The sequence below is a fragment of the Saccharothrix sp. DSM 118769 genome, from assembly GCF_052936295.1.
Genome location: NZ_CP193627.1, coordinates 2,326,513 through 2,384,183 on the forward strand (window position 1 = coordinate 2,326,513; position 57,671 = coordinate 2,384,183).

Annotated in this window: 43 protein-coding genes (2 of these 43 only partly in view); 29 read left to right on the forward strand and 14 right to left on the reverse strand. The window is 71.7% G+C overall.

What is annotated here, in order from left to right:
* The 3 genes in view from ACRAKJ_RS10985 to ACRAKJ_RS10995 are tightly spaced (at most 40 nt apart) and all read right to left on the reverse strand, a layout consistent with a single transcriptional unit that may run on beyond the window.
* Positions 1-523, reverse strand: partial view of a TetR family transcriptional regulator gene (locus tag ACRAKJ_RS10985; protein WP_438920735.1) — the 5' portion only. 80 nt of this gene lie to the left of the window's left edge; the window shows 523 of its 603 coding nt (coding positions 1-523); the start codon lies at positions 521-523; the stop codon falls past the left edge of the window.
* Positions 502-765 carry a helix-turn-helix domain-containing protein gene (locus tag ACRAKJ_RS10990; RefSeq protein WP_438920734.1) on the reverse strand — a complete coding sequence of 88 codons (264 nt, stop codon included), beginning with the start codon at positions 763-765 and terminating at the stop codon, positions 502-504. Before ACRAKJ_RS10990 ends, ACRAKJ_RS10985 begins: the two co-directional genes overlap by 22 nt.
* A 40-nt stretch (positions 766-805) precedes the next feature.
* Positions 806-1,255, reverse strand: coding sequence for a nuclear transport factor 2 family protein (locus ACRAKJ_RS10995; protein ID WP_438920733.1), 450 nt, complete (start codon positions 1,253-1,255; stop codon positions 806-808).
* 269 nt (positions 1,256-1,524) lie between these two features.
* Between ACRAKJ_RS10995 and ACRAKJ_RS11000 the strand changes: the two genes are divergently transcribed.
* From ACRAKJ_RS11000 to ACRAKJ_RS11030, 7 genes are all read left to right on the forward strand, one after another.
* Positions 1,525-2,472 (forward strand): tetratricopeptide repeat protein, encoded by a 948-nt coding sequence (locus ACRAKJ_RS11000; protein WP_438920732.1) that lies wholly within the window; start codon positions 1,525-1,527, stop codon positions 2,470-2,472.
* A 359-nt stretch (positions 2,473-2,831) separates the two neighbouring features.
* Positions 2,832-4,823: a pectinesterase family protein gene (locus ACRAKJ_RS11005; RefSeq protein ID WP_438920731.1), complete on the forward strand. Its 1,992-nt coding sequence runs from the start codon at positions 2,832-2,834 to the stop codon at positions 4,821-4,823.
* Positions 4,820-5,695, forward strand: a complete 876-nt coding sequence (locus tag ACRAKJ_RS11010; protein WP_438920730.1) for an ABC transporter permease subunit — start codon at positions 4,820-4,822, stop codon at positions 5,693-5,695. The genes ACRAKJ_RS11005 and ACRAKJ_RS11010 overlap by 4 nt, the downstream gene beginning before the upstream one ends.
* The gene (locus ACRAKJ_RS11015; protein ID WP_438920729.1) at positions 5,692-6,603 is read left to right on the forward strand and encodes an ABC transporter permease subunit; all 912 of its coding nucleotides are present in this window, start codon (positions 5,692-5,694) and stop codon (positions 6,601-6,603) included. Before ACRAKJ_RS11010 ends, ACRAKJ_RS11015 begins: the two co-directional genes overlap by 4 nt.
* 8 nt (positions 6,604-6,611) lie before the next feature.
* A complete protein-coding gene (locus tag ACRAKJ_RS11020; protein WP_438920728.1) occupies positions 6,612-7,898 on the forward strand; it encodes an extracellular solute-binding protein in 1,287 nt (428 codons plus the stop codon).
* On the forward strand, positions 7,895-9,046 hold the full coding sequence (locus tag ACRAKJ_RS11025; protein ID WP_438920727.1) for an enolase C-terminal domain-like protein: 1,152 nt from the start codon (positions 7,895-7,897) through the stop codon (positions 9,044-9,046). Before ACRAKJ_RS11020 ends, ACRAKJ_RS11025 begins: the two co-directional genes overlap by 4 nt.
* Positions 9,047-9,131: 85 nt before the next feature.
* Positions 9,132-10,070, forward strand: coding sequence for a pectate lyase family protein (locus tag ACRAKJ_RS11030; RefSeq protein ID WP_438920726.1), 939 nt, complete (start codon positions 9,132-9,134; stop codon positions 10,068-10,070).
* A gap of 113 nt (positions 10,071-10,183) precedes the next feature.
* Here ACRAKJ_RS11030 and ACRAKJ_RS11035 read toward each other — a convergent pair whose 3' ends face one another.
* The 3 genes from ACRAKJ_RS11035 to ACRAKJ_RS11045 all read right to left on the reverse strand — a co-directional run bounded on the left by ACRAKJ_RS11035 (position 10,184) and on the right by ACRAKJ_RS11045 (position 17,645).
* Entirely contained in the window at positions 10,184-11,893 is a 1,710-nt protein-coding gene (locus ACRAKJ_RS11035; protein ID WP_438920725.1) for a DUF6119 family protein, read from the reverse strand.
* Between the two features lie 138 nt (positions 11,894-12,031).
* Positions 12,032-13,498, reverse strand: a complete 1,467-nt coding sequence (locus tag ACRAKJ_RS11040; protein ID WP_438920724.1) for a ricin-type beta-trefoil lectin domain protein — start codon at positions 13,496-13,498, stop codon at positions 12,032-12,034.
* A gap of 211 nt (positions 13,499-13,709) precedes the next feature.
* A complete protein-coding gene (locus tag ACRAKJ_RS11045) occupies positions 13,710-17,645 on the reverse strand; it encodes a discoidin domain-containing protein (protein ID WP_438920723.1) in 3,936 nt (1,311 codons plus the stop codon).
* Between the two features lie 252 nt (positions 17,646-17,897).
* Here ACRAKJ_RS11045 and ACRAKJ_RS11050 point away from each other — a divergent pair, with 252 nt between their 5' ends.
* The gene (locus tag ACRAKJ_RS11050; protein ID WP_438920722.1) at positions 17,898-20,465 is read left to right on the forward strand and encodes a tetratricopeptide repeat protein; all 2,568 of its coding nucleotides are present in this window, start codon (positions 17,898-17,900) and stop codon (positions 20,463-20,465) included.
* A 15-nt stretch (positions 20,466-20,480) separates the two neighbouring features.
* Here ACRAKJ_RS11050 and ACRAKJ_RS11055 read toward each other — a convergent pair whose 3' ends face one another.
* The gene (locus ACRAKJ_RS11055; RefSeq protein WP_438920721.1) at positions 20,481-21,110 is read right to left on the reverse strand and encodes a TetR family transcriptional regulator C-terminal domain-containing protein; all 630 of its coding nucleotides are present in this window, start codon (positions 21,108-21,110) and stop codon (positions 20,481-20,483) included.
* A 45-nt stretch (positions 21,111-21,155) separates the two neighbouring features.
* Between ACRAKJ_RS11055 and ACRAKJ_RS11060 the strand changes: the two genes are divergently transcribed.
* Positions 21,156-22,040 (forward strand): CPBP family glutamic-type intramembrane protease, encoded by an 885-nt coding sequence (locus ACRAKJ_RS11060; RefSeq protein WP_438920720.1) that lies wholly within the window; start codon positions 21,156-21,158, stop codon positions 22,038-22,040.
* A gap of 76 nt (positions 22,041-22,116) precedes the next feature.
* Here ACRAKJ_RS11060 and yjfF read toward each other — a convergent pair whose 3' ends face one another.
* The 4 genes from yjfF to ACRAKJ_RS11080 all read right to left on the reverse strand — a co-directional run bounded on the left by yjfF (position 22,117) and on the right by ACRAKJ_RS11080 (position 26,715).
* On the reverse strand, positions 22,117-23,130 hold the full coding sequence (gene yjfF, locus ACRAKJ_RS11065) for a galactofuranose ABC transporter, permease protein YjfF (RefSeq protein ID WP_438920719.1): 1,014 nt from the start codon (positions 23,128-23,130) through the stop codon (positions 22,117-22,119).
* The gene (locus ACRAKJ_RS11070; RefSeq protein WP_438920718.1) at positions 23,127-24,092 is read right to left on the reverse strand and encodes an ABC transporter permease subunit; all 966 of its coding nucleotides are present in this window, start codon (positions 24,090-24,092) and stop codon (positions 23,127-23,129) included. Before ACRAKJ_RS11070 ends, yjfF begins: the two co-directional genes overlap by 4 nt.
* Positions 24,089-25,618 carry an ATP-binding cassette domain-containing protein gene (locus ACRAKJ_RS11075; RefSeq protein ID WP_438920778.1) on the reverse strand — a complete coding sequence of 510 codons (1,530 nt, stop codon included), beginning with the start codon at positions 25,616-25,618 and terminating at the stop codon, positions 24,089-24,091. The genes ACRAKJ_RS11070 and ACRAKJ_RS11075 overlap by 4 nt, the downstream gene beginning before the upstream one ends.
* 125 nt (positions 25,619-25,743) lie before the next feature.
* A complete protein-coding gene (locus tag ACRAKJ_RS11080; protein WP_438920717.1) occupies positions 25,744-26,715 on the reverse strand; it encodes an ABC transporter substrate-binding protein in 972 nt (323 codons plus the stop codon).
* A gap of 607 nt (positions 26,716-27,322) precedes the next feature.
* Between ACRAKJ_RS11080 and ACRAKJ_RS11085 the strand changes: the two genes are divergently transcribed.
* The 17 genes from ACRAKJ_RS11085 (at position 27,323) to ACRAKJ_RS11165 (ending at position 50,335) form a co-directional block, all read left to right on the forward strand.
* A complete protein-coding gene (locus ACRAKJ_RS11085) occupies positions 27,323-29,419 on the forward strand; it encodes an immunoglobulin-like domain-containing protein (RefSeq protein WP_438920716.1) in 2,097 nt (698 codons plus the stop codon).
* Between the two features lie 246 nt (positions 29,420-29,665).
* A complete protein-coding gene (locus tag ACRAKJ_RS11090; RefSeq protein WP_438920715.1) occupies positions 29,666-32,206 on the forward strand; it encodes an alpha-L-arabinofuranosidase C-terminal domain-containing protein in 2,541 nt (846 codons plus the stop codon).
* A gap of 123 nt (positions 32,207-32,329) precedes the next feature.
* On the forward strand, positions 32,330-33,814 hold the full coding sequence (locus ACRAKJ_RS11095) for a family 43 glycosylhydrolase (protein ID WP_438920714.1): 1,485 nt from the start codon (positions 32,330-32,332) through the stop codon (positions 33,812-33,814).
* Between the two features lie 90 nt (positions 33,815-33,904).
* On the forward strand, positions 33,905-34,939 hold the full coding sequence (locus ACRAKJ_RS11100; RefSeq protein ID WP_447008927.1) for a LacI family DNA-binding transcriptional regulator: 1,035 nt from the start codon (positions 33,905-33,907) through the stop codon (positions 34,937-34,939).
* Between the two features lie 387 nt (positions 34,940-35,326).
* Positions 35,327-36,985, forward strand: coding sequence for a ribulokinase (gene araB, locus ACRAKJ_RS11105; protein WP_438924580.1), 1,659 nt, complete (start codon positions 35,327-35,329; stop codon positions 36,983-36,985).
* Complete coding sequence (locus ACRAKJ_RS11110; RefSeq protein WP_438924581.1) at positions 36,986-37,639, forward strand: L-ribulose-5-phosphate 4-epimerase; 654 nt, start codon at positions 36,986-36,988, stop codon at positions 37,637-37,639.
* Between the two features lie 20 nt (positions 37,640-37,659).
* Complete coding sequence (gene araA / locus ACRAKJ_RS11115; protein WP_438924582.1) at positions 37,660-39,168, forward strand: L-arabinose isomerase; 1,509 nt, start codon at positions 37,660-37,662, stop codon at positions 39,166-39,168.
* 34 nt (positions 39,169-39,202) lie between these two features.
* A complete protein-coding gene (gene chvE / locus ACRAKJ_RS11120) occupies positions 39,203-40,315 on the forward strand; it encodes a multiple monosaccharide ABC transporter substrate-binding protein (RefSeq protein ID WP_438924583.1) in 1,113 nt (370 codons plus the stop codon).
* A gap of 8 nt (positions 40,316-40,323) precedes the next feature.
* Entirely contained in the window at positions 40,324-41,850 is a 1,527-nt protein-coding gene (gene mmsA, locus ACRAKJ_RS11125; RefSeq protein ID WP_438924584.1) for a multiple monosaccharide ABC transporter ATP-binding protein, read from the forward strand.
* Positions 41,847-43,061, forward strand: coding sequence for a multiple monosaccharide ABC transporter permease (gene mmsB / locus ACRAKJ_RS11130; protein ID WP_438924585.1), 1,215 nt, complete (start codon positions 41,847-41,849; stop codon positions 43,059-43,061). The genes mmsA and mmsB overlap by 4 nt, the downstream gene beginning before the upstream one ends.
* 51 nt (positions 43,062-43,112) lie before the next feature.
* Positions 43,113-44,327, forward strand: a complete 1,215-nt coding sequence (locus ACRAKJ_RS11135) for a C39 family peptidase (RefSeq protein ID WP_438924586.1) — start codon at positions 43,113-43,115, stop codon at positions 44,325-44,327.
* A 184-nt stretch (positions 44,328-44,511) separates the two neighbouring features.
* Positions 44,512-45,615: a hypothetical protein gene (locus ACRAKJ_RS11140; RefSeq protein ID WP_438924587.1), complete on the forward strand. Its 1,104-nt coding sequence runs from the start codon at positions 44,512-44,514 to the stop codon at positions 45,613-45,615.
* Positions 45,616-45,751: 136 nt separating this feature from the next.
* Positions 45,752-46,531, forward strand: coding sequence for a DeoR family transcriptional regulator (locus ACRAKJ_RS11145; protein WP_438924588.1), 780 nt, complete (start codon positions 45,752-45,754; stop codon positions 46,529-46,531).
* Between the two features lie 216 nt (positions 46,532-46,747).
* Positions 46,748-47,296 carry a substrate-binding domain-containing protein gene (locus ACRAKJ_RS11150; protein WP_447008928.1) on the forward strand — a complete coding sequence of 183 codons (549 nt, stop codon included), beginning with the start codon at positions 46,748-46,750 and terminating at the stop codon, positions 47,294-47,296.
* A 44-nt stretch (positions 47,297-47,340) separates the two neighbouring features.
* On the forward strand, positions 47,341-48,594 hold the full coding sequence (locus ACRAKJ_RS11155; protein WP_438924590.1) for an ABC transporter substrate-binding protein: 1,254 nt from the start codon (positions 47,341-47,343) through the stop codon (positions 48,592-48,594).
* A complete protein-coding gene (locus tag ACRAKJ_RS11160) occupies positions 48,591-49,523 on the forward strand; it encodes an ABC transporter permease subunit (protein ID WP_438924591.1) in 933 nt (310 codons plus the stop codon). Before ACRAKJ_RS11155 ends, ACRAKJ_RS11160 begins: the two co-directional genes overlap by 4 nt.
* Positions 49,520-50,335, forward strand: coding sequence for an ABC transporter permease subunit (locus tag ACRAKJ_RS11165; RefSeq protein WP_438924592.1), 816 nt, complete (start codon positions 49,520-49,522; stop codon positions 50,333-50,335). Before ACRAKJ_RS11160 ends, ACRAKJ_RS11165 begins: the two co-directional genes overlap by 4 nt.
* A 67-nt stretch (positions 50,336-50,402) precedes the next feature.
* Here ACRAKJ_RS11165 and ACRAKJ_RS11170 read toward each other — a convergent pair whose 3' ends face one another.
* Complete coding sequence (locus ACRAKJ_RS11170; protein WP_438924593.1) at positions 50,403-53,090, reverse strand: lectin; 2,688 nt, start codon at positions 53,088-53,090, stop codon at positions 50,403-50,405.
* A 664-nt stretch (positions 53,091-53,754) separates the two neighbouring features.
* Here ACRAKJ_RS11170 and ACRAKJ_RS11175 point away from each other — a divergent pair.
* Positions 53,755-54,906, forward strand: a complete 1,152-nt coding sequence (locus tag ACRAKJ_RS11175) for a SagB/ThcOx family dehydrogenase (RefSeq protein ID WP_447008929.1) — start codon at positions 53,755-53,757, stop codon at positions 54,904-54,906.
* Here the strand turns inward: ACRAKJ_RS11175 and ACRAKJ_RS11180 are convergent.
* Positions 54,844-55,701, reverse strand: a complete 858-nt coding sequence (locus ACRAKJ_RS11180; RefSeq protein ID WP_438924595.1) for an ArgP/LysG family DNA-binding transcriptional regulator — start codon at positions 55,699-55,701, stop codon at positions 54,844-54,846. The two genes, ACRAKJ_RS11175 and ACRAKJ_RS11180, sit on opposite strands and share 63 nt — an antisense overlap.
* Before the next feature lie 72 nt (positions 55,702-55,773).
* Here ACRAKJ_RS11180 and ACRAKJ_RS11185 point away from each other — a divergent pair, with 72 nt between their 5' ends.
* Complete coding sequence (locus ACRAKJ_RS11185; RefSeq protein ID WP_438924602.1) at positions 55,774-56,355, forward strand: LysE family transporter; 582 nt, start codon at positions 55,774-55,776, stop codon at positions 56,353-56,355.
* A 126-nt stretch (positions 56,356-56,481) separates the two neighbouring features.
* Positions 56,482-56,865, forward strand: coding sequence for an MmcQ/YjbR family DNA-binding protein (locus ACRAKJ_RS11190; protein ID WP_438924596.1), 384 nt, complete (start codon positions 56,482-56,484; stop codon positions 56,863-56,865).
* A gap of 30 nt (positions 56,866-56,895) precedes the next feature.
* Here the strand turns inward: ACRAKJ_RS11190 and ACRAKJ_RS11195 are convergent, their stop codons facing one another.
* On the reverse strand, positions 56,896-57,671 hold the 3' portion of the coding sequence (locus tag ACRAKJ_RS11195) for a hypothetical protein (protein WP_438924597.1). The gene runs 448 nt beyond the window's last position; the window shows 776 of its 1,224 coding nt (coding positions 449-1,224); its start codon lies off the right edge, out of view; it ends in the stop codon at positions 56,896-56,898.

Here is a 57,671-nt window from a genome sequence, read left to right on the forward strand (position 1 = left end):
CCACGCCGGTGGTGGCCGCGTCCAGCCCGTCGACGGCCCTCGACATCAGGTGCACGCCGACCAGCTCGGCGACGATGCCCTCCGCGCACGCGGGCAGGTTCACGTCGTCGCGCAGCTCGCCCAGCGCCGCCGCGCCGCGCAGCAGGTCGTGCACCGCCGAGGTCCACTGGCCGACCCGGCGCTCCGCGACGTCCTCGCAGACGGGTGACTGGAACATCAGCCGCCGCTCGACCTCCTGGCCGCGCTGCGCCGCGTACCCCAGGTCCACCAGCACCTGCAACGGGCTGCGGTGCAGGCGCTGCAACCGCCCGCGCGTGCGGGCCCACTCCGCCGCCCGCGCGTCGAGCACCGCCACGGCGAGCGCCTTCTTGGAGCCGAAGTGCCCGTACAGCGCGCCTTTCGTGACGCCGGCGCGCTCGCACACCTCGTCCACGGTGGCCCGCACGTAACCCTCGCGCTCGAACACCTCGGTCGCCGCGGCGACCAGCGCCTCGCGCGTCGTCACCCGCGTCTGCGCGTCCACCGGGCGACCGCCGCGGCGCGTTCGAGGTCGCGCGCGGGGGTGTCGAGCACCCGGCCGAGCCACGCCCGCCAGTACGGACCGGGGATGCGCTTGCCGCGCTCCCACCGGGACACCTCCTCGCGGGTGACGCTCGCGTTGCCCGACGCGGCGTGCAGCCGCGCCGCGAGGTCGTGCTGCGTCAGCCCGCGCCCGCGCCGCAGTTGCGGGATGAGCTTGCTGATCGGCTGCGGTTCATCCGGCACGGCGACACCTTTCCTCGGCTGGGCTCGGGGGGCGCGGTCGTCATCCTGGCACCGATCGGTGCGGCCATTTCGGTGATACCGGGGGAACATCGGCCCCGTCGAGCGCCGAGGCGAGCGCCAGCGTGTCCGCGTAGAGGCGGAATTCGCTGATCAGGTCGTGTCGCACGGAGAGGGACAGCGCGAAGTCGAACGACCGGGATTGGTCGCTCACGTGCAGGCGCGCGTGCAGCTGCCCGGTCAGCACGGCGTCCACGCCGTTGGCGACGAGCGCGCGCGTGGTGATGCCGGTCAGGTCGAACGCGCCGAGGAACCCCAGGAAGAACGCCTCGACCTCGCGCGTGGACCGCACTCGTGCGGGCCAGGGCGCGCCCGGCACCGGCGCGGTCCACCAGCGCACGTCGGGCGTGAACAGCCGGGCGGCGCCCGCCGCGTCGCCGGCGGCCCACCGGGCGACCAGCCGCTCCACCGCCGCCGTGACGCCGCCTAGCACCGGGCCGCCGCGTGCTCGGCGGGGGTCGTCGGCGTCACGCGTCCAGTCTCGTGCGCGGACGGGCCCGCGCAAGGGGCCAGTGCGCGGGCGGGGCGCACGGCCGGCGCGCGAACCGGTGCGCACGGCGGGAACCGGGGCGGGCTCGTCCGGCATCCGGGTGGTACCGCGCGTGGTCCGTTCCGGGTGGTACCGGTCGCCCCCCGAACGGGTATCCCGGGTGCGCGGCGCCGAGGCGCCGTCCCGGACCCGCGACGCCTGCGAGGTGTGCCATGGCGGATCGACGACACGTCCCTGCCCGGATCGGCGTCCCCGACGTCGTGGCGCTGGAGGAGGAGACCGGCCGGTTGCGCGCCGTGGACTACGAGCGGGGCGGCGGCGCCTGCCGGGACGCGGTGGTCGGGGCGGCGGCGCGGAGCGGCGCGATGCTGCGCGCGGACGCCACCGACGCGGTGCGCCGCAGGCTGCTGGTGGCGCTGGCCGACCTGCACAACCTGGCCGCGTGGACGTGCTTCGACACCGGGCTCGACGCGACGGCGCTGCGGCACTGGCGGCGCGCCGCGGAGCTGGCCGCGCGGGCGGGCAACCAGGACCTGGTGGCGAACGTGCACTACCGGATGGGCCGGCTGAGGCTGCACCGCGGCGCGGCCGCCGCCGCGTTGAGCTGCTTCGAGCAGGGCGTGGCGGCGGCGCGGCGGGCCGGGTCCGACCACGCGGTGGCGATGCTGTTCGCGAACCAGGCGTGGGCGTTCGCGGCCCTGGGCGACGGCGAGCGGGCGCTGCGGCGGCTGCGGCGGGCGCACGACGCGTTCGCCGCGAGCACGCCGGAGGCCGCCGCCGCGTGGGCGAGGTTCTTCGACGAGACGGACCTGTCCGCGCTGAGCGGCATGGTGCACTCGGAGCTGGCGCGCACGGTCGACCCGGCGCACTCCGCGCCGGCGATCCGGGACCTCACCGCGGCGGTCGTCGGCTACCCGGAGGAGATGACCCGGAGCCGGACGTTCGGCCTCATCGCCCTCACCGGCAACCACCTGCTGGACAACGACTTCGACCACGCCGCCGCCGTCGGCGACCGGGCGCTCGCGCTCGCGGTCGAGGTCGACTCGGCGCGGGTGGTCGACCGGCTGCGGCCCGTCGGCCGGCTCGCCGAGAGCTACCGCCGCGACCCCGACGCCCGGGAGCTGGCCGGGCGGATCGCCGAGTTCCCGATGGAGCCCTGACCCGCCGACCCCACCACGCGGCCGTCGAATTCGATTCGAATTCGACGGCCGTTCGACATCGTCGTTCGAATGACCGTCGAAACGAATCACGTCGTTGACGCGTGGCGAACATCGACGTAATACTCTGTTCGCACTTCTGGATAGCGTTCACACATATGAATGATCTTGCCGGGGAAAGGCTCCTCGCCATGCGAACCCTCAGTACCGCGCTCGTGCTTTCCTGCGCCTTGGGCGTGATCGTGACAGCACCGGCGTACGCAAGCCCTGACCTGGGCAGACAAGTTCTGCAAGCAGGTGACGGCTGGGCGTCGAGCGGCCCCGGGACGACCGGTGGTTCCCAGGCGACGACGGTGCACACCGTGCGCACCGAAGCGGAATTGCGCGCCGCTCTCGCCGCTCCCGCGCCGCGCCTCATCAAAGTGCGCGGCGTGATCGACCTGAGGGCCGATTGCAGCGAATACGCGGCGAACGGCTACACCCTCGCGGGCTACCTGGCCGAATACGACCCGGCCGTCTGGGGGCGTGAGCGCGAACCCAGCGGCCCGCTGGAGGAGGCCCGTGCCGCGTCCGCGCAGCGGCAGCAGGCGGCGATCGGCATCCCGGTGGGGAGCGACACCACGATCGTCGGCGACGGACGCGGCGCGGGCCTCACCGGCGCCAACCTGCGCGTGCACGGCGTGCAGAACGTGATCATCCGCAACCTCACCTTCCGCGACACCCGCGACTGCTTCCCGCAGTGGGACCCGACCGACGGCGCGGAGGGCAACTGGAACTCCGCCTACGACGCGGTGTCCCTCCAGCGGGCCACCAACGTGTGGGTCGACCACAACACGTTCACCGACCAGCCGTACCCGGACAGCTCCCTGCCGTCCTACTTCGGCCGCCCGTTCCAGCAGCACGACGGCTCGCTCGACATGACCAACGGCACCGACCTGGTCACCGCGTCGTACAACCTGTTCGAGGACCACGGCAAGACGATGCTCATCGGTTCGTCGAACACCTCGACCACCGACCCGGGCAAGCTGCGCGTCACCGTGCACCACAACGTGTTCCGCAACGTCGAGGAACGCCTCCCGCGGGTGCGCTTCGGCCAGGTGCACGTCTACAACAACCTCTACGAGCCCGGCCCGTCGTTCGCCTACGGCTGGGGCGTGGGCGTGCGGTCGGCCCTCCACGTGGAGAACAACTACGTCAAACTCGGCAACGGCGGCTCGGTCGAGACGCTCATCCGCAACTGGGGCGGCACCGCCATCACCGAGGTGGGCACGCTGGTCGACGGACGCCCGGTGGACGTGCTCGACGCGTTCAACGCGGCCAACCCGACCGCGCAGCTCGGCGGCGACGCCGGCTGGACGCCGACGCTGAACCGCGGCCTCGAACCGGCCTCCCGGGTCAAGAACCTCAAGGCGGGCGCCCTCCAGCGCGAGCGGTACCACGTGGCCAAGGGCACCGACTTCGACACCGTGCAGGCCGCGATCGACGCCGCGCCGCCCGGCACCACCATCACCCTCGGCAAGGGCGTGTACCGCGAGGTGGTCCGGGTCCCGGCGACCAAGCCCGACCTGCTGCTCAAGGGCTCCACCGGCACCGCCCGCGACGTCGTCATCGACTACGACAACGCCAGCGGCACGAGGAAGGCCGACGGCACCACGTACGGCACGACCGGTTCGGCCACCGCGACCATCGAGGCCGACGGGTTCACCGCCCGCGACCTCACGTTCAGCAACTCGTTCGACCGGGCCGCGCACCCCGGGATCACCGCCACCCAGGCCGTCGCGGTCAAGGCCACCGGCGACCGGCAGTACTACGACCGCGTCCGGTTCCTCGGCCACCAGGACACCCTGTACGCCGACACCCGCAACGCGAGCACGCGGGCCCGCCAGTACTACCGGGGCGGCGAGGTCGTCGGCGACGTCGACTTCCTGTTCGGCCGCGCGACCGCCGTGTTCGACCAGATGACGATCACCGCGCTGGACCGGGGCGGCGACCCCAACGGGTACGTCACCGCGGCCAGCACCCGGCGCGACAACCCGCACGGGTTCCTCGTCGTCAACTCCCGCATCACCAGCGACGCCCCGGCGGGCACCTACTACCTGGGCCGGCCGTGGCACCCCGGCGGCGACCCGGACGCCATCGCCTCGGTCGTCATCCGCGACACCGAGCTGCCCGCCGCGGTGAAGGCCGCGCCGTGGACCGACATGTCCGGCTTCCCCTGGCGCGACGCCCGGTTCGCCGAGTACCGCAACCGGGGCGCCGGCGCGGCCACCGGCCCCGACCGCCCGCAGCTCACGGCCGAGCAGGCCGCGCAGCACACCGTCCGCGCGTACCTCGGCGACTGGGACCCCGCATGAGGACTCGCACGTGGGCGCCCTACGCGCTGATCGCACCGACGCTGGTGCTGATGGGGATCTTCCTGGTCTACCCGATCGGGAGCGTCGTCTACTACAGCCTCCAGCGGTACAACGTCACGCAGCCGTGGAAGAACGGCTTCGCGGGGCTGGACAACTTCAGGCAGATGCTGTTCGACGACCCGCTGTTCTGGCAGAGCCTCGCGTTCAGCGCCAAGTGGGTGGTCGTCGAGGTCGGGCTCCAGCTCCTGCTGGGCCTGGTCCTCGCCCTGATCGTGAACGAGACGTTCATCGGGCGCGGCATCGCCCGGGCGCTGGTGTTCTCGCCCTGGGCGGTGTCCGGCGTGCTGACCACCGGCATCTGGATCCTGCTGCTCAACCCGTCCACCGGCATCTTCCAGGTGCTCTCCGAGTGGGGCATCGGGTCGCCGGGCACCTCCGTGCTCGGCAACCCCGACACGGTGTTCGACGCCCTCGTGGTGACCGAGCTGTGGCGCGGCGTGCCGTTCTTCGCGATCCTGCTGCTCGCCGACCTCCAGAGCATCCCCAAGGACCTCTACGAGGCGGCGTCGGTGGACGGCGCGAGCCGGTGGCGGCGCTTCACCAGCGTCACCCTGCCGCACCTCAAGGACGCGATCATCCTGTCCACCCTGCTCCGGGCGGTGTGGGAGTTCAACAACGTGGACCTCATCTACACGCTGACCGGCGGCGGGCCCGCGAACCAGACCACGACCCTGCCGCTGTACGTGGCGCGGCAGGCCGTCGACTCGCACAACTTCGGGTACGGCTCGGCGCTCACCGTGGCCGGGTTCCTGATCCTGCTGTTCTTCTCGATCGTGTACCTGCGGGTGTCGAAGTTCGGGAGCCGGGCATGACCGAGACGTTGGGCAAGACCGACACCCTGGTGCGCGAGGTCGTCGACACCACGCACCCGAAGCCGCCGACCGGGCGCCGCCGCCGGCGCGCGGTGGCCGAGGAGCCGGGCAAGCCGTGGATGATCCACGTGCCGCTGGTGCTGTACCTGCTGTTCACGATCATCCCGTTCTACTGGATGCTGGTGTTCGCGGTGCGCCCGGCCGGCTCGACGCAGCTCGTGCCGTGGCCGATCTCGTTCGAGCACTTCGACACGGTGTGGAACGACATCGGGTTCGGCGTGTTCTTCTACAACAGCGTGGTCATGGGCCTCGGCGTGCTGGTGTTCGTGACGATCCTGTCGGTGATGGGCGGGTACGCGCTGGCCCGGTTCAAGTTCCGCGGCCAGCGGGTGTTCCTGCTGGCGATGCTGTGCAGCCAGTTCATCCCCGGCGCGATGATGCTGATCCCGCTGTTCGTGATCTTCAAGAGCGCGGGCCTGCTCAACAGCATCACCGGCCTGGTCATCGCCGAGGTGGCGTTCCAGCTGCCGCTGTCGCTGATCCTGATGAGCGGGTTCATCCGCAACATCTCCGTGGAGCTGGAAGAGGCCGCGATGGTGGACGGCTGCTCGCGCCTGCGCGCGTTCTTCGCCGTCGTCCTGCCGCAGCTCAAGCCCGCCCTGGTGGCGGTCGGGTCGTTCGCGTTCATCGGCGCGTGGAACAACTTCCTGTTCGCGCTCATGTTCGCGACGAGGCAGGACAAGTTCACCCTGCCGGTCGGCCTGAGCTACACGTTGGGTGAGTTCAACACCGATTTCGGAGCGCTCGCCGCCGGTGGCGTGGTCGCGGCCGTGCCGGTGGTCCTGGTTTTCGCCGTCGTGCAGCGGTTCCTGGTGCAGGGGCTCAGCGCCGGGGCTGTGAAGGGATAGGGAGCATCATGAGAAAACTGCTGGTCGCCGTGGCCGCCGCCGCGCTGGCGCTGTCCGCCTGCTCGTCCGGGGGAGGTGCGGGGAGCGACGGGAACGTCACCCTCACCTTCTGGGACAACAACGGCGGTCCCGCCCGCGAGCCGATCTACAAGGAGCTGATCAGCCGCTTCGAGTCCGCGAACCCGACCATCAAGGTCGAGTACGTCGGCATCCCCAGCGCGTCGGTGCAGCAGAAGTACGACACCGCCATCGCGGGCGGCGAGACGCCCGACGTGGGCGGCGTGACCACCTCGTACCTCGCTCACCTGGTCGGCCAGGAGGCGCTCGCGCCCCTCGACGACCGCATCAACAACGGTCCGCTGAAGGACAAGCTGCTGCCCTCCCTGGTGGAGACCGTCCGCCAGACCGCGCCCGACGGCAAGCTCTACGTCGTCCCGTCGTCGGCCAACATGGACATCATCTGGTACCGCACCGACTGGTTCGAGGACGCCGGCGTCGAGCCGCCGAAGACCTGGGACGAGTTCCTCGCCGCCGCCGAGAAGCTCACCGACGCCGCCGCCAACAAGTACGGCTACACCATCCGCGGTGGCGCGGGCTCGGTGTTCCAGCTGATCACCGAGGCGTACGCGTACTCCGGCGTGGACAACTTCTTCAAGGACGGCAAGAGCACGCTGGGCGACGAGGGCAACGCCGAGCTGGTCGACAAGATCGCCAAGCTCTACAAGAAGGCCACGCCCGAGGCCGACGTCAACAACAGCTTCACCCAGATGATCGCCCAGTTCACCGGCGGCTCGGTCGCCATGATGCACCACAACCTCGGCTCCTACAGCGACGTGACGAAGGCGCTCGGCGACAAGGTCGCCGCGATCCCGCTGCCGGTCGGCCCCAGCGGCAAGCGGACCGTCGTGCCCAACCCGACCGACGGCTTCGCGGTGTTCAAGAACAGCGAGAACCAGGACGCGGCGTGGAAGTTCGCCGAGTTCCTCACCTCCGCCGAGTCCAACAGCTACTGGAACGAGAAGGTCGGCCAGATCCCGGCCAACACCGACGTGCGCGGCGAGGCGTGGATCGACAAGGCCGCCCACGTGAAGATGGCGCTCGGCGTCCTGGAGGACCCGGCCACCATCCTCGTGCCCGCGCCGGTCTACCTGCCGCAGTACTCCTCGATCACCAAGACCGACAGCGAGCCCCAGTACCAGAAGGTGCTCCTCGGCGAGCTCAGCGCCCAGCAGTTCCTGGACGACGTGGCGACGAAGCTCACCGAGGCGCAGAAGGAGTGGGAGGACCGCAAATGATCGAGCGCGTCGAGGTGTCGGTGTTCACGACCACCGCGTTCACCGCGGTGGACCCGCACGGGCACCGGCACCCGAGCGCCGAGCACGAGGTCCGCGAGGCGCTGCTGGAGATCACCGACTCCGACGGCGCGGTCGGCCGCGTGCAGGTGCACCCCGACCAGTTGCGGCCCGCCGTGCTCGACTCGATCGTGAAGCCGGTGCTGCTGGGCGCCGACCCGTGGGACCGGGAGCGGCTGTGGACGGCGATGGCGCGCAAGCAGCGCGGCTCGCACGGCCGGTTCACCGACCGCGCCCTCGGCTACGTCGACACCGCCCTGTGGGACCTGGTCGGCAGGCTCGCCGACCTGCCGGTGTGGAAGCTGCTCGGCGGCGCCCGGTCCCGCGTCCCGGCCTACGCCAGCACCATGTGCGGCGACGAGATCCCCGGCGGGCTGTCCACGCCCGGCGACTACGCCGCGTTCGCCAAGGACCTCGTCGCGCGCGGCTACCGGGCGATCAAGCTGCACACCTGGATGCCGCCGGTGCCCGGCGCGCCCAACGTGCGGGCCGACATCGCCGCGTGCGAGGCCGTGCGCGAGGCCGTGGGGCCCGCCGTGGCCCTGATGCTCGACGCCAACCACTGGTACTCGCGCACCGACGCGCTGGAACTGGGGCGGGCGCTGGAGGACCTCGACTTCTACTGGTACGAGGAGCCGATGGAGGAGGCGTCCATCAGCTCCTACCGGTGGCTGGCCGAACAGCTGTCCGTGCCGGTCATCGGGCCCGAGGTGGCCTGGGGCAAGCACCACAGCCGCGCCGAGTGGATCACGTCCGGGGCGTGTGACATCCTGCGCGCCGGGCCCACCGACGTGGGCGGCATCTCGCCGACCGTGAAGGCCGCGCACCTCGCCGAGTCGTTCAACATGGACTGCGAGATCCACGGCGACGGCTCCGCGTCGCTGGCCGTGCTCGGCGGCACCGGCACCGGCCGCTGGTACGAGCGCGGCCTGCTGCACCCGCACCACGACTTCGACCGCGTGCCGCCGCACCGGCTCGCGATCGCCGACCCGCTCGACGACGAGGGCTTCGTCCACCTGTCCACCGCGCCCGGCCTGGGGGACGAGTTCGACGTCGAGCACATCCGTTCGCACACGCTGGAGAGGTGGTGAGTCCGGTGTAGGTCCTCGGCCCGCCGCCACGGAAAGAACCGCCGCCGGTTCCCTTTTCCATCCACAGTCGTATGGAGGAAACCGCATGTCACGCAAGACTTCCCGTGCGCTGCTCGCGGCCGCGGCACTCGCGTCCACCGCGCTCATGGTGGCGCCGTCGGCCAACGCGGCCTCGTTCAACCTGGAGGGCTGGGCCACCCAGTGCGGTGGCACCTCGGGTGGTAGCGGTGGCACCACGGTGGACGTGAACAACACGACCGCCTTCGTCAACGCCGCGAAGGCGTCGACCACGTCGATCATCCGCGTCTCCGGCACCATCACGCTGTCCAGCATGACGAAGGTGGCGTCCAACAAGACGATCATCGGCGTCGGCTCGGGCGCCACGATCGCGGGCCACGGCCTCAACGTGTCCGAGGCCAACAACGTCATCATCCGGAACCTGAACTTCAGGGACTGGAAGGACGACGCGATCAACGTGCAGTACTCGACGCGGGTGTGGATCGACCACAACAGCCTGCGCAACGGCTACGACGGCGCGATCGACGTCAAGCGCGCGTCCGACTGCGTGACCGTGTCGTGGAACAAGATCAGCGGCCACGACAAGAGCATGCTGCTGGGCCACAGCGACGACAACGGTGGCGAGGACCGGGGCAAGCTGCGCGTCAGCTACCACCACAACTGGTTCGACGGCACCGGCCAGCGCCACCCGCGCGTGCGCTTCGGCAACCCGGTGCACGTCTACAACAACTACTACGGCGGCGTGACGTCGTACGGCGTGGCCTCCACGGAGGAGGCGGGTGTCCTCGTCGAGGGCAACTACTTCGAGAACACCGAGGACCCGTTCCACCGCGGCGAGGGCAGCTCCGACCCGGCGAACCTCGTGGCGCGGAACAACCACTTCGTGAACTCGGGTTCGGGCGACCAGGGCGGCAGCGTCAAGTCGATCCCCTACTCCTACACCCTCGACAGCGCGAGCAGCGTGAAGTCGGTCGTGCAGAGCGGCGCGGGCACGGGCAAGATCTGACGTCCCCGCGCGTGACGGCGGCCCCCGGACTCCTCGTCCCGGGGGCCGCCCCCGTCGGTGCCGCGACCGGGGTACCCGCGCCGCCGCTCCCGGTCCGCGCCGAAGGGGCCCGCCTAACTCCCGATGACGACGACCTGCACGGGTATGCCGTAGGTCGTCAGCGTCAGGAAGGCCGACACCAGCGTGGACCGGGCGAAGGTGAACAGCGTGTCGGGGCTGAGCGGCTTGTCGGAGCGGTGGATGGCGAACACGAGGCTCCCGGGCCGATCGCCCATGCGTGAAGCGCGCTCGGGGTCCTGCTCCGCAACGACCTCCCGGAACTTCCGCCAGGTGGCCGGTTCGGTGAAGCTCTCGGCGGCCACCAGGCCCTGCGCGAACAGGTGGCTCAGCGGACTCGAACCGGTCGCCGAACTCGTCTGCTTGACGTGCACCAGAGCGTCATCCGGTCCGAGCAGGTCGCACGCCTCGAAGCCCCGGCGGTGAGCGCGCGTCGTCACCAGCTTCTTGTCCAGGCAGAGGAACCGCGGGTCAGCTGTCGGCACATAGGCGTTGTACGCGCCTTCATCGACCTTTCCCCTGTCGTTCAGGGGTGCCTCCGACCACCGGGGGAGTCGCCACGGCGGATCGGTGCCGAACGCCTGCCGCACGACGCGGTCCACGTGAGCGACGTACTCCTCACCCAAGGTGAACCACTCGCCGTCCAGCAGCACGTGGCGATCGGTGCCCCGCGTCACCTCCGCGGCGATCCACTGGGTGACGGGCAGCTCGTCGCTCGCGGCCTGGCCCTGCTCGTCGTACCCGACGATGCGCCCGGACCGCACCGCCTGCAACCGGCGCTCGACGGGCAGGTCGCGCAGCGCGCCGGCCAGGTGGTCGAGGGTGAGGTCATCGGTGTCGAGAGGAACACCGTTGAGCATGCCGGTATAGCGCACCACGTCCGGTCCCTCGAGGTACCTCGCGGGGTAGGAGATCCCCAGTTCGCCACCCTCCTCCGAGGAGGAGGCGAGCCTGGTGGCGACGGCGAGGTCGAGTTCCTCCTTCAGGTCACCGGGTGGCACCCGGCGCACCCACTGCAACGGTTCGAGACCTTCGGCGACATCGCACCCTCGCAGCACACGACTTATCTCGGCGAGATCGGACACCAGTCGGTCGCCGTCGACGCTCAACCGCAACTTCACCCCGTCTGCGCAGTCCAGGCGGAGGCGGGGAGAACGGCGTCGTTTCGTCGGGGTCATGTGGGTGAGCCGGATCTCCACGTCCTCGCGGGCGAACCCGGCGAGCCCGCGGACCAGTTCGGCGTGTTCCCTCAGTCCGAACGTCCACAGACCTTGCCCACCGGGCACGACGTTGCGGTCGACACGCGACTTGGAGCTCAGGGCCCACCGGGTCACCTGCCGCACCTCGTCCTGGTCGAGCAGGCGAACGGCGAGGTCGACGCCGAACTCGCGGTCGACCCTGCTGTCGCGGAGCAGGCGCCACCCGTGGTTGAAGGTGACGGCGAAGACGTCCGGGCCGATGTCGATGAAGAGGGCTGCGGACGCCACGCGGCGCGTGTAGGGCAGGTCGACGGAGGTGAGGCTCCGCACCATCGACGTCCACTCGACCGGTTCGTCGTCGGATATACCGGACACGAGCAGTCCGTTTCGGTCCCCGACCATGACTTCGCGTGCCTCGAAACGGCTTCCGGGCTCGAGGGCCTTGAGCGCGATGCACGAGCGGAGGTCGTCAACCTCCAGCAGGCGGTAGAGGCTTACCAGACGTGTGCCGACCACAGGGCTGCTTTCGCCCGGTGCGGCTTCCGCTATCGGTGTATCCGGCTCCATGATTGCTGATCATTGCGTGACGAACGCAGTGGGGGAATTCCACGTTAGAAGGAATGCTGTAACACAACCGTGTATTCAGTGTTTACTGTGGAGCGGCGTTGCGCGAGCTTTCGCTCCGTGCAACGCCGCTCCCTCAGGTCAGGCGCGACGCCACTTCTGGTTCGCGCCGCCCGTGCACTCCCACTGCTGGAGCGGGGTGCCGGAGCCGCCCCACGACGTGATGTCGACGCACTTGTTCGCCTGCGGGTTGACCAGGTCGCCCGCCGCGCTCAGGACGAACTGCTGCGCCGGGTTGCCGGAGCAGGTGGCGAGCTGGATGGCCGCGCCGTTGTCGCGCGAGCCCCAGGCCACGTCCATGCACTTGCCGAAGGCGCGGACGGTGCCGTCGCCGGGGAACGTCCAGTTCTGCGCGTTGGTGCCGTTGCAGTCCCACACCTGGAGCCGCCGGCCGTCGACGGCGTTCGAGTTCGGCACGTCGACGCACTTGTCCTGGTAGCCGACGATCCGGCTCGTGCCGCCGCCACCGGTCGTGGTGAGCCGGAGCCCGTAGGCGTTCAGGATCTCGTTGACCGGCTGGAACAGCGACGTGCCGCCGTTCGCGCAGGTGCCGGCCGCGCCCGAGGCGACGCCCTGGGCGTGGGTGCCCGCCAGGTACGAGCCGCCGGAGTCGCCGGGCTGCGCGCACGCGGTGGTGGAGGTCAGGCCGTGGACCAGTTGACCGGAGTAGTTGACCGTGACGTTCTTGGCCTGGACCGTGCCGCAGCGCCAGCCCGTCGTGCGGCCGGAGCGGCACACGGACGCGCCGACGCCCGCCTCCTGCGACCCGGTGACGCCGACGCTGCCGCCGGAGTGGTTGTTCACGTACGGGGTGGGCGCCCAGTTGCCGTTGGTGCGCACCCAGGCGTAGTCGTTGTCCGGGAACGAGGAGCCGGCGAAGGTGCCCTGGGCGGCGTTGTTGAAGCCGAGCGTCGGGCTGCCGGTGCCGCCGCAGTGCCCGGCCGTGACGAACCCGCCGTTGTCGACGGAGAAACCGACGGAGCACAGCGTGTTGCCGTTGATGACGTACTGGTCGCCGCCCCGGATGTCGTACACCGGGCGCGGGGCCTCGGTGACCTCCGCGCGGGCGGTGACGCCGGCCTTCGCGGCGAACGCGCGGGCCGCCCCGGTGGAGCGGGCGTTCACCACGACCGCGTTGGTCGCCGGGTCGACATACCAGGAGTGCACGTCGGCCGGCGCGGCCGAGCGGTCCAGCGCGGTCTTGGCGTCTACCAGGGACTTCTCGGTCCTCGCCACGGTGACGGGCGTGGCGCCGGCCGCGCGCACGGCGTCGGCGTCGGCGGGGGAGACCACGCCGACCTTGAGGCCGCCGTCGTACCAGGCCCCGCCGAACCGGTCGCCCAGGCGCGCCCTCAGCGCCTTCTCGACCGGCACGGAGGCCGTCTCGGCGGCCTGGTGCACGGCGGCGTCGGCGGGCGTCCAGCCGAGGTCCCGCTCCAGCGCGACGTGCAGGTCGTCGGACGGGGCGGGCGCCGCCTGCGCGGTGGCGGGCACGACTGCGAACGCGACGGCCAACGCCGCCGCGCCACATTGCGCGATCAATCTCACGACAGCTCCTTGAGCAGGGAGGAGAGGTGGTGAGAGCGCTCTCGCGAGAGAGCTTCGCATTTGGTCCAGACCGCGTCAACAGTGATCCGAGAGCGCTCTCCAAGACGATTGGCTCGCTGGCCCCGCCCCGGCCCGGGTGGGACCGCACGCGTGACGCGACCCCGCCCCCAGGGCTCGATCGCCACCGGGGACGGGGTCGCCGCACCACCGCCTACGGGTTGACGGTGATCGTGAACGTGCTCGTGCGGTTGCGGATGTTCTCCGCGTTGTCGCTGAACCTGAGGTTGTTGAAGGTCACCGAGCCGACAGCCGGACCCTGGTTCTGCTCCGGCATCTCGTTCGCCCACAGGCCCATGCCGGACTTCGCCTGGAACTCGTCACCGCTCAGCCGCGCCCCGGAGATCGAGACGTTGGTCAGCACGGTGTCCTGGATCGGGTTCTCCGGCGTCGTCCCGGTGTACTTGGTCTGGAACATGATGCCCGAGTACGTCGGGTCGATGATGTCGACGTCGTTGACCCGGATGCCCCGGAACGGCTTGGAGGCCGAGAACATCCAGATGCCCGGGAACGTCTGCGCGCCCCAGAAGTGACCGCCCGTGCGGACCAGGGTGATCCCGCTGAACGTCGTCGGCTCGGGGCCGAAGCCGTTCATGGGGTAGCCGAAGTCCAGCGAGCTGATCGTGACACCCGAGTAGGTCAGCGTGTCGGCGACGTAGATGTTGCGGAACGTGTTGAGGAAGCCGCCGTAGACGGCCAGGCCCGCCGCGCGCCACGTGGTGAGCGAGCTGAGGTTCTCGTACACGTTGTTCTTCTCGTCCGCGCCGCCCGCGTCGATCGCCGAGAACAGCGCGAAGCTGTCGTCACCGGTCGAGCGCGCCTCGATGTTCTGCACGAGGTTGTCCGTGCTGCCGTTGGTCATGTTCACGCCGTCGGCGAACGTGTTGCGGATGCGGGAGTTCTTGATGGTCATGAAGTCGGTGTTCGCTCCCCAGTAGAGGCACACCACGTGCTCGGCCCAGATGTTGTCGATGGTGATCCGGGAGACGTTCGCGAAGTCGAACACCTTGCCGGGGCCGTCGATGCGGGACGTGTAGTTGCCGAAGAACGCGAAGTCGCGGAACACCGAGCCGTTGACGGAGGACTCGGCGCGGAAGCCCGCGTCGGTGTTCTCCTGCGTCGTCGGCACGACGAACCTGGTGAACCACGGGCCCGCGCCGACCACCTGGACCGGCTTGCCGTACACCTGGAACTTCTGCGACGTGGTGTACGTGCCCGCCGGCAGGTACACGCCGAGGAGGGTGCCGCTGGTGTCCGTGCGGAACCGGTCGAGCGCGTTCTGCACGTCCTGGTGGCCGAAGCCGGTCGGCGTGATGAACCGCGCCGGGTCCGGGTTCCCCCTGGCCACCGCGTTCTCGAAGTTCACGAAGTCGATGGCGTAGTTCGTGCCGTTCGCCGCGTCCTTCTGGAGCTTGATCCTCGTGCCCGCCGGGAACGTCCCGTCGAGCACCGTGCTCGCCTCGTCGTAGATGTGCCGCGGACCGCCCGCGCCCGGCGAGTTGCCCGGGCTCGCCTCGTTGCCGTACAGCCAGGTGTGGCGCGAGTGCAGGTCGAGCGCCTTGTGGAAGGTGCCGTTGACGTAGACGTTGATCGTCGAGGCGATGCCGCCGCCACCGGGCGCGTCCGGGATGGAGAACCGGGTGACCAGGGTGTTGGTCGGCGCGGTGGTGGTGAACTCGACGGACTGGCCGGTCGCGGTGAGCGTGACCGCGCGGCGGCCGGACGCCTCGCCGGCGAGGTCGCCGATGATCCGGTTCGGGCCGATCCTGGTCGCGCCGCCCGCCGCGGTGCCGTCCTCGGCCTCGACGTGCTGCCACGGCACGTTCGCGCCCCGGCCGACGAACAGCGGCTGCTCGGTGCGGTTGTTGCCCTGCCGGGCCGCGATCTCGTTGGCGTCCACCGCGACCTGGGTGCGGACGGTGTAGTTGCCGTTCGCGGCGGTCCACGAGCCCAGGGCGACCTGCGCGGACTGGCCCGGCTGGAGCACGCCGGTGTAGCCGCCGGTCAGGGTCTGCGCGGTGCCGCCGGAGGCGTTGAGCACGGTCAGCGTGACGCCGTGCGCGCCGCCCGCCGTGGCGATGCCGCCGTCGTTGCGCAGGACCGCGGTGAACGCCGTGGCCTGGCCGTTGGCCGGGTTGGTGGGCGACCAGCCGACCGACGCGACCAGGTCCGAGCTGGGCACCGGCGTGACGACCAGGGCCGACGGGTGCAGGCGGGCGTTGTTCGCCTCGTCCTGCTCGACGACCTTCTTCGTCTCGTCGACCTTCGCCGTGTACTGGTAGGAGCCGGAGCCGCGCGGGCCGACGTTCGCCGAGACCGCGGCCGACGCGCCCGCCGCGAGCGCGCCCACCTGGGCGGTGCCGACCGCGTCGGCGCCGAGGAAGAACGTGACGTCGGTGGCCGCGGACGCCGCCGTGCCCGCGTTCCGCACGGTCGCGGACAGCGTGATCGCGCTCGTCTCCACCGGGCTCGCCGGGGTGAACGACGTGCCGCTCACGGTCAGGTCCGGGTTGGGCGCGGCCGTGCCGAACACCTGGAACTCGGCGACCTGGCCGCCGGGCGCGCCCGTGTTGGAGGTGATGCGCAGCTGCACGTCCGCGACGCGGGCGGTCAGCGGGATGGTGACCTGGTTGCCCGACGCCGGGTCGAACCGGTAGTCGCGCGCCGCCACCAGGCTCGTGAAGCCGGTCGCGCTCTGCTCGCGGCCCAGCACCTGCACGTTCTGCGTGCGGGCGCCCCACGCCGAGGACGGGTTCAGCTTGAGCGTGACCGAGCCGACGTCGGCGTTGGAGCCGAGCTGCGTGGTGAGCGTGCCCGGGTGGGCCGCGGCCTCCCAGTAGGTGTTCACGTCGTCGTCCACGGCGTTGGCCGCGACGAAGGTGAACGCGTGCGAGCTCGCCGTGGTGGGCCTGCCCTTGGCGAGGTTCGTGCCGGGCGGGCCGGGGTTGCCGGGGCGGGTGACGCTCGCGCTCTGCGGCGACTGGTTGCCCGCCGCGTCCCTGGCCACGACGTGGTAGGTGACGGCGACGCCGTCGGGCTGGGTGTCGGTGTGGGCGAGGACGGTGCCCGCGACGGCGGTGCGCAGCTGCCCGTTCGCGTACACGTCGTAGCCGGTGACGCCGACGTTGTCGGTGGCCGCGTTCCAGGTGAGCCTGACCTGGCCGGACTGCGGCGTCGTGTACGCGAGGCCCGTCGGCGCGGTGGGGGCCTGGGTGTCGCCGCCGGTCGGGCCGTGCAGCTCGAACTCGGCGACCTGCCCGGCGGGCCAGCCGGTGTTGCCGGTGATCAGCAGCCGCAGGTACCGCGTGGTGGTCGCGGTGAAGTCGATCGTCACGGTGTTGTCCGCGGCAGGCTGGAAGGTGTACTGCGCCGAGCGCACGAGGTCGCTGAACGCCGTGCCGTCGGCGCTGGTCTGCACGGCGAGCGTCTGCGTGCGCGCGCCCCAGCCGCCGAGCGGGGTCTTGAGCACCACCCGGTCGACCTTCACCGCCGCGCCGAGGTCCGCGCGCAGCCACTGCGGGAAGGCGTTGTTCGCGCTCTCCCAGTAGGTGGCCTGGTTCCCGTCGCCGGCGTTGGGCGCCTGATAGACGTCGGCCTGGCTGCTCGCGGTGAAGGTCGCGGCCAGCCGGGCCTGCGCGTCGACCCGGCGGACGTCGACCTCGGCCAGCTGCGCGCCCTCGTCCGCGCTGTTCGCGGTCACCTCGACCTGCACGAAGCGGACCAGCGTCGGGTCGACGTCGAACGAGACCTCGTTGCCCTCGTCAGGCGTGAAGGTGTGCGTCCCGGACGGCACCAGGGTGGACAGGGCCTTGCCGTCGAGGCTGGTCCGGATGCTGAAGGTCTGGTCCCGCTCGCCCCAGTGCCCGGGCAGGGACAGCGTCACGCGGTCGATCCGGGTGGGCGCGCCGAGGTCGAGGCCGACGGACCGCGGCAGGGAGTCGGTCTGCCAGTAGGTGTTCGCGTTGTCGTCGTCCACCAGCGCGGCGGCGGGCGCGCCCTGGGCGGCGGGGGAGACCAGGGTCAACGCGGTGAGGGACAGTGCGAGCAGGGAGGCGGCTAGGCGTGAACGAGCACGTGTCGTCGATGACATCGTCGTGCTGGCCCTTCTCGTCGGGCTGTGCAGGGGAAGTTCCGAGCAGGCAAGACCGGGACTTGTCACGAAGTTCCGTCTAGTTGTCGATTTTTTGCGTAGTGCGTTCGAAGAGTTACAGACGGGCTGTGTGAAAGTCAACACATCAGAAACATGACGGGGCGGTCCCCGCCGGACCGCCGCACCGCCGCCTCGAACCCCGTTCCGGGCCGCACCGGGGATCTAGACTCGATCACCTTGGGGAGGTGGCGGGTGAGCGACCCGAAGACGGTGTTCGCGCGGGCGCTGGCGACGCTGCGCGACCGCGTGCCCGACCGGTCCGACGAGGCGGTGGCGCGACGCGCGAGCGCGGTCCTGCTGCCCTCGGGGCGGCGGGTGCCGGTCAACGCCCGGCGGCTGGGGGAGTGGGTCGGCGGCCAGGCCGTGCCGCGCGACTTCGACGCCGTGCTCGCCGTCGCGATGGCGACCGGCGGGGTGACCGGGGTGGAGGCGCTGCGCGAGCTGTGGCGCGCCGCCCGGCAGGAGCGCCGGCCGCGCGGGCAGGTGCCGGGGGATCAAGCGCCGCCGGAACAAGGACCGCCGGAACAAGGACCGCCGGATCAGGTGCCGCCGGGGCGAGGACCGCGCGACCGGGGACCGGCGGTCAGCGGGCAGGACGACCGCGTCACCGGCCGCGCCACCAGGGTCGTGGTCGGCCGTCCGCCCACCGACGCGGCGGCGCTGCGCGACCGGTCGGCGCTGGCGCGGGCCGTCGACGACGCGCTGCGCGCCGAGGACGTCCGGCAGGTGCTGCTGACCGGCCCCGGCGGCGTCGGCAAGTCGCAGCTGGCCACCGCCGCGTTCCACCGGGCGCACGCCGACGTGCTGGTCTGGGTGGGCGCGCGGACCAGGCAGTCCGTGCTCACCGGGTACGCCCGCGCGTGGCGCGCCCTGATCGGCGCCGAGGCGGGTGCCGACGACGAGGCGCAGGCCGACCTGTTCCTGGACTGGGCGCGCACCACCGGCACGTCGTGGCTCGTCGTGCTCGACGACGTGGACGACCTCGCCGAACTGGCCGGGCTGTGGCCCGCGGGCGACGCCGGGCGCAGCGTCGTCACCACCCGGCGGCGCGACGCCGCGCTGCTGCGGCCGGACGTGCGGGTCGTGCCGGTGGGCATGTTCGACCCCGACGAGGCCGCCGCCTACCTGTCCGCGCGGCTGTCGGTCGACCCGCGCCACCGCCCCGGCGACCTGGCCGCCCTCGCCGACGCCCTCGGCCGCTTCCCGCTGGCCCTGTCCCAGGCCGCCGCGTTCCTCATCGACACGGGCACGGGCGTGCGCGCCTACCTGGACCTGCTCGCCGACCGGCGGCAGCGGGTGGCCGACCTGTTCCCGCCCTCATCGCCCGCCGACGAGCACGACGGCACCGTCGCGGGCACCGTGCGGCTGGCCGTGGAACGGGCGTCCACCCTGGCGGCCAACGCGCTCGACGTGCTCGGGCTCGTCGCCGTCCTCTCGCCCGACGGCATCCCCGAGGCCGTGCTGCTCGACGGCGGGCGCAACCTGCTGGCGCTGCGCGCCCTGCACCGGCTCAACCTCGTCACCCACGTCGGCCGGGTGGAGGCGCACGCGCTCGTGCAGCGGGCCGCGCGCGACCTCGTGCCGGACCTGGCGGCGGTCGCCACCGCGGCGGCCGACGCGCTGGAGCGCGAGTGGTCCGACCCCGACCCGGACACCGCGGCGGCCCTGCACCGCAACGCCGAGGTGCTGCGCGCCGTCGCGGGGGAGCACCTGTGGGACGGCGGCATGCACCCCGTGCTGCTCCGCCTCGCCCGCTACCTCGCGAGCACCGGACGGCCCGCCGCCGCCCGCGACGTGGCCGCCGAGCTGCTGACCCGCGCCGCCGAACCGCGCGACGTCGTCGTCCTGCGCACCGAGGTGGCCAGGTGCACCGGCGACCTCGGCGACACCGCCACCGCGCTCGCCGGGCTGGCCGAGGTGCGCGCGCTGGCCGAACGCGAACTCGGCCCCACCCACCTCGACACCCTGTGGGCCCGCTCGCACCGCGCCCGGTTCCTCATGGAGACCGGCCGGAGCAGGGCCGCGCTGGCCGAGTTCGACGCCCTGCTCGCCGAGGGCGGGCTGCCCGCCGCGCACCCGCTCGTCGTCGAGTCCGAGGACAACCGGGCGCTGTGCCTGGGCCTGGCCGGCGACCTCGACGGGGCCCGGGAGGCGGCGACCGCGCTGGTGGCCGTGCTGCGGACCGGACTGGGCGCCCGGCACCGGCAGACGCTGCGCGCCCTGGTCGGCCTCGGCCGGTGGGTCGGCGAGACCGGCGACGCCCCGGCCGCGGTGGAGATCTACCGGGAAGCCGTCGACGGGCTCGACGCCGTCGCGGGCCGCGGGGCGCACGACACGTTCATCGCCCGCCACAACCTCGCCTACTGGCGCGCCCTCGCGGGCGACCTGGGCACCGCCATCAGCGAGTTCGACGCCGGCGCGGCCGACGCCGAGCGCGCCCTGGGCGAGCAGCACCCGACCACCCTCACCTACCGGGCCAACACGGCCTTCTGGCGCGGGGTGGGCGGCGACCCGGGTGCGGCCGGTGAGCTGGCCGGCCTGCGCCGCGTCGTCGAGGAGGTGTTCGGCCCGGACCACCCCCGCGTGCTGCGCATCCGGCAGCAGCGGGCGGACCTGCTGCACCGCGCCGGGCTGCGGGGGGAGGCGGTCGCCGAGCTGCGCGCCGTGCTGGTCGAGATGACGCGGGTGCAGGGCGAGGACCACCCGCGCACCCGCGAGGCCGCCGCCCTGCTCACCGGCTGGGGCGACGCGGGGCCCTGACCCGCACGGGTGGGGTCACCCGGACCGGGGCGGCCCGGAGGCGATCGTGGCCAGTTCGGCCCGGAGCAGGTCGCCGACCTCGGCGGGCGGGAGCTCGCGCGGGAAGGTGGCGGCCTGCAGCGTCAGGCCGTCGAGGAAGACGTGCAGGCGTGCGGCCCGCTGCTCCAACGCGGTGTCCGCGAGGGGCTCGCCCACCGCCGCCGGGGGTGTCGCGCCCCGGCACCAGGCGACCGCGAGGCGGCAGACGTGGCGCTCACCGGCCCAGGCGGCGCGGCGCAGCTCGTCCAGCGAGTCGTCGACCCGCGCCCGGGTCAGGCACGCCAACCACACGTCGACCTCGACCCGGCGATCCGCGTCCAGGGGCAGCAGCTCCTCCAGCAGCAGGCGGGCCCGCTCCACGTCGGGCGCGTCCGCGCGCAGGTGCTCGGCCAGCCGGGCGCCGGCGCTCGACGCGACCTCCCGCGCGGCGAACAGCAGCAGGCCCTGCTGGTTGTCGAAGTAGTGGCGCAGCCCGCCGACCGACACGCCGGCCTCCTCGGCGACCCGCCGGACGGTGGCGCCCTCGATCCCGTGCCGGCCGATGACCGCCCACACCACGCGGGCGAGTTCCGCGCGGCGCTGGTCGTGGTCCACGAGCTTCGGCACCCGATTTTTATAGCACAACCGTATGGTCTTGGTTATCGTACAAGTGTGCTGGATAAAAGATCGGGCGTGCTGCTCGCCGGGGTGGCGGTGATCGTCGCCTCGGCGACCTGGCTGCTGGTCACGGGCCACGCCGGGATCAGGTACTCCGCCGACCACCACGACACCGTGCCGATGTGGCACCGGTGGGTGCCGGCGCTGGTCGGCATCGCCCTCGTGCGGCTGGTGCCCCCGGCCGGCCCGCTGCGGGATGCGCCGGCGCGGGGCGTGCCGCCGGCGGTGTCGTCGACGGGGGTGGCGTCGACGGACCGCACGCTCCGCGTGGAGGCGGTCGCGCTCCTGGCGGCGGCGCTCGCCTTCGCCGTGTCGCTGCGGCTGGTCACCGCCGGGGAACCGGCGCACACGCTGCTGAAGACGACCCTGCTGGTGGTGGTGCCGCTGGTGCTGTTCCGGGTGTCGCGCCGGGGGAGGCCGCTGCCGGTCCCGACCGCCGCGGGGGAGGGGTGGCGCCGACTCGCCCCGGCGGCGCCGGTGGCGGCGTGGCTCGTGCTGGGCCACGCCACGCCGCTCGCCGTGCCGGCGCGGGAGCCGTTCACCCGGGACGCGGTCGAACTGGTCGCGGTGATCGTCGTGGTCTTCGTCGTCAACGCCCTGCTCGAAGAGGTCTTCTACCGGCGCTGGCTGCAAACCCGCTGGGAGCACCTGCTCGGCCCCTGGCCCGCCGTCGTGCTCGCGTCCCTGGTCTGGGCGGCCTGGCACATCGGCATCCAGGGCACCGGCGACCTCGCCCGCGACCTGGCCTCCGCCTTCGTCAACCAGGGCGTGACGGGGCTGTTCCTCGGCTACCTGTGGAGCCGGTACCGGGTGATGTGGCCGCTGCTCGTCGTCCACGGCGCGGTCAACGCCCTGCCGCTCCTGCTGTCCCTGCCGTGACCCCGGCACGGCAACGGCGCCGCACCCCTTCCGCGAGGGTGCGGCGCCGTCGTCCTTCCCGGCGGGGGACCGGCCGCTAGGTGCGGCGCACGATCACCCGCTGGAGCGCGATGAAGGCCAGCAGCAGCGCGCCGATCACGATCTTCGTCCACCACGAGGACAGCGTGCCCTCGAACGAGATCAACGTCTGGATCGTGCCCAGCACCAGCACGCCCACCACCGAGCCGACCACGAACCCGACACCGCCCGACAGCAGGCTGCCGCCCACCACGACCGCCGCGATGGCGTCCAGCTCCATGCCCACCGCGTGCAGGCCGTAGCCGGAGAGCATGTAGAGGCTGAACAGCAACCCGGCCAGCGCCGAGCAGAACCCGCTGACCACGTACACGCCGATCTTCACCCGCGTCGTGGCCAGGCCCATCAGCCGCGCCGACGACTCGCTGCCGCCCACCGCGTACACCGTGCGGCCGAACCGCGTCAGGTGCAGCACGTACACCGCGGCCAGCACCACCAGCAGCGAGATGACCACCGGGTAGGTGATGGTCACGCCGCCGGGCAGCTCGATCGTCCCGGTCGCCAGGTCGCGGAACGTCGCGTCCTTGATCGACACCGACTCCACGCTGATCACGAAGCACAGGCCGCGCGCCAGGAACATGCCCGCCAGCGTCACGATGAACGGCTGCACGCCGAACCGGTGGATCACCCACCCCATCGCCAGGCCCAGCAGCGACCCCACCGCCAGCACGGTCAGCGCGGTCAGCCACGCCGGCCAGCCCGAGCGCAGCATCGCCGCCGCGATCATCGTGGACAGCGCCACCACCGAACCCACCGACAGGTCGATGCCGCCGGTCAGGATCACGAACGTCATGCCCACCGCGAGCACGATCAGGAACGCGTTGTCGATGAACAGGTTCGCCACCACCTGCCCCGACGCGAACCCCTCGTAGCGCACCGAGCCGACGCCGAACGTCGCCACGAACACCACGAACGTGGCGATCACCGGCAGGAACCGCGAGGGCACCTTCCCGGGCTTGCGCTTCGCACCGGTGGTCGGTCCACCCGCCTGCGGCGGTGCGGTCGTCGCCGTCATCGCAGAGCCACCCCTCGCCTCGCCTGAACCCGGATCGGTGCCTGGAGCAGGCACACCGCGATCACCACGACCGCCTTGAACACCAGCGTGATCTCCGGCGCGATGTTCATCGTGTACACGGTGGTGGTCAACGTCTGGATGATCAGCGCGCCCAGCAGCGTGCCGGTCAGCGAGAACCGGCCGCCGGCCAGCGACGTGCCGCCGATGACGACGGCCAGGATCGCGTCCATCTCGATCCACAGACCGGCGTTGTTGGCGTCCGCCGCGCTCACGTTCGAGCTGATCATCAACCCGGCGACGCCCGCGCACAGCGCCGCGAACACGTACACCGTCCAGATGATCGTGCGCGCCCGGACACCCGCCAACCTGCTGGCCTCCGGGTTCACGCCGACCGACTCGATCAGCATCCCCAGCGCCGTCTTGCGGGTCGCCAGCGCGGTCAGGCCCAGCGCCGCGAGGCTGATCAGGATCGCGATCGGCAGCACCAGGAACCCCGCGCCCACCTGCCGGTAGGTGTCGCTGTTCACGGTGATGATCTGGCCCTCGGTGACCAGCATCGCGATACCGCGACCCGCCGTCATCAGCACCAGCGTCGCGATGATCGGCTGGATGCCCAGCACCGACACCAGGAACCCGTTCCACAGGCCCAGCACCCCGCACAGCACCAGCGCCAGCCCCATGCCGACCCACACGTTGCCGCCGGACGCGATGTGCGTGCACGTCACCGCGCCCGCGATCGCCGCCACCGCGCCCACCGACAGGTCGATGCCGCGGGTCGCGATCACCAGCGTCATGCCCAGCGCGATCAGCAGCGTCGGCGCGCCGTTGCGCAGGATGTCCACCAGGCTGCCGAACAGCGCGCCGTCCTGGACGCGCAGCGCGAAGAACGACGGCGTCACCACCACGTTCAGCAGCAGCAGCGCCACCAGCGCCAGCACCGGCCAGAGCAGTCGGTTCTTCACGAGGCCACCGCCTTGTCGATCGGCGTCACGACGACCTCGGCGCCGGCGGACCCGTCGACGTGGCCCGCGATCAGCTCCATCACGTCGTCCACCCCCGCGTCGCCGCCCAGTTCGGCCACCATCTTCCGGTCGCGCATCACGACCACCCGGTCCGAGATGCGGACCACCTCCTCCAACTCGGCGGAGATGAACACGACCGCCATGCCGCCGGCCGCGAGGTCCGCCACCACCTTCTGGATTTGAGCCTTCGCGCCCACGTCGATGCCGCGGGTCGGTTCGTCCAGGATCAGCAGCCGGGGCTCGGTCACCAGCCACCGGGCCAGCAGCACCTTCTGCTGGTTGCCGCCGGACAGCGTGCCCACGACCGCGTCCGCGTTCGCCGGACGGATGTCCAGCACCTCCACGTACTTCGCCACCAGTTCGTCGGCCTGCTTGCGCGGCACCGGCCGGGCCCAGCCGCGGGCCGCCTGGAGCGCCAGCACCAGGTTGTCCCGGATCGTCAGGTCCGCCACCACGCCCTCGGCCTTGCGGTCCTCCGAGGAGAACGCGATGCCCGCCCCGATCGCCGCGCGCGGCCCGGTCAGCCGCAGCGGCTTCCCGTCCACCAGCACCCGGCCCGAGTCGGCCTTGTCCGCGCCGAACAGCAGCCGCGCCACCTCCGTGCGGCCCGAGCCGAGCAGCCCCGCCAGGCCGACCACCTCGCCCGCCCGCACCTCCAGGTCGAACGGCGCGACCGACCCCTTGCGCCCCAGGCCCTCGGCCTTCAGCAGCGGCTCGCCGGGCGTGTTGCCGGACCGGTGCTCGATCTCCTCCAGCACGCCCATCTCACGGCCCAGCATCGCCGACACCAGGTCGATCCGGCTGAACGAGGCCGTCATGTGCTCGCCGACCAGCCGGCCGTTGCGCAGCACCGTCATCCGGTCGGAGATCTCGTACACCTGATCCAGGAAGTGCGTCACGAACAGCACCGCGACACCCTCGTCGCGCAGCACCCGGATGATCCGGAACAGCTCCGCCACCTCGTCGGCGTCCAGGCTGGACGTCGGCTCGTCCAGCACCAGGACCCGGGCGTCCACGGCCACCGCGCGCGTGATGGCCACGAGCTGCTGCACGGCGATCGGGTGGCTCTCCAGCACCGAACCGGGGTCGATGCGCAGTCCGATGCGCGCGAGCAGCTCAGCCGCCCGCCGGCGCATGGCCCTGCCGTCGATCCGGCCGAACTTCCGGGGCTCGCGCCCGAGCAGGATGTTCTCCGCCACGGTCAGGTTCGGGCACAGGTTCACCTCTTGGTAGACCGTGCTGATCCCGGCCGCCTGCGCCTGCGCGGGACCGCCGAACGACACCGGTTCCCCCGCGTAGCGGACCTCGCCCGCGGCGAGCGGGTGCACGCCCGTCAGCGCCTTGATGAGCGTGGACTTGCCCGCCCCGTTCTCGCCCATCAGGGCGTGGACCTCGCCGGGGAACAGCCGGAAGTCCACCTCTTGCAGTGCCTTCACACCGGGGAACTCCACCGAGATGCCCCGCATGTCGACGACCGGCTCGGTCACCGGACAACTCCCCTCACACGCTGGGTGCGGTCCCCCGCCACCACACCCGGGGGTGGCGGGGGACCGCGGTCTGTGATCGGTACCCGCGGCTCGTCGCCCGCGGATCAGTACTTGCGCTCGGGGAGCGCCGTCTTCGCCTGCTCGGTGGTGAAGGTGGTCTCCTCGGTCACCACGCGAGGCGGCACCTCCTCGCCCGCGACGACCTTCTTCGCCAGCTCCATCAGCTGCTTGCCCAGCAGCGGGTTGCACTCGACGATGAAGTTGATCTCACCGGCGGCCAGCGCGGTCATGCCGTCCTTCACCGCGTCCACGGTGATGATCTTGATGTCCTTGCCCGGCACCTTGCCCGCGGCCTTGATCGCCTCGATCGCGCCCAGGCCCATGTCGTCGTTGTGCGCGTAGACCACGTCGATCTGCGGCACCGACTTCAGGAACGCCTCCATGACCTGCTTGCCGCCGGAGCGGGTGAAGTCACCGGTCTGCGTGGCCACGATCTTCAGGTCCGTGCCCGCGATGGCCTCTTCGAAGCCCTGCTTGCGGTCGATGGCCGGCGCCGCGCCCGTCGTGCCCTGGAGCTCCACGACGTTCTTCGCGCCCGCGGCGTTCTCCTTCAGCCACTCGCCGGCCTTCTTGCCCTCCTCGACGAAGTCCGAGCCGAGGAAGGTCTTGTAGAGCGAGGTGTCGTCCGAGTCGATCGCCCGGTCGGTCAGGATGACCGGGATGTTCGCCCGCTTGGCCTCCAGCAGGACGGTGTCCCAGCCGGTCTCCACCACCGGGCTGAAGGCGATGACGTCCACCTTCTGCTGGATGTAGGACCGGATCGCCTTGATCTGGTTCTCCTGCTTCTGCTGCGCGTCGGAGAACTTCAGGTCGACCCCGGCCGCGGTGGCCTCCTCCTGCACGGACTTGGTGTTGGCGGTGCGCCACCCGCTCTCCGCGCCCACCTGTGCGAAACCCATCGTGATCTTGCCGTCGTCGGCGCCCGACGACCCCGCGGCCCCGGAACCACCGGAACCGCAGGCGGTCAACGCGGCCAACAGGACCGCGCTGGCGGCGGTCGCGATCTTCTTCAGCACTGGTCTTCCTCCGTGTGGGCCCGAGGCACTGGCACTGGCGGGCGGCGAACCGCGTGACCGCGGTCACCTGGGCCACAAGAGTGAGCGTTCACAATCGGGACGTCAACCCCCTGGAAACAACAACTTTGCACGCTTGACATGTTCGTCAGAGCGGTCGTATGTTAGCGCTCACTTTTGTGACTCAGCGCACGCCACGCTCGGACGTCCTGTCCACCACGCGACCCCGTGCCGCGCGCAAGACGAGAGCGACGCCCCCATGCTTCCCCTGCGTCCCGCAAGTCTCCACCCCCAACCGTCCGTTGTTGCGGTATCGCCCACCGCGGCCCCCACCGGCCCGTCCGGACAGGCCCGGCGCGCCGACCTCCCCACCGCGGCCGCCGATCCGGCCGATGCCGCCAATCCGGCTACCTGTACCGATTCCGCCGTCCGCGCAGCCCTCCCCGGCCCGGCAGTCCCGGCCGCCCCGCGCCGACACCGCGCCGCGTTCCCCGCCATAGCACTGGTCGCGCTGCTCCTCGCGGCCCTGGGCGCACCCACCGCCGCTACCGCTACCGCCGCCACTGCCGCAGCCGCCGGCCTCGCTGACGGTCTCGCCGCCGGTCTCGCCGTGCACTACCCGCTCACCGAGACCTCCGGCACCGTCGCGACCGACGCCACCGGCGGCGGGCGCACCGCCTCCATCGTCGGCGACGCCACGCCGTCGGGCGCGGACGGTCTCCGGCTCGGCGGCGTCGACGGACACGTCGACCTGCCCGACAACTTGATGCGCGGCCTGACCGACATCTCTGTCTCGATCCAGGTCCGGATCGACGCAGACCAGTCCACCCCGTACTTCATCTGGGGCCTCGGCAACTCCTCGGGCACCACCGGCAACGGCTACCTCTTCACCACCGGCAACGCCTACCGCACCTCCATCGCCACCGGCAACTGGTCCACGGAGCAGACGACCACCGCCGGGCGCGACCTCGCCAGGGGCGTGTGGAAGACGCTCACCTACACCCAGGCCGGCGGCACCGCCGTGCTCTACGAGGACGGCGCCGAGGTCGGCCGCAGGACCGACGTCACCACCACCCCCGCCGCCATCGGCGACGGCACCACGACCGCCAACCACCTCGGCCGCTCGCTCTACAGCGGCGACCGCCACCTCAAGGGCGCCATCCGCGACTTCCGCCTCTACGACCGCGCGCTCACCGCCGCCGAGGTCCACGAGCTCGGCTTCGTGCCCGACGAGGAGAAGGCCCGCCGCGACCTGGCCGCCCTCGACCTCGGCGACCTGTCCGCCGTCACCGAGGACCTCGCCCTGCCGACCACCGGCCCCTACGGCTCGACCATCACCTGGCGGACCGACGACGCCCGCCACGTGACCGCCGACGGCGTCGTCACCCGCCCCGCCGCAGGACGACCCCCGGCGACCGTCACCCTCACCGCGTCCGCGCTCGGCCAGACCCGCACCTTCACGGTCACCGTCCGCCCCGAGCCGACCGACCGCCAGAAGGTCGACGAGGCCGCCGCCGCGCTGACCGTCTGGAACGCCTCGGACGTCCGCGGCAACCTCACCCTGCCGACGACCGGCCTGCACGGCACCGAGGTGTCGTGGAAGTCGACGAAGAAGAAGGTCGTCACCGAGACCGGCGAGGTCACCCGCCCCGCCCACGGCGAACGCGCCGAGCACGTCACGCTCACCGCGACCGTCACGAGCGGCCACAAGCAGGCCAAGCGCCGCTTCGACCTCACCGTCACCCCGCTGCCGCGGCACCAGGACTACGAGGGTTACCTCTTCGGCTACTTCACCGGCGAGGGCACCGCGACCGGCGAGCAGGTCTACTTCGCCGCCAGCCGGGGCGACGACGCCCTGAAGTGGGACGAGCTCAACGGCGGCAACCCGGTGCTCACCTCCTCTCTCGGCGACAAGGGCGTCCGCGACCCGTTCATCATCCGGTCACCGGAGGGCGACAGGTTCTTCCTGATCGCCACCGACCTGAAGATGCACGGGAACGGCAACTGGGACCTCGTGCAGCGCAAGGGCAGCCGCCACATCGAGGTGTGGGAGTCCACGGACCTCGTGACCTGGTCGCAGCAGCGCCACGTCCAGGTCTCTCCGGAGACCGCGGGCAACACGTGGGCACCCGAGGCGTACTACGACGACAGCATCGGCGCGTACGTCGTCTTCTGGGCGTCGAAGCTCTACGCCGAGGAGGACCCGGGGCACACGGGCGACACCTACAACAAGATGCTGTACGCGACCACCCGTGACTTCCGGACCTTCACCGAGCCGCAGGTCTGGGTCGACCCGGGCTACTCGGTGATCGACTCGACCGTCATCAAGCACGGCGCGGAGTACTACCGGTTCACCAAGGACGAGCGGAACAACACCTCCTCCACGCCGTGCAGCAAGTTCGTCCTGGCGGAGAAGTCCGCCGACCTGCGCGACACCTCCTACGACTTCGTGGCCGACTGCATCGGCAAGGGCTCGATCCGCCAGGGCGAAGGCCCCACGGTGTTCAAGTCGAACACCGAGGACAAGTGGTACCTGTTCATCGACGAGTTCGGCGGACGCGGCTACGTGCCCTTCGAGACCACCGACCTCGCCTCCGGGCGGTGGAGCCCGTCGACCGACTACCAACTGCCCAGCCGCCCCCGGCACGGCACCGTCCTCCCGGTCACGAAGGCCGAGATGGACCGCGTGCGGGCCGCCTACCCGTGAACCGACGACCGGGTGGGCGCGCCGACCGGTAGCCCCCCGCCGGTGGGCGACCCGCCCGGTCGTCCCGCCCGGCCGAGCCCCGACACCGGCCGAGCCCCGACACCGGCCGGGCCCCGATGCCCGGCCGGGCGGAGCGTGCGCGCGAGCGATCGACCACGCCGTCCCGGGTGACGGCGACCGAGCCAGGTGCGGCGCCCGAGGGCCGGGCGCGCGTGACGTGACAGGTCCCCATGAAGGGATTGGGTTGTGAGATCTCGTCTGACACTGCTGCCCGCCGTGCTGGTGGTCGGCCTCGCGGTACCGGCGCTCAGCCCGGCCTCGGCGGCGGGCGGCTACGCGCTGCCCGGGTTCGCCGCCCAGGCAGCGGCCCCGGCGGCGGCCCAGGCCGACTACACGATCAGCATCGACCCGCAGGCCAAGGGCGCCTCGATCGACGACACCCTGTACGGCGTCTTCTTCGAGGACATCAACCGGGCCGCCGACGGCGGGCTCTACGCCGAGCTGGTGCAGAACCGGTCGTTCGAGTACGACACCGCCGACAACGCCGGCTACACCCCCTTCACCGGGTGGGCGCCCACCGGCGGCGCGCTGGACGTCGTGGACGACGACGGGCGGCTCAACGAGCGCAACCGGCGCTACCTCAAGCTCGGCCTGCCCGCCGGCGTCATCAACTCCGGCTACAACTCGGGCGTCAACGTCGAGCGGGACAAGAGGTACGACTTCTCCGTCTGGGCCCGCACGGACCAGGCGTCGGGCACACCGCTCAACGTCGGGCTCACCGACCCCGCCGGCCGGGAACTCGCACCAGGCCTGGCGATCCAGGTGCGCGGCGACGGCTGGACCAAGTACACCGGCGCCTTCCGCGCCCGCGAGTCGTCCACCACCGGCCGGCTGCTCGTCACCGGCGGGGGAGCGGGCACCCTGCGGCTGGACATGGTCTCGCTCATGCCGCAGGACACCTACAAGGGCCACGGCCTGCGCAAGGACCTCGCCGAGAAGATCGCCGCGCTCAAGCCCGGCTTCGTCCGCTTCCCCGGCGGCTGCCTGGTCAACACCGGTAGCCACTACGGCTACGACGCCTCCACCGGCTACGAGCGCAAGCGCTCCTACCAGTGGAAGGACACCATCGGCCCGGTCGAGCAGCGCGCGACCAACGCCAACTTCTGGGGCTACAACCAGACCTACGGCCTGGGCTACTACGAGTACTTCCAGTTCTCCGAGGACATCGGCGCCATGCCGCTGCCCGTGGTGCCCGCCCTCGTCACCGGGTGCGGCCAGAACCGCGCCACCGACGACCCGGCGCTGCTCCAGCGGCACGTCCAGGACGCGCTCGACCTGATCGAGTTCGCCAACGGCCCGGCCGACTCGACCTGGGGCCGCAAGCGCGCCGAGATGGGGCACCCGGCGCCCTTCGGGCTCACGCACATCGGCGTGGGCAACGAGGAGAACCTGCCCGACGAGTTCTTCGCGCGGTTCACGCGGTTCCGCACGGCGATCGAGGCCAGGTACCCCGACATCATCGTGGTGAGCAACTCCGGCCCCGACGACACCGGCGCCACGTTCGACCGGCTCTGGCAGCTCAACCGCGAGGACGGCGTCGAGATGGTCGACGAGCACTACTACAACAGCCCGGGTTGGTTCCTGGAGAACAACAACCGCTACGACTCCTACGACCGCAACGGCCCGAAGGTCTTCCTCGGCGAGTACGCCTCCCAGGACAACAGGTTCTCCAACGCGCTCGCCGAGGCCGCCTTCATGACGGGCCTGGAGCGCAACGCCGACGTGGTCAAGCTCGCCTCCTACGCACCGCTGCTGTCCAACGAGGACTACGTGCAGTGGCGGCCGGACATGATCTGGTTCAACAACCACGCCTCCTGGGGATCGACCTCCTACGAGGTGCAGAAGCTGTTCATGAACAACGTGGGCGACCACGTGGTCGGGAGCACGGCCTCCGGCACGCCCTGGAGCCCCGAGCCGATCACCGGCGCCGTCGGCCTCTCCTCCTGGGCCACCTCGGTCGCCTACGACGACGTGCGGGTCACCGCCGCGGACGGCCGCGTGCTGTTCTCGGACGACTTCTCCGGGGACGCGAGCCGGTGGACCGGCAACGGCACCGGCGACTGGGGCGTCGTGGACGGCGCCTACGTGCAGGCCGACACCGGCGTCACGAACCCGTTGGTCACCGCGGGCGACCCCGCCTGGAACAACTTCACGTTCAGCGTCAAGGCCACCAAGCGCGCGGGCAGCGAGGGCTTCCTGATCCCCTTCGCGGTCAACGGCAGCGGCAACCCCTTCTGGTGGAACCTCGGCGGCTGGAACAACACCCGGTCCGCCGTGGACGGCGGCAACTCCTCGCGCGTCTTCCACTCGGACGGCACGACGATCGAGACCGGCCGCACCTACGACCTGCGGGTCGAGGTGCGCGACCGCACCGTGAAGCTGTTCATCGACGGGCGGCTGTGGGCCGAGTTCACCGACGGGGCGAACCAGGCACCGGAACCCTTCCGGCAGGTGGTCACCCGCGACCTGAAGACCGGCGACCTGATCGTCAAGGTGGTCAACGCGCAGGCGACCGCCGCCCGTACGAAGATCGACTTCGCACCCGGGACCTGGGTCCTGCCCAGTGCCGAGGCGACGGTGCTGGAAGGTCGGCCGGACGACGTGAACACGGAGTTCACGCAGCCCGTGAAGGCGCGCACAACGCAGGTGCGGGTGTCCTCCGGGTTCACGCACACCTTCCCCCCGAACTCGGTGACCTTCTTGCGGGTCAAGGACAAGCGACGATGACGACGACAGGTTCAAGATCTTCATGACGTCCACGGTATCGAACGCGTGTTCGATGGTCATCTCTTCGCAAGAACGATCACCACATCGAGTGACCGACCGGGTCCCCACCCGAGAGGAGCCCACGTGAGCCTCGACCGCAGGTCCCTGTTCCGCGCCGGTGGCGCGCTGGCCGTGGCCGGCACCCTGCCGGCCTCGGCGGCCGCCGCCTCCGCGGAACGGCAGGAGGACCGCGCCCCGGCGCGCGAAACCGCCCTGACCACCCGCAACCCCCTGGTGGAGCAGCGCGCGGACCCCTTCGTCACCAGGCCGGTGGACGGCATGTACTACCTGACCGGCTCGGTGCCCGAGTACGACCGGGTCGTGGTCCGGGGGGCGTCCACACTGGACGGTCTGAGCACGGCCCGCGAGCGCACGATCTGGCGGCGGCCCGCGTCCGGCCCGATGGGTGGCTACATCTGGGCGCCGGAGCTGCACCGGATCGACGGCAGGTGGTACGTCTACTTCGCCGCGGGCGACTCCGACCAGCCGTTCCGCATCCGCACCTACGTGCTGGAGTCGGACAAGGCCGACCCGCGCGAGGGCGGCTGGGTGCTCAAGGGGCAGGTGGCCACGGCCTGGGACACCTTCACCCTCGACGCGACCACGTTCGAGCACCGCGGCAAGCGGTACTTCCTGTGGGCGCAGAGCGAGCCGGGCATCGCGACCAACAGCAACCTCTACATCGCCGAGATGGCCTCACCCCTGGCGCTCAAGAGCGCGCCCGTGCGCGTCGCGGTGCCCACGCTGCCGTGGGAGGTGCAGGGCTTCAAGGTGAACGAGGGCCCGGCGGTGCTCGTCCGCAACGGCCGGGTGTTCGTCACCTTCTCGGCCAGCGCCACCGACGCGCGCTACTGCATGGGCCTGCTCACCGCCGACGAGAACGCGAACCTGCTCGACGCGCGGTCCTGGACCAAGTCGCCGAACCCGGTCTTCACGACCAACGAGGCGACGCGGCAGTACGGCCCCGGGCACAACTCCTTCACCGCGGTGGGCGACCGGGACGTGCTGGTCTACCACGCGCGCGACTACCGGGACATCACCGGCGACCCGCTGTTCGACCCGAACCGGCACACCCGCGTGCAGGAGGTCCACTGGAACGACGACGGCACGCCGAGCTTCGGCGTCCCGGTCGGCGTGGGCGGGCCGGTGGTGCGCCTGTCGCCGGCGGACGCGCCCCGGCTCGTCGTGCGGCACCAGGACTACCGGCTGCGCGTCGACGGCGGCGTGCGCGAGCTGGCCGACTCGCAGTTCCGCTTCGTCGACGGGTTCCTGGGGGCGGGCACGACCGCCGTGCGGTCGGTGAACTTCCCCGACCGCTACGTGCGGGTGGTCGACGGCGGCACGCTGCGCATCGACCCGTACGAGGACACCGACGACTACGGGCGCGCGGCGTCGTTCGAACGGGTGCCGGGGCTGGTGGACGAGGACGGCGTGTCGCTGCGGTGGGCCGCGGACCCGGCGCTCCACGTGGCGCACGACGGGGTGGGGCGGTTGGTGCTGACCCGGCCGGGCAACGACCGGCGGTCGCGGGAGCGGGCGACATTCCGCCTGGGCGGACGCGCGTCCTGACCGCCCGGGGACGGTCTCTGGTGGACAATGGTGCCGGGAGCACCTTCGTGGTGGACAACAGGTGTTATCGCTAACATCGAAGGTGCAGTCATGAGTGGAGATGGGGCAGCAGTGGAGCACAGGACCGCGCGCGATCCCGCGATGACGGACGTCGCCAAGCTCGCCGGGGTCTCGCACCAGACGGTGTCGCGGGTGCTCAACGGCCACCCGAACGTCCGGGAGCAGACGCGGCTGCGGGTGCGCGCGGCCATCGCCGAGCTGGGCTACCGGCCCAACAAGGCGGCCCGCGCGCTGGTCACCGGGCGGTCGCAGCTCATCGGTGTGGTGGCGCAGAACTCGACCCTCTACGGGCCGGCGTCGCTGCTCGCCGCGTTCGAGCAGGCGGCGGCCGAGGCCGGGTTCGCGGTGAGCGTGGGCCGCGTCAACGTGCTGGACCGCAACTCCATCTCCGACGCCGTGGAACGGCACCGCGACCAGCGGGTGGCGGGGATAGTGGTGATCGCGCCGACCGCGTCGGCCAACGACGCGGTCGGCGACGTCTCCGCGGGCATCCCGCTGGTCACCGTGGACGGCGACCCGGAGCGCTCGACGCCGCTGGTGACCGTCGACCAGGCGGCGGGCGCGTTCGAGGCGACCACCCACCTGCTGGAGGCGGGCCACCGCACGGTGTGGCACGTCTCGGGGCCGCCGGACTGGTTCGACAGCGCCGGCCGCATAAGGGGTTGGCGGTCGGCGCTGGAGGCGGCCGGCCTGGAGGTGCCGCCGGTCGTGCCGGCCGACTGGAGCGCGGCGTCGGGGTACCGGGCGGGGCAGATGCTGGCCCGGATGCCCGAGGTCACCGCGATCTTCGCGGCGAACGACCACCTGGCGCTGGGCATCCTGCGCGCGATGAGCGAGCGCGGGCGGAACGTGCCGCGCGACGTGAGCGTCGTGGGGTTCGACGACGTGCCCGAGGCCGCGTACTTCATCCCGCCGCTGACCACGATCAGGCCGGACTTCGACGCGGTGGCGCGGGAGACGCTGGGGCTGCTGCTGGCGCAGGTGGGTGACGGCGAGGTGGGGGCCTCGCAGCGCACGATCGCGCCGCGGCTGGTCACCCGGGACAGCGTGGCACCGCCCCGCTGACGGATCGAGGACGTCCCGCGTCCGGCGCGTGCCGGACGCGGGTTCCGTGCTGCCCGGGTTCGTGGTCCGGGGGTCCCGAACGAAGAACTCACCGGTCCTGGACGTACGACTCTCGGGACCTGGAGGTACGACTCTCGGGGCCCGGGTGTTGGACTCTCGGGGTGTGAGCGCATGACTCGCGGGGTGTGAGCGCATGACTCGCGGGGGTGGGGGTGTGGCTCGCGGGGGTGGGAGTGGGCTTGGGTTCCGCGTGGGGTTCGGTGGGGCCTAGGCTGGTGTCGGGTGGCCGGGGCGCGTGTCCGCTTTTGTGCACGCTCACCAAGTCGTTAAGAGCACGTTGCGGGCAGGTCTTGACGTGATGAATGTTAGCGATAACACTCACTGTCCATGGCGAGCGAACCGTTGGTGGTGGGTGTCGACTTCGGCACGTTGTCCGGTCGCGCGGTGGTGGTGCGGGTGCGCGACGGGGCCGAGTTGGGCACCGGCGTGCACGACTACCGGCACGGCGTGCTGGACCGGGCGCTGCCCGACGGCACCCCCCTGCCCCCGGAGTGGGCCCTCCAGGTGCCCCAGGACTACGTGGACGTGCTCAGGCACGCCGTCCCGGCGGCGCTGGCCGACGCGGGGGTGGACCCGGCGGACGTGGTCGGCATCGGCACCGACTTCACCGCCTGCACGATGGTGCCGGTCAGGTCGGACGGCACGCCGCTCAACGAGCTGCCGGAGTTCGCGGGCACCCCGCACGCCTACGTCAAGCTGTGGAAGCACCACGCCGCCCAGGGGCAGGCCGACCGGATCAACGCCCTGGCCGAGGAGCGCGGCGAGGCGTGGCTGCCCCGTTACGGCGGGTTGATCTCCTCGGAGTGGGAGTTCGCCAAGGGCCTCCAGCTGCTGGAGGAGGCGCCCGACGTCTACGCGGCGGTCGACCACTGGGTCGAGGCCGCGGACTGGATCGTCTGGCAGCTGTGCGGCCAGTACGTGCGCAACGCGTGCACGGCCGGTTACAAGGGCATCTACCAGGACGGGTACCCCTCGCGGGAGTTCCTGGCGGCGCTGAACCCGGACTTCGCGGACTTCGTGGCCGACAAGCTGGACCACCCGCTGGGCCAGCTGGGCGACCGGGCGGGCGGGCTGACCGAGGAGGCCGCCGCCTGGACCGGGCTCATGCCGGGCATCGCGGTGGCGGTCGGCAACGTCGACGCGCACGTCACCGCCCCCGCCGCGCAGGCGGTCGAGCCGGGGCAGATGGTCGCGATCATGGGCACCTCGACGTGCCACGTGATGAACGGCGCGGAGCTGCGCGAGGTGCCCGGCATGTGCGGGGTCGTGCCGGGCGGCATCGTACCGGGCCTGTGGGGCTACGAGTCGGGGCAGAGCGGCGTGGGCGACATCTTCGCCTGGTTCGTCGAGCACAACGTGCCGCCCGCCTACCACGAGCAGGCGCGCGAGCGCGGTGTCTCGGTGCACGAGCTGCTGACCGAGCTGGCCGCCGGGCAGGCCATCGGCGAGCACGGCCTGATCGCGCTGGACTGGCACAGCGGCAACCGGTCGGTGCTGGTGGACCACGAGCTGTCCGGCCTGGTCGTCGGCCAGACGCTGGCCACCCGCGCCGAGGACACCTACCGGGCGCTGCTGGAGGCCACCGCCTACGGCACCCGGGTGATCGTCGACTCCTACACCGACGCGGGCATCCCGGTCACCGAGCTGGTGATCGCGGGCGGCCTGGTGAAGAACCGGCTGCTGATGCAGATCTACGCCGACGTGCTGGACATGCCGCTGTCGGTGATCGGTTCGGAGCAGGGCCCGGCGCTCGGGTCGGCGCTGCACGCGGCGGTCGCCGCGAAGGCGCACGAGGACATCCACGCCGCCGCGCGGGCCATGGGCTCGGTGCGGCGCGGGGTGTTCCGGCCGATCCCGGAGAACGTCGAGGCGTACGAGCGGCTGTTCGTCGAGTACCAGGAGCTGCACGACCACTTCGGGCGCGGCGCGAACGAGGTCATGCACCGGCTCAAGGCGCTGCGCCGCGCGGTCAAGGAGGGGAAGTAGATGACCGCAGTGGAGGACCTCCGGCGCACGGTCGCCGACCTGCACCGCGAGCTGACCCGCTACGGGCTGGTCATCTGGACCGCGGGCAACGTGTCCGCGCGGGTGCCGGGGCAGGACCTGATGGTGATCAAGCCGTCGGGCGTGTCCTACGACGAGCTGACTCCCGCGGCGATGGTCGTGACCGACCTGCACGGGAACCTCGTGGAGGGCGACTACGCCCCGTCCTCGGACACCGCCGCGCACGCCTACGTGTACCGGCACATGCCCGAGGTGAACGGCGTGGTGCACACGCACTCCCCGTACGCGACGGCGTGGGCGGCGCGGGGCGAGCCCATCCCCTGCGTGCTCACGATGATCGCGGACGAGTTCGGCGGGGACGTCCCGGTGGGGCCGTTCGCGCTCATCGGCGACGACTCGATCGGCCGCGGCATCGTGGAGACGCTGCGCGCGAGCCGGTCCAAGGCGGTGCTGATGAAGGGCCACGGCCCGTTCACCATCGGCAAGGACGCCCGCTCCGCGGTGAAGGCGGCGGTGATGCTGGAGGACGTCGCGCGTACCGTCCACTTCGCACACCAGCTCGGGACGCCCGAGCCGATCGAGCAGCACCACGTCGACAGCCTGTACGCGCGCTACCAGAACGTCTACGGGCAATGAGCCCACGAGGGGAGCCCCGCATGTCCTCTGCTGCGAAGCCGCAGGTCTGGTTCCTCACCGGGAGCCAGCACCTCTACGGACCGGACACGCTCGACCAGGTCGCCCAGCAGTCGCAGCAGATCCAGCGCATGCTCACCGAGTCGGGGAAGCTCTCCGCCGAGGTGGTGTGGCAGCCGGTGCTGACCGACACCGGGGCCATCCGCGACGTGATGCTCGCGGCGAACTCGGACCCGGCGTGCATCGGCGTCATCGCGTGGATGCACACGTTCTCGCCCGCGAAGATGTGGATCACGGGCCTGGACGTGCTGCGCAAGCCGCTGCTGCACCTGCACACGCAGCTCAACCAGGCGCTGCCCTGGTCGAGCATCGACATGGACTTCATGAACCTCAACCAGGCCGCCCACGGCGACCGCGAGTTCGGGTTCATCCAGACCAGGTTGGGCGTGCCGCGCAAGACGGTCGCGGGCCACGCGTCCGACCCGGTGCTGGCCGAGCGGATCGACGGCTGGGTACGGGCCGCAGCCGGCCGCAGTCACCTGAACGGGTTGAAGTTGGCCCGGTTCGGCGACAACATGCGCGGCGTCGCGGTGACCGAGGGCGACAAGGTGGAGGCCGAGCTGCGGTTCGGCGTCAGCGTCAACACCTACGGCGTCAACGACCTGGTCGAGGTCGTGGACGCGGTGGCGGACGACGAGGTCGACCTGCTGGTCGCCGACTACGCCGACGCCTACCGGCTCGCGCCGGGGCTGGCGAAGGGCGGGGAGCGGCACGACTCGCTGCGCTACGCGGCCCGCGTCGAGGCCGGCCTGCGCCGCTTCCTCACCGACGGCGGGTTCGGCGCGTTCACCACGAACTTCGAGGACCTCGGCGGCCTGCGGCAGCTGCCCGGCCTGGCCGTGCAGCGGCTGATGGCCGACGGCTACGGCTTCGGCGGCGAGGGCGACTGGAAGACCTCGGCGCTGCTGGCCGCGGTCAAGGCGATGGGCGCGGGCACGGGCCGCGGCACGTCGTTCATGGAGGACTACACCTACCACTTCGGCCCCGGCGAGCCGAAGATCCTCGGCGCGCACATGCTGGAGGTGTGCCCGACGATCGCCGCCGACCGGCCGTCGTGCGAGATCCACCCGCTGGGCATCGGCGGCCGGGAGGACCCGGTGCGCCTGGTGTTCGACGCGAACCCGGGTGACGCCGTCGTCGTGGGTCTCGCCGACCTGGGCGACCGGTTCCGGCTGGTCGCCAACGAGGTCGAGGTCGTCCCGCCGGACGAGCCGTTGCCGAACCTGCCGGTGGCCCGCGCGGTGTGGAAGCCCGCGCCGTCGCTGTCCACCTCCGCCGAGTCCTGGCTCACCGCGGGCGGCCCGCACCACACCGTGATGACGCAGGCCGTCGGCGCCGAGACGCTGCGCGACTTCGCGCAGATGGTGCACACCGAGCTGGTCGTCATCGACCGGGACACGACCACCGCGTCGTTCGCCGACCGCCTGCGCTGGAACCAGGCGTACTTCCGCCTGGCGCAGGGTCTGCACTAGCCCACACCGGGCACCATCAAGGGAGAGAGAAACGATGAAGTTTCCGCGGTACGCCGCCATCGCCGCGGCCGCCCTCGTGCTGTCCGCCTGCGGTTCGGCGGAGAAGACCGTCGACCAGCAGAGCGGCTCCACCGAGGGCGCGCTGGTCGGGGTGACCATGCCGACCCGGTCGTCCGAGCGCTGGATCCACGACGGCGACAACATCAAGAAGGCGCTGGAGGCCAAGGGCTACAAGGTCGACCTCCAGTACGCCGAGAACGACATCCCGACGCAGGCCAACCAGGTCGAGAACCAGATCACGAAGGGCGCCAAGCTGCTCATCGTGGCCTCGATCGACGGGACCGCGATCACCTCCCAGCTCGAACAGGCCGAGGACGCGAAGATCCCGGTCATCGCCTACGACCGGCTGCTGCGCAACACCGACAGCGTCGACTACTACGCGACGTTCGACAACTACAAGGTGGGCGTGCAGCAGGCCACGTCGCTGCTCACCGGCCTGAAGGTGCTCAACGCCGACGGCACCCCCGGCACCGCGACCGGCCCGCTGAACATCGAGCTGTTCGCCGGTTCCCCGGACGACAACAACGCCACGTTCTTCTTCAACGGCGCGATGTCCGTGCTCCAGCCGCACATCGACAAGGGCACGCTGGTCGTCAAGAGCGGTCAGACGGACTTCAAGACCGTGTCGATCCTGCGCTGGGACCCGGCGACCGCGCAGCGCCGCATGGAGGACCTGCTGACCTCCACCTACCAGGGCGGCGCCCAGGTGCAGGGCGTGCTCTCCCCGTACGACGGCCTGTCGATCGGCATCCTGTCCGCGCTCAAGAGCAGCGGCTACGGCACCGGCGGCACCGCGTACCCGGTCGTGACCGGCCAGGACGCCGAGGTCGCCTCGGTGAAGTCGATCGTCGCGAACGAGCAGTACTCGACCATCCAGAAGGACACCCGCGAGCTGGCCAAGGCCACCGTGGAGATGGCCGACGCCGTGCTCAAGGGCGGCAAGCCGCAGGTCAACAACGAGAAGGACTACGACAACGGCGTGAAGGTCGTCCCGTCGTTCCTGCTCGACTCGATCATCGTCGACAAGAACAACTACAAGCAGGTCCTGGTCGACACCGGCTACTACACCGAAGACCAGTTGAGGTAGACCGGATCATGTCCGACGACATCCTGGTGATGCGCGGCATCACCAAGCGGTTCGCCGGGGTCACCGCGCTGCGCGACGTCTCGCTCGCCGTGCGGCGCGGTGAGATCCACGCGATCTGCGGTGAGAACGGCGCCGGCAAGTCGACGCTGATGAAGGTGCTCTCCGGCGTGCACCCGCACGGCTCCTACGAGGGGGAGATCGCCTTCGAGGGCGAGCCGTGCTCGTTCGCCGGCGTCCGCGACAGCGAGCGGCGCGGCATCGTGATCATCCACCAGGAGCTGGCGCTGTGCGGCCAGCTGTCCATCGCGGAGAACCTGTTCCTCGGCAACGAGCGGGCGACGCGCGGGTTCATCGACTGGAACCGCACCAACCACGCGGCGGGCGAGCTGCTCGCCCGCGTGGGCCTGCGGGAGAACCCGACGACGCCGGTGGACGAGCTGGGCGTGGGCAAGCAGCAGCTCGTGGAGATCGCCAAGGCGCTGGCCAAGGACGTCAGGCTGCTGATCCTGGACGAGCCGACCGCGGCGCTGAACGACGACGACTCCGCGCACCTGCTCGACCTGCTCGACGGCCTGCGCGAGCAGGGCGTCACCTCGGTGATCATCTCGCACAAGCTCAACGAGGTGAAGCGCATCGCGGACAGCGTCACGATCCTGCGCGACGGCCGCACGATCGAGACGCTGCCCGCGGCGGAGGTGACCGAGGAGCGGATCATCTCCGGCATGGTCGGCCGCGACCTGGAGCACCGCTTCCCGCCGCGCACGCCGCAGGTGGGCGAGGAGGTGCTGCGGATCGAGGACTGGACCGTGCACAGCCCGTCGCAGCCCGACCGGGTGGTCGTGGACCGCGCGAACCTCGTGCTGCGGCGCGGGGAGATCGTGGGCCTGGCCGGGTTGATGGGCGCGGGCCGCACCGAGCTGGCGATGAGCGTGTTCGGCCGCACGTACGGCGTGGGCGTGTCCGGGCGGGTCCTCAAGGAGGGCCGCGAGATCGACACGCGCACCGTCCGCAAGGCGATCCGGCACGGCCTGGCCTACGTCAGCGAGGACCGCAAGCGCTACGGCCTCAACCTCATCGAGGACATCAAGCGCAACGTGTCCGCGGCCGGGCTCGGCAAGCTGGCCACGCGCGGGTGGGTGAACGAGAACGAGGAGTTCTCGGTCGCCGAGCGCTTCCGGAAGTCCATGGGCATCCGCGCCCCGGGCGTCGGCACGACGGTCGGCACGCTCTCCGGCGGCAACCAGCAGAAGGTCGTGCTGGCCAAGTGGATGTACACCGACCCGGACGTGCTGATCCTCGACGAGCCCACGCGCGGCATCGACGTGGGCGCCAAGTACGAGATCTACTCCATCGTCAACGAACTGGCCGCCGAGGGTCGCGCGGTGCTGGTCATCTCCTCCGAGCTGCCGGAGCTGCTCGGCCTGTGCGACCGGGTGTACGCCCTGTCCGAGGGCCGGATCACCGGTGAGCTGACCCGCGCCGAAGCCACCCAGGAACGCCTGATGCACCACATGACCCAGGGACAGACCTCATGACCACCAAGACCGCCCCCGAGGCGGTGAAGGCGCCGGCCGGGCCGCAGCGCCGGTTCACGATCAACATCCGGCAGTCCGGCATCTACGTGGCGTTCGCGTTCATCGTGGTGCTGTTCACGGTGCTGACCGACGGCGCGCTGCTCCAGCCGCAGAACATCTCGAACATCATCGTCCAGAACTCCTACGTGCTGATCCTGGCGATCGGCATGATCCTGGTGATCATCGGCGGGCACATCGACCTGTCGGCCGGGTCGGTGGTGGCGCTGACGGGCGCGATCTGCGCGGTGCTGACCGTGAAGATGGGCGTGCCGTGGTGGCTCGCCGTGCTCATCACGCTGGCGGCGGGGGCGGTGATCGGCGCGGCCCAGGGCTACTGGGTGGCGTTCTTCGGCATCCCGGCGTTCATCGTGACGCTGGCGGGCATGCTGGTGTTCCGGGCGCTGACCCTGACCGTGCTGGGCAACCAGGGCATCGGGCCGTTCCCGGACGAGATCCGCACCCTGGCCAACGGCTTCACCTCCGGCTACCTGGGCAACGTGGGCCTCGGCCCGCTGGGCGGCGCGGACCTGGTGAGCCTGCTGGTCGGCGTGGCCGTGGTGGCCGGGTTCGCGTTCACCCAGTGGCGGCGGCGCAAGGCGCGGCTGGGCTACGGGCAGGTCGTGGACCCGTTCCCGGTGTTCGTGCTGAAGATCGTGCTGGCGGCGGTGGTCGTGCTGGCCGTGGTGGTGCAGCTGGCCCGGTTCCGCAACCTGCCGTGGGTGCTCGTGCTGCTGGCCGTGCTGGTCATGGGCTACTCGGTGATGGCGGACCGGTCGGTGTTCGGCCGGCACGTCTACGCCATCGGCGGCAACCTCCAGGCGGCGACGCTGTCCGGCGTGAAGGTCAAGCAGGTCACGTTCTGGATCTTCGTGAACATGGGCGTGCTGGCGGCGCTGGCGGGCATCATCTTCGCGGGCCGGCTCAACCAGGCCGGTCCGACGGCGGGCGCGTCGTTCGAGCTGGACGCGATCGCGGCGGCGTTCATCGGCGGCGCGGCCGTGCAGGGCGGCGTGGGCAAGGTGGTCGGCGCGATCACCGGCGGCCTCATCATGGGCGTGATCAACAACGGCATGTCGCTCATCGGGTCGCCCAGCGAACAGGTGATGCTGGTCAAGGGCCTGGTGCTGCTCGCGGCGGTCGCCTACGACGTGTGGACGAAGCGCCGCGCATGACCACCTGGTCGGATGATTACTTGATGTAGTGCCGGCGCGACAATCGCCCACATGACCACGTCCGTCATCAGGGTCCTGCTGGCCGCCCTCGCCCTCGGTCTCACCGCGACGCCCGTCGCGGTGGCCGGGGGCGCTCGCGTCGACTACCGCGAGTGGCGGTCGGCGCAGCTCCTCGCGGGCACGCACGAGGGCACCGCGTTCGCGCGCGGCGGCCTGGTGGTGCGCCGGCCGGTCGGCGTGCTGGAGCACGGAGGCCGGCCGTACGAGTACGCCCGGTGGACCTCGCCTCGCCGGGTCACCGGGTTCGACGCCACCCAGGCGGTCGCCTCCTGGAACGCCGACACGCCCGCCGGCACGTGGCTCCAGGTGGAGCTGGGACGGGACGGGACGGGCGGGGGGACGGGCTGGTACGTGATGGGCCGGTGGGCGCTCGGCGACGCCGACGTGCGGCGGACGTCCGTGCCGGGCCAGGACGACGAGCACGGCTACGTCGACGTCGACACGTTCGTGGCGAAGCAGCCGCTGCGGGCCTACCGGCTGCGCGTGACGCTGTACCGGGCCGCCGGGACGACGGCGACCCCGCTGCTGCGGATGGCGGGCGCGATGGCCTCGGCCGTGCCCGACCGCTTCGAGGTGCCCGCGAGCGCGCCGGGCGTGGCGCGGGGGGTCGAGCTGCCCGTGCCCCGGTACTCGCAGAACGTGCACGAGGGGCACTACCCGGAGTACGACGGCGGCGGCGAGGCGTGGTGCAGCCCGACGTCGACCACGATGGTCGTGGAGCACCACGGGCGGGGGCCGACCGAGGACGAGCTGTCCTGGGTGGACCCCGGGCACGCGGACCGCGTCGTCGACCACGCGGCCCGGCACACCTACGACCAGGACTACGGCGGCGCGGGCAACTGGCCGTTCAACACCGCGTACGCGGCGAGCTTCGGGCTCAAGGCGCACGTCACCCGCCTGCGGTCGCTGCCCGAACTGGAGTCCTGGATCGCCCGGGGCGTCCCGGTGGTCACCTCCCAGTCGTTCCGCGAGGACGAGCTGGACGGCGCGGGCTACGGCACGGCGGGGCACATCATGGTCGTCGTCGGGTTCACCGAGGAGGGCGACGTGATCGCCAACGACCCCGCGTCCCCGACGAACGCGGCCGTGCGCCGGGTCTACGACCGCCGCCAGTTCGAGAACACCTGGCTGCGCACCCGACGACACCTCGCGGACGGCACGGTGGCCGGCGGGTCGGGCGGCATCGCCTACATCATCACCAAGTGAGACGCGCGGACGCCGAGGTGGGCGCCCGCGCGGCGCGGGCTTGACGCGGTCGTGCTCCTTCGCTTGACTGGGTGACCGCCTGGGAGCGTTCCCAGGTTCTCCTGCACCCGGACCGCGGGGAGATCCGCCGCCACCTCAGGAAAGCGCTTACCAAGGAGATCGCTCCATGAGATCACTACTCGCCGTGTCAGCGTTGACCGCGGCGCTCCTGACGGTCGGCTCGCCGCAGGCCCAGGCCGCCTGCGGCGACGGGTCGTTCAACGCGGAGGTGACCGGCTCCGGCAGCAGCTGGACCGCGCGCAACGGCAGCCGGACCGTCTACACCGGCAGCAGCCTGCGCGCCGCGATGCAGGCCGCCAACGACAGCCTCACCGCCAACCGCACGTCCAAGGAGCGCATCGTCGTCCGGGGTTCCGGCACCATCCCGGCGGGCGAGCGGTACTCGATGCGCAGCTACACCACGCTCGACGTCTGCGGCACCATCAACGTCTCCGGCTCCGGGTCCGGCGACTACGCCCCGGTCTACGCGCGGGGCGTGAACAACATCGAGATCCAGAACCTCACCGTCACCGGCACGCCGCTGTACGGCATCTTCATGCGCAACGTCGTGAACGTCGCCATCGGCACCGTGACCATGCGCCTGTCGAGCGGTCTCGGCATCCGCATCGACAACCGCGGCGACACGAGCCAGCGCAGCCGCAACATCCGCCTGGACCACGCCTACGTCCAGGGCGCCGGCTCGCACGCCGTGGAGACCTACGGGCTCGACGGGCTCACCATCGGCACCGTCGTGGCGCGCGGCGTCGGCGAGTCGGGCCTGCTGCTCAACGACACGATCAACGCCACCGTCGGCACGGTCGACGCCGACAACGCGGGCTCGGGCACCGGCTACGCCGCGTTCCGCACCGCCAACCGCAACGGCCGGATCGGCGACGGCTACCCGATCAACGTCCGGGTCGGCCAGGTCATCGCCCGCGGCGGCGGCCGGGGCATCTTCTGCGTCTCGGAGAGCGGCGGGCTCCAGATCGACCGGATCGACATCGCCAACACCGGCGGCAACGCGATCCTCATCGAGAACTGCTACAACGTGAACCTCGCCGCGCAGGGCGGCACGGTCACCGGCCCCGGCGACATCCGGCTCGCGGCGCGCACCGAGTTCCCGGTGACGCGCGACGTCGTCGTGCAGAACCTGCGGGTGACGAACTCCGCCATCCGCGAGAGCCCGTGCGGGACGAACACGACGTTCCGCAACAACACGCTGGTCAACAGCACGCAGAGCGTCTGCTGACGGCCACCGGCCGGGACCACCGGGACGACCTGGGCGAACCGGGTCGCGCGGGCGTCCCGGCCGGTGCCCGCCGAACCGTTCCGTTCACCCCGACCCATCAGTAATCTGCATGGACCCTGGGGCTGGAGGTGGCCGCGTGAACCGGTACGAGCGGCTGAACGCACTGCTGGAGCTGCTGGCCGAGCGGGGCAGGGTCGAGGTCGACGAGATCGCGGCCGAGCTGGACGTCTCCGGGGCGACCATCCGCCGCGACCTGGACCACCTGGCGGGGCAGCGGCTGCTCACCCGGACCCGGGGCGGCGCGGTCGCCCATTCGGAGGTCGCCTACGACCTCCCGCAGCGGTACAAGACCGTGCGCCGCGCGGGGGAGAAGCAGCGGATCGGGAAGGCCGCCGCCGAACGGGTGGGCCGCGGCGCGGTGGTCGGCATGAACGGCGGCACGACCACCACCGAGGTGGCGCGGGCACTGGTGGCGAACGCCGACGTCGAGGGCGACGGCGTGCTCACCGTGGTCACCAACGCGCTGAACATCGCCGGCGAACTGGCCGTGCGGCCGCAGGTGAAGCTGGTGGTGACCGGCGGGGTGGCCCGGCCCCAGTCCTACGAGCTGATGAGCCCCCTGGCGGGCAAGATCCTGGGCGGGCTGAACCTGGACGTGGTGTTCCTCGGCGTGGACGCGATCGACGCCGACGCGGGCGCGTACGCCGACCACGAGGGCGAGGCCGAGGTCAACCGGATGCTCGCCGACCGCGCGCAGCACGTGGTCGTGGTGGCCGACTCGTCGAAGATCGGCGCGCGGGCGTTCGCCGAGATCTGCCCCATCGGGCTGGTGCACGTGCTGGTGACCGACACCGGCGCCACCGAGGACGACGTGCGCCGCTTCGCCGAGCGCGGCGTCGAGGTCGTCCGCGTCTGACGCCGGAGCGGTCCGGCACCCGGTGTCGACAGCCGGCCATGTGATACGCGGGCGTCACCCCTCCGTTGCGGTCCGGTCACGTCGGTATCCGACTTCTTGACGCAGCGCTGTGGCGCGGGCCACAGTGTGCGCCACTTTCGAACGGTCAAACCGCCGTCCGGGTGACCGGTCGTGCGCACTCCGTGACCACAGTGGCGAAGCGGGAAGGACCAGGCCATGGCTCGCCCAGGCGTCCCCGTGACGACCCGCCAGGTCGCCCTGCGCACCGGCGTGTCCCGGCCGACCGTCCCGAACGTTCCCGACGTGCCGCGGCGGGTCGACCCGTCCACCCGCGAACGGGTCCGCCCGGGCTGTCGAGCCGCTCGGCCTGCCGCCGGACCGGCTCGCGTCCGCAGAGGCGGCCGGCGTCGAGGCGGGCGGTCGGGCGACGCGGGCCCTTCTGGAACCCGAAGTCGCACCGGACGCGGTGATCGCGTGGGTGATCCACTTGCGGTAGGTGTGCTGCGTGAAGTGCGCCGCCAGGGGCCGCGGCCGGGCACGGACATCGCGGTGACGGGTTTCGACGACTCGCCGCCGGCGTCCGTTGTGGACGGCGGACCCATCTCTGCGCGGCAACCCGTCGAGAGGTCCGCCCGCACCGCGGTGGACCTGCTCGACAGTGCGAACGGCGATCGGGGAGTCCTGTTGACCGGCGAGGTGGTCAGTCGCGGCAGCGCCCCGATCCGCTTGGGAGAGCAGGACGTGGATCGATGGGAGTCAGCGTGATGGGCGTTCGGACAACGGCGTTGCGACACCCCGTGAGCAGGGGCGTGGCAGCGCTGGGAGCAGCAGTTCTCCTCGCTTCCTGCGGAAGCGGCGGGGAAGGGGGCGAGCAGCCCGCCGGTGCGCTCCAGGGCCGGGGCGAGATCACGTTCGCCACCGGCAAGGACACGTCCGGCAACATGCAGAAGCTCGTCGACCAGTGGAACACCGAGCACGCCGACCAGAAGGTCCGGATCGTCGAGCTGCCGGAGTCGGCCGACGCGCAGCGCCAGCAGATGGTGCAGAACGCGCAGGTCAAGTCCGACGCGTACACGATCCTCAACCTGGACGTGGTGTGGACCGCCGAGTTCGCGGCCAACCGCTGGGTCGTCGAGCTGCCGACCGACCAGTTCGAGCTGGGCGGGTTCCTCGAACCGGCCGTCGACACCGCGAAGTACCGCGACAAGCTCTACGCCGTGCCGGCCTACTCCGACGGCGGCCTGCTGTACTACCGCAAGGACCTGCTCGCCGCCGCCGGCGCGCAGCCGCCCAAGACGTGGGCCGAGCTGATCTCCACCTGCCAGGCGGTCCGGGCGAGCCAGCCCGCCATCGGCTGCTACGCGGGCCAGTTCGAGAAGTACGAGGGCCTGACGGTCAACTTCGACGAGGCCGTGCACTCCGCGGGCGGCGACGTCGTGGACCCCGACGGCAAGCCGGTCGTCGACTCGCCGGAGGCCAAGGCGGGCCTCGACGCGCTGGTGACCGCCTTCCAGCAGGGCGTCATCCCGCAGAAGGCCATCACCTACAAGGAGGAGGAGGGCCGCCGCGCGTTCCAGGCGGGCGAGCTGCTGTTCCACCGCCAGTGGCCCTACCAGTGGAACCTGGCGAGCAAGACCGACGGCTCCTCGCAGGTCGCGGACAAGTTCGACGTCGCCCCGCTGCCCGGCCTGAACGGCCCCGGCAGCTCCACCCTGGGCGGCCACAACCTGGCGATCTCCGCGTTCGGCAAGAACCAGGCCACCGCGCTCGACTTCATCAAGTTCTTCACCGGCGAGGCGTCGCAGCGCTCCAACCTGCTCGCCACCTCGCAGGCGCCGACCCTGGCGAGCCTGTACGACGACAAGGAGCTCATCGCCGAGTTCCCGTACCTGCCGACCCTCAAGGCGTCGATCCTGTCCGCGAAGCCCCGCCCGCAGGCGGTCAAGTACGGCGACGTGACCACGGCGATCCAGGAGGCCGCCTACGCCGCCCTGACCGGCACGAAGACCAGTGACCAGGCCCTGAAGGACCTCCAGGCGAAGTTGCAGGAGCTCATCAAGTGACGGCGGTCGCCCGCCGCGCCCGGGGTGCCACCTCGGGCGCGGGGCGACTCGCCGCGGCGCTGCTGTCCCCGACGTTCGTGGTGCTCGGCCTCGTGGTCGGGTACCCCCTGGTGGCGGCGCTGCGCGAGTCGGTGTTCCAGGAGGGCTCCTCCCTCGACGAGAGCGGCTTCGTCGTGGAGGGCACGCGGTTCGTCGGCCTCGACAACTACCTGTCCCTCTTCGCCGGCGAGGCGGCGGACCGGTTCTGGAACGCGTTCACCAACACCACCGTGTTCACCGTCGTCACGGTGGCGCTGGAGGTGCTCATCGGCGTCGGCATGGCGCTCGTGATGCACCACGCGATCCGCTTCCGCGGCGTCGTGCGGGCGAGCATCCTGGTGCCGTGGGCCGTGCCGACCGCGGTGTCCGCGCTGCTCTGGAAGTGGATCTTCCAGGCCGACGGCGTGGCCAACGCCGTCATCGGGCAGCAGGTCCTGTGGACCACCGAGGGGTGGCAGGCGAAGTTCGCGGTCGTCCTCGCCGACGTGTGGAAGACCGCGCCGTTCGTGGGCCTGCTGGTCCTCGCCGGCCTCCAGATCATCCCGAACGACGTGTACGAGGCGGCCCGGGTGGACGGCGCGTCGCCGTGGCGCCAGTTCTGGGGCATCACGCTGCCGCTGGTGAAACCCGCGCTGCTGGTGGCCGTGCTGTTCCGGGTGCTCGACGCGCTGCGCATGTTCGACCTGCCGTTCGTGCTCATCGGCCAGCGCAAGGAGTCGGTGGAGACGCTGTCCATGGTGGCCTTCGAGGAGGCGTCGAACCTCAGGTTCGGCCCGGCGGCGGCCTACGCGACGGTGCTGTTCCTGTACGTGGCGGTCACCGCCCTGGTGTTCGTCCGGCTCCTCGGGGCCGACGTCATCGGGGCCGCTCGGGAGAGGGCGCGCAGATGAGGGCCGGGGTGAAGTACGCCGGGCTGGGCGTGATCCTGCTCTACTGCCTGGCGCCGTTCTACTGGATGGCGGTGTCGGCGTTCCGGCGCCCCGCCGACCAGTTCGAGCTGACGGTGCTGCCGGCGCCGTTCTCGCTGGACAACCTCACGGCCGTGTTCGCGCCGGGCGTCGGGTTCGGGCGGTCGCTGCTCAACAGCCTCGTGGTGGCCGGCACGACGACCGTGCTGACGCTGGTCATCGGCGTCTCGGCGTCGTACGCGCTGGCGCGCCTGCGCTTCCGGTTCAAGAACGCGGTCGCGGCGCTGATCATCGCCACGTCCATGTTCCCCGGCATCTCGCTGCTGGTGCCGCTGCTGGCGCTGTTCACCGACATCGGCTGGATCAACACCTACCAGGCGATGATCGTGCCCAGCCTGTCCTTCGCGCTGCCGCTCGCGGTGTGGAACCTGACCGCGTTCTTCCGGCAGATGCCCGAGGAGCTGGAGCAGGCGGCGATGATCGACGGCTGCACGCGCGGCCAGGCGTTCCGCAAGGTGATCCTGCCGCTAGCCGCGCCGGGCGTGTTCACCACCGCGATCATCACGTTCATCGCGGCGTGGAACGAGTTCATCATCGCCCTGTCCATGGTCAACGACAAGTCGATGCAGACGGCGACGGTGGCCATCTCCCGGTTCACCGGCGCGTACGGGTTCGACCAGCCATTCGGCACCCAGATGGCGGCCGGCGTGGTCGTCACCGTGCCGCTGGTCGTCGTGGTCCTGCTGTTCCAGCGCAGGATCATCGCGGGCCTGACCGCGGGCGGAGTGAAGTAGGCGCCTCGCGGTTGCTGCGGCCGGTCGTCACGTGTTGGGAGAGCCGTGACGACCGGCCTATTACCCCCTAGGGCACCCTCCACCGCTGGGCCGCCGTGGCGTTGCAGGTGTGGAGCTGGAGCTGGACGCCGTTGACCGTGCTGCTGTTCGGCACGTCCAGGCACTTGCCGGACGCCGGGCTGACCAGCGCCCCGCCCTTCGGCCACCACTGCTGCGCACCCGTCCCGTTGCACGTCCACAGCTGCACCTTCGCGCCGTCCGCCCGCGAGCTGCCGCTCACGTCCAGGCAGCGGCCCAGGGCGCGGACCGTGCCGTCGGGCGCCAGGGTCCACTGCTGCGCGGCCGACCCGTTGCAGTCCCACAGCCGCACGGGCGCGCCGTCGGTCGGACCCGCGGGCTCCGCGTCGAGGCACTTCGCGGCCAGGCCGACGACCGCGCCCGAGCGCGCCCGCTCCGGGCCCACGTCGAACGACGGCGGCGCGTCGGCCGGCGCCGAACCCCAGCCCGACGCCGTCGCGCCCAGCGTGAAGTCGAGCGCGCCGCCCCGCGCCACGAACGACGCGGGCAGCCACGGCCGGGTGGACGCGACCCCGTCCACGCGCAGCGACTGCACGTACTTGTCCACGTCGGACGCCTGCGGCGCGGTGATGGTGATCGTCGCGCCGTTGCCCCGCTTGACGACGGTCGTCGGGAACTGCGGGCTCGCCACCACCAGCTCCGCCCGGCCGGGTGCCTGCGGGTACAGGCCGAGCGCGGCCCACACCGCCCACGACGACATCTCGCCGAGGTCGTCGTTGCCGACCAGCCCCTCCGGGACCGGGGTGAAGATCGACGTCAGCGCGCGGCGCACCACGTCCTGCGTCCGGTGCGGCGCGCCCGCGTAGGCGTAGGCCCACGGCGTGTTGAGCGTCGGCTCGTTGCCCAGGTAGGCGTAGGGCTTCTCCGGCCCGGCGTTCAGCTCGGTGAAGAAGGTGTCCAACCTGGACACGACGGCCGCGTCACCGCCCATCGCGTCGAACAGGCCGCGGTGGTTGTACGGCACCATCCACGTGTACTGCGCGGCGTTGCCCTCGACGTACTCGTTCTCCTGCACGGGGTTGAACGCGGGCCAGCCCAGGTCGGCGTTGCGCGGCTTGAGGTACTTCGCGCCCGACTCGAACAGGTTGCGCCAGTGCTGCGCGCGGCGCAGGAAGGTCTCCGCGGTGGCCGCGTCGCCGAGGCGGGCGGCGAACTGGGAGATCGCGAAGTCGGCGCTGGTGTACTCCAGGGTCGTCGCCGCCGAACCCCACACGTCGGGCAGCCCGGTCGGCACGTACCCGTACTGGTCGAACTGCAACCACCCCGGGCGCTGGCGGACGTCGTGCGCCCCGGCGACCATGCGCCGCAGGGCGTCCGCGGTGTCGAACCCGGTGCCGCCGAACGCGTGCGCGGTGGACACGACGATCGCCATCGGGTCGCCGTTCATCACGCCCGTGCCGCCGTTGGCGACCGTCCACCGGTCGAAGTAGCCGCCCTGCGCGGCCTGGTTGACGGCCGACTGGGCGATGTCGGCGGCCACCTGTGGTGCGAGGAGCGCGACGAGCGCCACCTGCGAGCGGTAGACGTCCCAGCCGGAGAAGTTCGCGTACTGCGTCCGCGAGGTGGTGTGCACCTGCCGGTCGAAGCCGGTGTACCGGCCGTCCACGTCGCTGAACACGTTGGGGTGCAGCAGCGAGTGGTAGAGCGAGGTGTAGAGGGTGCGCAGCTGCGTGGTCGTGCCGCCGGTGACGTCGATCCGGCCGAGCCACCCGTTCCAGGCGTCGCGGGCGGCGGCGCGGACCGCGTCGAACGAGCTCGTGCCGGTCTCGGCGGCCAGGTTCGCCTTCGCGCCGTCGAGGCTGACGAACGAGATGCCGACGCGGGCGGTCACGGTGGTGGCGTCGAACGACACGAACGCCGCCGCCGCGAGCGGGCGCACGTCCTCGGCCGTCGCGCTCGGCGCGGGCACGCCCTGGCTCTGCGCGGTCTTGGGCGCGACGGGCGCACCGCCGGTGCTGCCGCCCTCGACGTGGGGGTCGTCGCGCACCCAGCCGTCCAGCACGGTGGCGGCGGTCGCGAAGGGCCGGTCGAAGGCGACGTGGAAGTGCAGCCGGTACCGGTTGCCCGTGCCGCAGAACCCGCCGCTGTCGGTGTAGCCCGACAGGGTGTCCGCGCCGACGGTGATCGAGCCCGAGGCGGCGTTGAACGCGCGGCCGGCGTCGACGGTGAGCGAGGCCCGCTGCCCGGCGGGGTAGGTGAAGCGGGCGACGCCGGAGCGCGGGTTCGAGGTCAGCTCGGTGCGGATGCCGTTGCCGAACCGCACCGAGTAGTAGCCGGGCGACGCCTGCTCGTCGGCGTGCGAGAAGGTGGAGTGCGCGACGGGGCTCGTGCCGAGCGACGGCATGAACGGGACGGTGCCGAAGTCGCTGCACCCGGGACCGGACAGGTGGGTGAGGCTGAAGCCGCGGATGCGGTTGTCGTCGTAGTGGTAGCCGCCGTGCTGGTGGGTCACCGTGTCGGGGCTCCACTGGAGCATGCCGAACGGCGCGACGGCGCCGGGGAAGGTGTTGCCCGCGCCGCCGCCGTGCCCGAAGTCGGGACCGCCGGGGCGGGTGCCGACGAACGGGTTGACGTGCTGGGCGGGATCGGTGACGGCGAGGGCCGCGCCCGTGCCGGTGATCGGGACGGCGAGTGCGGCCAGGGTGAGGGCGGCGACCGCCGCGGAGCGGAGACGCATGGGTTCCTCCGACAGGGAGAGGAAGCGCTGACAACGTTGTCGGCACCGGATTGTCCCGCGTGGCGCGCCGGTGGCGGAACCGCTGCGCGGGCGAACGCGGTTGGCCCGGCGCTGCTCAACGGACACGATGGGCCGGGAAATCATCCGTATTGATTACTTCAGTGTTTACAGAAAGTAGTCGTGTCGAGCGATCTCACCCGTCCTGGTGTACGGCAGCCGGGTGCAAGGCCTGGAAGCCGTGACGAGTGCCGCACCACCGCCGAAAGTCGTTGCTGGAACGGGTTGTCGTCGCGGATCGCCGTTCACCGCCGCCGCGACGGGGAAACCGTTCTCCCGCAAGGGAAGAAGCGGTGGTCGGGATCGAACCCCCGGTCGCCGCCCGACGGGCGGGGAGGTGTAGAGGATGCGCACTGTTTCGATGAAGGCGGAGCCGGTGGTCCGCAAGGACCGGTGTCGCAACAGGTACTGGTACTGGTCTTACAACGGTCGATGAGCCGCGGGTGTGGGGGGCCACGACCCCGAGCCGAGGTCGTGGCCCCTGCCCGTGTCGCCCTGTCCGTGTCGCCCGTCCCGTGTCGCCCGTCCTGCGTTGTCCGTCCCGCGTTGTCCCGTTCGCGTCGCCCGAGGGGGCCGTCCCGTGCGTTTCCGCCGAGCTACCTGCGTCATGTGCTACTGGCACGGGGGTTCGTTCGTCGTCCACCCCTACCCGGGCGGCACGCCGGTCGCGTTGCACCCGGTGGCGGCGGAGGTGCTGTCCGCCTTCGACGACTGGACCGAACCCGCCAAGGCCGCCGAACTGCTCGGTCACCTCAGCCGCGACACGGTCGACGAGGCGGTGGAGGGCATGTCCCGGACGGGGTTGCTGCTGGCCGAGGACAGCCCCGGTGCCGCGCTGGACGACCGCGTCGCGCGGGTGTGGGAGCACTGGATGCCCGAGGCGTCGTTCTTCCACTACGGCACGCTGCTGTCCGAGGACGACCCGGAGGAGGAGCAGGAGGTGCGGGGCGCGGACGAGCCGCTGCCCGCGATGTTCACCGGCTACCCGGACGCCGAGCGGGTGCTGCTGCCGCGTCGTCCCGGTGACCTGCGCGCCCCGTTCGACCAGGTGCTCTACGGGCGTCGCACGCACCGCGACTTCACCGGTGACCCGGTTCCGCGGGACGTCCTCGCGACGCTGCTGTCGACCGTGTTCGGCCCGGTCGACTTCATCGACTGCGGTCGTGGCGCGCTGTTCCGCCGCACGAGCCCCTCCGGCGGTTCGCGGCAGGAGATCGACGCCTACGTCGGCGCGCTGAACGTGGAGGGCGTCGATCCGGGCCTGTACCACTACAACGCCCGCGAGCACTCGCTGGAGCTGCGCTCGCCGGGGTTCTCGCCCCAGGAGGCGGCGCACCTGTGCACGGACCAGGACTGGGTGGCGGGGGCGGCGTTCCTGGTCGTCCTGGTCGCGGTCGTCGAGCGGATGTCGTACAAGTACCACCACCCGCGTTGTTACCGCGTGTCGCTGCTCGACGCGGGGCACCTGGGGCAGACCTTCGCGCTGACCGCCACCGCGCTCGGCCTGGGTCCGGCGCAGACGGGGGCGTTCCACGACGTCGAGGTGGCGGAGCGCTGCGGGGTGGACGGCACGGGGAGCGTCCCGCTCTACGTGCTCGCCGCGGGGTGGCCGGCCGCGGAGACCCGGTACGCGCCGCCGCCGGCGACGATGGCGACCTTCGGCCACCCCACCACGCTCGCCGTCCCGTCCACCGGGTCAGTGCAGCTCGGCCGCCGCGGCGCGCAGGACGGCGTCGGCGACGCGGGCCAGGGGCGGTGAGTCGAGCTTCCACTGCTGCCAGTGCAGGGGCACGTCGACCGGCCGGCCGGGGGCGAGGTGCACGAGGCCGCGGTGCCGCGCGACCTGGTGCTCGGTGAGCAGGGCCCAGCCCGCGCCGGACACGACGGCGTCCTCGAACACGTGCCCGTCGGGCAGGTGGTGGCGGTGGGACGAGGCGGGGTGGCCGGTCTCGGTGCGGCAGAACGCGTCCTGGAGGTCGTCCTTCTCGTCGAACACGATCACCGGCGCCTCGTGCAGCGGCGTGCCGGCGTCGAGCCGCCGGGCGAACCGCCGGGAGGCGACGGCGTGGTAGCGGATGCTGCCGAGCGGCCGGGCGCGGCAGCCCTGCACGGGTCGCGGCGAGGAGGTCACGGCGGCGACGACGAGGCCCTGGCGCAGCAGGTCGGCGGTGTGGTCCTGGTCCTCGCGGCGCACGGTCAGCACCAGGCCGTCGTCGCCGGCGAGTTCCTTGACCACGCGGCGGAACCAGGTGGACAGCGAGTCGGCGTTGACCGCGACGGCGATCGGGGTGGGGTCCGCGGCGAGGCCGAGCGCGGTGTGCGCGTCGCGGTCGAGGAGGGCCTGCTGGCGGCCGTAGCGGGCGATGACCGCGCCGGACTCGGTGAGGCGGACGGGTTTGGCGCGCACCACCAGCACGCGGCCGGTGCGCTGCTCCAGCTGCTTGATGCGCTGGCTCACGGCGGAGGGCGTGACGTGCAGCGCTCTGGCGGCGGCGTCGAACGTGCCCTCGTCGACGACGGCCAGCAGGGTGCGCACGCATTCCGGGTCCAGCATCACGACTGCTTACGGTACTTGAGGAACTGTAGCTGGTCTTAATGCCGTGCGGTTCCTACCGTTCCCGGTGTGATGTACGCGCTGCTCGCCGGGCTCGGCACCGGACTGTCCCTCATCGTGGTGATCGGCGCCCAGAACGCCCTCGTGCTGCGGCAGGGCGTGCTGCGGCAACGGGTGCCGGTGATCGTCGCCATCTGCGCGGGGTCGGACGCCCTGCTCATCGCCCTGGGCGTCGGCGGGGTCGGCGCGGCGCTCTCGGCGTGGCCGACCGCGCTGGAGGTGGTCCGCTGGGTCGGCGCGGCGTTCCTGGTGGGCTACGGCGTGCTGGCCGCGCGCCGGGTGCTGCGGCCGGCGGCGCTGCGGCTCGGCGGCGCGGCGTCGGCGGCGGTCGTCACGTGCCTGGCGCTGACCTGGCTCAACCCGCACGTGTACCTGGACACCGTGCTGCTGCTGGGCACCGCGTCGACCGCGTTCGGCGGTGACCGGTGGTGGTTCGGCGCGGGGGCGATGGCGGCCAGCGCGCTGTGGTTCAGCGCCCTCGGGTTCGGCGCGCGCCGGCTGTCGGGCACGTTCACGCGTCCTTCGGCGTGGCGGGTGCTGGACGCGGCGGTCGCCGTGGTGGTCACCGCGACCGGGGTCTCGCTGGTCCTCTGAAAGCCCCGCGCTCGCGGTCCGGGTCGTGCGGGTCGCCGTAGTGGCGACCGGTGCCGGGCGGCTCGCCGGTCCGCGGGGGAGTGCATTGGCCTCGCCAACGGTTGCCGGGGTCTATCGTCTACGCCCATGGCTACCTGGGACGACGTGCGACGGCTGGCCCTGGCGCTGCCGGAGACGGCGGAGCGACCGAGTTACGAAGGTCTGCCCGCGTGGCGCGTGCGGGACAAGGCGTTCGCCTGGGAACGGCCGCTGCGCGGCAAGGACCGCGAGACCCTGGGCGACGCCGCGCCGTCCGGCCCGGTCCTCGGCGTGAGCGTCGCGGACGAGGGGGTGAAGCAAGCGCTGGTCGCGGACGACCCGGCGGTCTACTTCACCACCCCGCACTTCGACGGCTACGCCGCCGTGCTCGTCCGGCTCGACGACATCCCGGAGGGCGAACTGGGCGAACTGCTCACCGAGGCGTGGCTGTGCCGCGCGCCCAAGCGGCTGGTGGCGGAGTTCCGGCGGTGACGCGCCCCGCCCGGGCGGGGCGCGCCCGCCTCACCACGTGCTGTTGACCAGCCCGACGCCCAGGTAGACCTGGTCGAAGCCGTTGCCGTCGTTGTCGTCGGTGTAGGCGACCGTGATCCGGCCCCACGCGTCGACGCCCAGCGCCGGCTCGTCCTGGCGGCCGGTGGCGGTGGAGACCGTCGCCTGGCGCGGCAGGCGGCCCTCGACCGTGCCGTCCGGGTTGAGGCCCTGCGTCACCACGTCCTGCGCCTGCGCCCAGGTGACCGCGACGTCGAGCTGGTCGTCGACGCCGATCTGCGGGTCCGCGCCCGGCAGCACGGTGTCCGCCGCCGTCCGCGCCGCGCCCGCCGCGGTGAACGAGCGGACGCCCACCCCGGCCGTGCCCGTGTGGTCGGTCTCCCAGGCCACCGCGAAGTCGCCGTTGAAGTTCGCCGCCACGACCGGGCGGCGCTGCTGCCCGCCCGTGGAGGCGTTGGCCGCCGCCTGCGCGACCTTCACCCCGCCGGTCGGGGTGAGCACCTTGCGCGCGACGTCGAACGCCCCGTCGCCGTCGCCGTCCTCGGCCCACGCGACGACCGCGTTGCCCGCCGCGCCCACCGCCACGTCCGGCCGCTGGTGCGTGCCGCCCGTCGCGTGCGCCTGCACCTCGTAGGACTTGGCGGAGATCGACGCGAACCCGGCCACCCGCACGGTGGCGTTCGCGGAGGTCTGCTCGTCCTCCCAGGCCACCGCGAACCCGGCGCCGTCCGGGTCGGCGCCCACCGCGGGCACGCTCTGCTGGCCCGCGGGGTCCGCGTTGGCGATCG

Excerpts from the sequence above, each read along its gene's own strand:
- yjfF (WP_438920719.1), bottom strand. The coding sequence starts at position 23,130 with ATGACGGCGACGACCGCACCGCCGCAGGCGGGTGGACCGACCACCGGT.
- ACRAKJ_RS11175 (WP_447008929.1), top strand. The coding sequence starts at position 53,755 with ATGTGCTACTGGCACGGGGGTTCGTTCGTCGTCCACCCCTACCCGGGC.
- ACRAKJ_RS11010 (WP_438920730.1), top strand. The coding sequence starts at position 4,820 with ATGAGGACTCGCACGTGGGCGCCCTACGCGCTGATCGCACCGACGCTG.
- ACRAKJ_RS11035 (WP_438920725.1), bottom strand. The coding sequence starts at position 11,893 with ATGGAGCCGGATACACCGATAGCGGAAGCCGCACCGGGCGAAAGCAGC.
- ACRAKJ_RS11185 (WP_438924602.1), top strand. The coding sequence starts at position 55,774 with ATGTACGCGCTGCTCGCCGGGCTCGGCACCGGACTGTCCCTCATCGTG.
- ACRAKJ_RS11190 (WP_438924596.1), top strand. The coding sequence starts at position 56,482 with ATGGCTACCTGGGACGACGTGCGACGGCTGGCCCTGGCGCTGCCGGAG.
- ACRAKJ_RS11180 (WP_438924595.1), bottom strand. The coding sequence starts at position 55,701 with ATGCTGGACCCGGAATGCGTGCGCACCCTGCTGGCCGTCGTCGACGAG.
- ACRAKJ_RS11110 (WP_438924581.1), top strand. The coding sequence starts at position 36,986 with ATGACCGCAGTGGAGGACCTCCGGCGCACGGTCGCCGACCTGCACCGC.
- mmsB (WP_438924585.1), top strand. The coding sequence starts at position 41,847 with ATGACCACCAAGACCGCCCCCGAGGCGGTGAAGGCGCCGGCCGGGCCG.
- chvE (WP_438924583.1), top strand. The coding sequence starts at position 39,203 with ATGAAGTTTCCGCGGTACGCCGCCATCGCCGCGGCCGCCCTCGTGCTG.
- ACRAKJ_RS11100 (WP_447008927.1), top strand. The coding sequence starts at position 33,905 with ATGAGTGGAGATGGGGCAGCAGTGGAGCACAGGACCGCGCGCGATCCC.
- ACRAKJ_RS11030 (WP_438920726.1), top strand. The coding sequence starts at position 9,132 with ATGTCACGCAAGACTTCCCGTGCGCTGCTCGCGGCCGCGGCACTCGCG.
- araA (WP_438924582.1), top strand. The coding sequence starts at position 37,660 with ATGTCCTCTGCTGCGAAGCCGCAGGTCTGGTTCCTCACCGGGAGCCAG.
- ACRAKJ_RS11025 (WP_438920727.1), top strand. The coding sequence starts at position 7,895 with ATGATCGAGCGCGTCGAGGTGTCGGTGTTCACGACCACCGCGTTCACC.
- ACRAKJ_RS11135 (WP_438924586.1), top strand. The coding sequence starts at position 43,113 with ATGACCACGTCCGTCATCAGGGTCCTGCTGGCCGCCCTCGCCCTCGGT.
- mmsA (WP_438924584.1), top strand. The coding sequence starts at position 40,324 with ATGTCCGACGACATCCTGGTGATGCGCGGCATCACCAAGCGGTTCGCC.
- ACRAKJ_RS11000 (WP_438920732.1), top strand. The coding sequence starts at position 1,525 with ATGGCGGATCGACGACACGTCCCTGCCCGGATCGGCGTCCCCGACGTC.
- ACRAKJ_RS11075 (WP_438920778.1), bottom strand. The coding sequence starts at position 25,618 with ATGCGGGGCATCTCGGTGGAGTTCCCCGGTGTGAAGGCACTGCAAGAG.
- ACRAKJ_RS11020 (WP_438920728.1), top strand. The coding sequence starts at position 6,612 with ATGAGAAAACTGCTGGTCGCCGTGGCCGCCGCCGCGCTGGCGCTGTCC.
- ACRAKJ_RS11045 (WP_438920723.1), bottom strand. The coding sequence starts at position 17,645 with ATGTCATCGACGACACGTGCTCGTTCACGCCTAGCCGCCTCCCTGCTC.
- araB (WP_438924580.1), top strand. The coding sequence starts at position 35,327 with ATGGCGAGCGAACCGTTGGTGGTGGGTGTCGACTTCGGCACGTTGTCC.
- ACRAKJ_RS11015 (WP_438920729.1), top strand. The coding sequence starts at position 5,692 with ATGACCGAGACGTTGGGCAAGACCGACACCCTGGTGCGCGAGGTCGTC.
- ACRAKJ_RS11150 (WP_447008928.1), top strand. The coding sequence starts at position 46,748 with ATGGCTCGCCCAGGCGTCCCCGTGACGACCCGCCAGGTCGCCCTGCGC.
- ACRAKJ_RS11170 (WP_438924593.1), bottom strand. The coding sequence starts at position 53,090 with ATGCGTCTCCGCTCCGCGGCGGTCGCCGCCCTCACCCTGGCCGCACTC.
- ACRAKJ_RS11165 (WP_438924592.1), top strand. The coding sequence starts at position 49,520 with ATGAGGGCCGGGGTGAAGTACGCCGGGCTGGGCGTGATCCTGCTCTAC.